Genomic DNA, 53826 nt, shown 5'->3' on the forward strand with positions numbered 1-53826 from the left:
CGGGCCGTCGTGCGCCAGCACCGCTTCGTTCACCTGCCTGAATTCTCTTGCCTGCGTGCTCATGCCGCCTTCACCTCGCCCGCGCGCCCCGCCGCCTTGCGACCAAGCCACAATTTTACCGTGAGTTCGCCGCCCTCGAGTGTCTCGATCCGCGCCGGCATCAGCCCGGCGGCAGCGAACCAGCCCTCGATCTGCGCGTCGGAGAAGCCCAGGCGCGTATGCGCGTCCTGCGTCCGCAACTCCTCGCGGTCGTGCGGCGCGAAATCGGCGATCAGCAATCGCCCCCCGCCCGACAGCACCCGCGCCGCCTCCGCGATCGCCGCACCCGGCTGCTGCGCGAAATGGAGCACATGGTGGAGGATCGCGACATCCGCGCCGCCGTCACCCAGCGGCAGCGCGTAGAGATCGGCCTGACGCAACTCGGCATTGCCCAGCCCCTGCTCGCCAAGCTTGGCGCGCGCGAGCCGCAGCATCTCCGAGCTGCGATCAATCCCAAGCGCGGTCGTCGCCGCGCGCGCGAACAATTCGATCATCCGGCCCGTGCCCGTGCCGATGTCGATCAAGCGCCCGATCGGCTCGCCCGCCAGCACGCGAACCATCGCCGCCTCGACCTGCTCCTCAGCGATGTGGAGCGAGCGGATCGCGTCCCACTCGCGCGCGTGGCTCTCGAACCAGCCCGCCGCCGCCGCGGCGCGATCTGCCCGCACCGCCGCCAGCCGCGCCGCGTCCGCGCTCGCCTGCCGATCAGGCGACCCGGCTTCCCAGGTATCAAGCGCGGCAAGCACAGGCGCGACGCGCGCCTGCTCGCCCAGCGCGACGAACACCCAGCTGCCTTCCTTGCGCCGCTCGGCAAGGCCGGCATCGGTCAGTATCTTGACATGACGGCTGACGCGCGGCTGGCTTTGGCCCAACACCTGTGCAAGCTCACCGACCGACAATTCCATCGCACGCAGCAGGCAGACGATCCGCAAGCGCGAACTGTCGGCAAGGGCACGGAAGATGTCGAGCGCAGCGTCCATCACGTGAAGATATAAAGATATCTTTATATGCGGTCAACGAAGTCCTGCGTCGGAGCCAAGTGCGAGGCCGCAGCGTTGCGCGTTTCGATCGTTAAAGGGGTATGTCCATGAAGCTCGTCATCGCACTCGCCGTCGCTACGCTATCGCTCGCCGCATGCAGCCAGAAAGCGCAGAACGAGAGCGCGGAGGCCGCCAACGCTGTCGCTGCCGATACCAGCGCAACGACGGCCAATGCGGTAAACGACGTTCAGGCCGCGAGCGACGCCGCGCTCGACCGCGCTGCCAACTCGATCGATCGCGCCGGCAACGCCACCGCAAATACGGCGGACGCGGCAACTGACGCGACGGGCAAGGCGCTGACCGACACCGGTAACGCGATGCGGCGCTGATGCGACGCCTGATCGTGGCGATTGGGGTGATGGCGCTTGCCGCCTGCTCCGCACCGGATCAGCCGGGTCAATTGACCGCTGACCAAGATGTTCGCCTCAACCATGCTGCCGAGATGCTGGACGCCAATAGCGTCGCGCTTGAGGACGAAGGCGGCGTCACAGAGGGCAATGCAGTGGGAAACGAACAGTGACCGAACTCAGGCGCCTTGGCGCATCGGACCTGAAGATCGCGCCGCTGGTGCTTGGGGGGAACGTGTTCGGCTGGACCGCCGACCGCGACGCCAGCTTTGCGGTGCTCGACGCCTTTGTCGACGGCGGCGGCACGATGATCGACACTGCCGACGTCTATTCCGCCTGGGTTCCCGGCCATGAAGGCGGTGAGTCGGAGACGATGATCGGCGAGTGGCTGCGCGTGAGCGGCAAGCGCGACCGCGTGCAGATCGCGACAAAGGTCGGCATGCTGCCCGGCGAAGGCGGCGAAAAACTGGCGCCTTCGCGCATTGCCGCCGCATGCGAGGCGTCGCTCAAGCGGCTCAGCACCGACTATATCGACCTTTATTTCGCGCACCAGGATGACGACGCGCAATCACAGGACGCGGTGGCTGCGGCATTTGCGAAGCTGGTCGAGGCGGGCAAGGTCCGTGTGCTGGGCGCCTCCAACTTCCGTGCCGCGCGATTGAAGTCGGCGATCGAGCGCGCACGCGCCGCCGGTTTGCCGCATTATCAGGTGCTTCAGCCCGAATATAACCTGGTCAGCCGCGAGAAGTTCGAGGGCGAGTTGCAGGATTATTGCGTCGAGAACAACATCGGCGTCGTGCCCTATTATGGTCTCGCCTCGGGCTTCCTGACCGGCAAGTATCGCTCTGCCGAGGATCAGAAGAAGAGCGTGCGTGGGCAACGCATGACCGACCTGCTGGCGGGCAAGGGCCAGACGATGCTCGCCGCAATGGACGATGTGGCCAAGGAAACTGGCGCGACGTTGGCGCAGGTTGCGCTCGCCTGGCTGATCGCGCAACCCGGCGTCACCGCGCCGATCGCCAGCGCGACCCGCGTCGAGCAGGTGCACGACCTGCTTCCCGCGATGGACCTGCGCCTCAGTGACGACCAACTCGCCCGGCTGACCGACGCGGGCGTGTGAGGCGACACGGCGGCGCTACTGCGCCGCCGTCACCTGCGCCGCCGTGGCATCATCGACGATCGGCAGCAATACCGCACTCGCCTGCGTGCCGCCCCACGTCACGCGCTGCGTCGCCGCCTTGTAGTCGCCGGGCTTCGCGTTGAAGATGTTGGGTACGAACGTCTGCGGGTTGCGATCGTAGAGCGGGAACAGGCTCGACTGCACCTGCACCATGATCCGGTGGCTGGGCAGGAACACGTGATCGACGTGGGGCAGCGCGAAGCGATAGTTCTCGATTTTACCCGGCACCAGCTTCGCCGGCGTCGCGCGTCCGTGAACGTAGCGACCACGGTAGATCTCGATCCCGAGCGGCAGCTGGTATCCGGTCATCGCCGGCTTCGATCCCTGGCTCGCGGGTTCAGGCAGCGTGTCGGGATAGACGTCGATCACCTTGACCACCCAGTCGCTGTCGCTGCCGCTGGTGGCGGCGAACAGGTTGACCTGCGGCGCGCCCATGATGTGGACCGGCTTGTCGAGTGCGCCCGTCTGCCAGCTGACCACGTCGGGACGCTCGCTGACGAATCGCTGGTCGCGCACTAGCCACGTCTTCCACTGGTCGCCGTCGCCAATGTCGATCGGTCGTGGCAGGAACGGCACCGGGCTGGCGGGATCGGACACGTAGCTGGTGCTGCCGGCCGCGGCGGGCTTGGTGAACGACGCGCTGCCGTCCGCACCGAGGTACAGCGGCGTCTGCGTGCCCATCGGCCATTTCGGCGATACCTCCCAGCGGTTTGTCCCCGTCGCGTAGGTTAGCACCGGCGGGATCGTCGCTGGCGTGCCGCGCAGGTAATGGTCGAAGAACGGCTTCATATAGCGCTGGCGAAATTGCAGCGCGGTGTCGCCGTTGAAGGTCAGCGCCCCCAGATCGTACCCATAATGGTTGACGCCCGAATGCCGCCAAGGCCCGATCACCAGCGACACCATGTTGCTGGCCGTGTCTTTCGGCTCCAGCGCGTCGTAGACCGCCGGCGCGCCGTAGCTGTCTTCCTGATCCCATTGCCCGACCACCAGCATCGTCGGCACGGTCAGCGGCCGTGCCGCCATCCATTTGTCGACCGCCTGCAACGACCAGAAATCAGTATAGGCCGGGTTCTCTATCACCTTGCGGACGGTGGGGTAGTTCTCGATCCCCCATTTGCGCGCATAATCGCCGATCGAGCCCGCGTTCAAATAGGTGGTGTAATCATCCCCCGCCCCGCGCGCGATCTTCGCGCCCGCGTCGCCGTGGCCGGTGCTCATCTCGACCGCATAGTCGAGCGTGCCGACGCGGAACGCGCCGTTGTGGAAGTCGTCATCGCCGATCCAGGTGTCGACCATCGGGCTCTGCGGCATCGCAGCCTTCAGCGCCGGATGCGGATTGATCTCCGCCATCAGCGTGGTGAAACCCAGGTAGCTGCTGCCGATCACCCCGACCTTGCCGTTACCCTCCGGCACGTTCTTCACCAGCCAGTCGATCGTGTCGTAGGCGTCGGTCGACTCGTCGATACCAGTCGAGTTGAGCGGCCCCGACAGCGGGCGCGTCATCACGAACTGCCCTTCCGAATGATGCATCCCGCGAATGTCCTGATAGACGCGGACATAGCCGTCGTCGACGAACTCCGCGTCCATTACCGGCAGGATGTCGACCAGCCGCTGGCTTGCGGTCCGTGCGGTCGAACCGGCTGCATCGTACGGCGTCCGCGACAAGAGGATCGGGCCGTTCCGCGTTCCCTTTTTCATAAGGATGACGGTGTAGAGCTTCGTTCCGTCACGCATCGGCACCATGACGACGCGCTTGATGTAATCCGCCTGCGGCCGCACCTGGTCGTAGGACGCGACAACATCCGGCGTCATCGGCGTCACGCGGTCCTGCGCGTGAGCGAGACCGGCGGTGGACAGCGCAAGCGCGGCAAGCGTGAGGCGAACGGTCATAAGTTCAGGCCTATCGCGTCGTCGATCGGCCCGCAACGCGGCGGTGAACGACTTGCCAACATAAATGTTTACACGCCTGAACAGAACCGGGAACCACCACACTGTCCGATCTTACCGCGCGCATCCGCGAAAACATCGTCCTGTTCGGCGCGCTCGCCGCCAACCTCGGGATTGCGGTAGCGAAGTTCGTTGCCGCCGGCATCACCGGCTCGTCCTCGATGCTGACCGAGGGCGTCCACTCGGTCGTGGACAGCGGCAATCAGATCCTGCTGCTTTACGGACAGAAGCGCGCCAAGCGACCCGCGGATGCGGCGCACCCGTTCGGCTACGGCCGCGAATTGTACTTCTGGGCGTTCGTCGTCGCGATCCTGATCTTCGCGATCGGCGCCGGCGTCTCGGTCTACGAAGGCTATCTTCACATCATCGAGCCGGAGGAACTGACCGATCCGACGATCAACTATGTCGTCATCGCCATCTCGTTTGCGCTAGAAGGATCGTCGTGGTGGATCGCGCGGCGCGAGTTCAAGGAGGCGAAAGGCGATCTCGGCTGGTGGGCGGCGATCCATCAGTCGAAGGACCCCGCCGGCTTCATCGTCCTGTTCGAGGACTCGGCCGCGCTCGCCGGGCTCCTCATCGCGGCAGTCGGCGTTTTCGCGAGCCATGCACTTGGTGATCCGCGCATCGACGGTTATGCCTCGGTCGCGATCGGCGGGGTGCTCGGCATCGTCGCGGTATTGCTCGCACGCGAGGCGAAGGGGCTGCTGATCGGTGAGCGCGCCGACCCGCGCGTGATCCAGCGCGTACGCGACGAGGTCGCGCGTCACCCCATGATCACGGCGGTCAACCACGTCCGCACGATCCACACCGCGCCCGACAGCATCTTCGTTGCGATCAGCGCCGATTTCGACGACACTCTGACGATGGGCGAGGGCGAAACGATGATCGAAGAGATCGAACAGACGCTGAAAAAGGCCGAACCGCGCCTGTCGTCGATCTACATACGCCCGGAAAAGGCAGGCGATGCCGTCTCCGATGCAGGCGCACAGTGACCACCGTGCTGCGGCGGCTGGTCGGTGCAGTCGCGGCGACGCTACTGCTCATGGGCGCGCTGCCCGCGCAGGCAGCGGTCACCATCACCTTCTGGAACCGTGATTTCGGCAATTACTTCCCGCATGCCTTCTTCACCCTGCGCGGCACCCCCGATCGCGGAGGCGCGACGGTCGACGCCAGCTACGGTTTTACCGCGCAGTCGGTCAGCCCCGCGCTATTGTTCGGCAACGTGAAAGGGCGGGTCGAGACGCCGAAACGCAACTACATCGACGGCAGCCACGCGCGCTTCTCGGTCAAGCTGACCGACACGCAGTACGACGCGGTCCTTCGCCTGATCGCCGGATGGAGCGAAAAGACCGGCGACAGCACCTACAATCTGGGCAAGCGCAACTGTGTCCACTTCGTACGCGAGGCGCTGCGCGCGAGCGGATTGCAAGCGCTCGACCATCCCAAGCTGATGAAGAAGCCGACCAGCTTCCTCTCAGCGGTGGAGAGCGGCAACGTCGGGCACGTCACCTTGGTCGAGAAGCTCGGCAAGGACTATCTCGCCACGCTGCCGCCGATCAACGGCGTACGCCCGATCGACGCACCAGTCTCCGACCCCGGCACGATCAAGGGCAAGAAGCCCGACGCGGCGATGAGCGGCGGCGATCAGGCAGGCACGAGTTCGAGCACGTCAAGCGTCGATTCGAACGCAGGGTAAGGCTGCACCAGCCGCCAGCGCGCGGGACCGATCCGCTCGATCCAGCCCGCCACGTCGCGGCTATTGTCGCGTCCATACCGCATCGCGCCCTGCTCGTCGCCGAGCGCCACGGTACCCAGGAAAACCGCCCGCGTCGGATCATCCGGGTAGATCGTGCCGACGATGCGCTGCGATCCGGTCAGCTTTGTCAGTGTCAGCGCCCCGCCGATCTTCGACACCACACAGCGGAAGAACGGATAAGCGACGTAGCCCGGCCCGCCTGCCGTTTTCGCGCCCAGCTTCACCGTGCGACAGCGATAATCGCCCGCTGGCGGCACCGGGTCGGTCAGCGCGGCATCAAAGGCATAGAATGAGGCATCGGCGTCGATCCTGTCGCCCGCTCCGCCCGCGCGTGCCTGACGCAGCGCGCTGATCCACGCGGTGCGCCACTCGCTCAGTCGACGCCGATCGGCCACCGTAACCTGGGCACGCCAGTTCGCCTCGACCGCGATGGGCTGAACCTCACTTGGCGCCGCAATCGCCGTGCGCTCCCTGCCCCCGCACCCGCATAGCGCCGCCGTCATCGCGATCGTGCCGGCGAGGCGCGCGGCGATCACGCTGCGGTCCAGCCACCATCGGCGGACAGATTGGCGCCGGTGATCGCCCTTGCCTCGTCGCGGCACAGGAACAGCGCAAAAGCGGCGACCTGTTCGGGCGTTACGAACTCCTTGGTCGGCTGCGCGGCGAGCAGCACGTCGTTCATCACCTGCTCGCGCGACATGCCCCGCGCCGTCATCGTGTCCGGGATCTGGCTTTCGACCAGCGGCGTCCAGACATAGCCAGGCGAGATGCAGTTGACGGTGATGCCGTGCGTCGCATTCTCCAGCGCGACCGCCTTGGTCAGCCCCGCGACGCCGTGCTTGGCGGCGACATACGCGACCTTGTTGGGGCTCGCGACCAGGCTGTGTGCGCTCGCCGTCGTGATGATCCGGCCCCAGCCGCGCTCGCGCATCAGCGGCACTGCCGCGCGCATCGCATGGAACGCGCTCGACAGGTTGATCGCCAGGATCGCGTCCCATTTCTCGACCGGAAACTCGTGAACCGGCGCGACATGCTGGATGCCGGCATTGTTGACCAGGATATCGGGGCCGCCAAGCTCGGCGTGACACCGTGCCACCATCGCCGCGATCTCGTCGGGCCTCGTCATGTCGGCCGCGTCGTGGAGCACGCGTACCCCGCTTGCTGCCTCCACGTCGGCCCGTGTCGCCTCGATCGCGTCAGCATCGCCGAGTCCATTCAACATCACGCTGGCACCCTCCGTCGCCAGCGCGCGCGCGATCGCGAGACCGATCCCCGACGTCGATCCCGTGACGATCGCGCTCTTACCTTGCAGGAACATCGGCTCAGTCTCCTCCCTGTCTGCATCGGGCAGACGCGTGCCGCTTGCAACCCGAAGCGCGCCACCGGGTTCATGCCGCAACAGAAACGATTTGCAGGGAGTGGGCCGATGCGGCTCGACGATTACGACAACGACATCGACGTCGGCGACGCAACCTCGCGTGGCGGCTTTGGCGGCGGCGGCGGCGGGGGATTGCTGTTCGGGCTACTGCCGTTGATCGGCAGCCGCTTCGGCTGCGGCGGAATCGTCGTGGTGCTGATCCTGTTCGCGGTGTTCGGTGGTGGCCTCGGCGGACTAGGTGGCCTGATCGGTGGCGGCGGCAGCGCACCGTCGAGCCAGGTAGGCCAGCAATCGGGCGGCGGCAGCGTGCAACAGATCTGCGACGCCAGCCCGGAACGGCGATCGACCTGCAACGCGTTCAGCAACGTCGAGAATACGTGGGAAAAAATCTTCGCCGCGTCGGGCCAGCAATTCCGCGCACCGGGATTACGCTTCTTTACCGCACAGGGGCAATCGGGCTGCGGCGCGGCGCAAAGCGCGATGGGGCCGTTCTATTGCCCGACCGACAGCGACATCTATCTGGACACCGGATTTTTCAACGAGCTGACCAATCGCTTCAAGGCGCCGGGTGACTTCGCGCAATATTACGTCGTCGCGCACGAATTCGGCCATCACATCCAGAACCTCCTCGGCACGTCGGAGAAGGTTCAGCAGGTCCAGCGTAGTAGCAACGAAACCGAAGGCAACGCGGCATCGGTCCGGCTTGAGTTGCAGGCCGACTGCTACGCCGGCGTGTGGGCGGCGAAGAACCGCGACCGGCTTGAACCCGGCGACGTCGAGGAAGGCATGCGCGCGGCGCAGGCGATCGGCGACGATACGTTGCAGCGCGAGGCACAGGGCCGCGTTGTCCCCGACAGCTTCACGCACGGCACCTCGGCGCAGCGTCAGTTCTGGCTCCGCAAGGGCATGGAAAGCGGCGACCCGGCGGCGTGCGACACCTTCTCCGGCGCGATCTGATACATGAAGGGGCGGGGCGCACCGACACCCCGCCCCGCTTCATTCTGCTCCGTGAACTAACGGATCAGAGCCGACGATCACCGACATAGGCGAATAACAGGTCGGCATCGCTCGACGCGTGTAGCTTCTCCGCGCCGGTGACCGTCACGCACTCGCCGGCCTTCCACGCCACGCCCGCGACCACGCCCTCACCCTTGATCGGCACCAGCCAGCCGGTCTTTCCCTCGGGCAGATCGATCTGACGATCGCCGCCGGTCCAGCGCTCCAGCACGAACTTCGGCCCCTCGACCAGGATCGTGCGCCCGGGCTCGACCTCGCCCGGCGCGCTCGGCGGCGTCCACGGGGTCAGCTCGGCAACCGCGACACCGTCGTCCAGATGCAGTTCGCGCGGTCGGCCATAGTCGTACAAACGATAGGTGGTATCCGAGTTCTGCTGCACCTCGATCAGCGTCAACCCGGCGCCGATCGCGTGGATCACGCCCGAGTGCGAGTAGAAGAAGTCGCCCTTCTTGACCTTCTTCCAATCGAGCTTGTGCTCGATCGACCCGTCGAGTGCGCTCTCCCGCAGCTCGTCCGCCGTCATGGGTGCGAGTGGCCCGATTGCGATCGTTGAATCGGCTTGAGCGTCGAGAATGGTCCAGCATTCGTCCTTGCCGCGCGGCAGGCCGCGCTTCTGCGCTTCCTCATCCGACGGATGATCCTGCACCGACAGCTTCTCGCTGGTGAACAGATATTTGATCAGCAGTTCCGACTCCTCCGGGTGCGGCGACTGGAACCAGACCTCGCCGATCGGCTCGGCGTCTGCCGCGGGATCGGGAAAGCCGGGATAGAGCGTGTGCCGTCCCCACGGCTTCTCGACGCGCTTGGTGGCAAGCAGGGTGGCGGGCATGGGAACTCCTGATGGTGAACGACGAACGGATCGAAACGCGCGCGATAACAGGTCCGTTGCGCGCGCCAAGCAACAAAGCTGTCGGGTCTGCATCGGGGCTGCGTGCGAAAGCCGTTGTTCGCACGCGTTCGCTTGCGCTAAGGCCGTCACCGATGCGTACCCTTCCCGTCCGCGGCCTCTCGGTCGCGCTCATCGCCGCGTTAGCGCTTCCCATCGCCGGCTGTGCGCGCAACCGCGCCGGCAGCGACCTGCCCTATGTCGCGCGCGATGTCGGCACCTTGTACACCTCGGCCAAGACCCGGCTCGATCAGGGGCGCTACAAGGAAGCCGCCGCGCTGTTCGATGAGGTCGAGCGCCAACATCCCTATTCGGTGTGGGCGCGTCGCGCGCAGTTGATGGGCGCATTCAGCTATTATCTCGCGCGCGATTACACCAACGCGATCCAGGGCGCGCAGCGTTTCCTGTCGGTTCACCCCGGCAACCGCGACGCAGCCTATGCCTATTACCTCGTCGCGATGAGCTATTACGAGCAGATCAGCGACGTGACGCGCGATCAGAAGATCACGACGCAGGCGCAGGACTCGCTCGGCGAGCTCGTCCGGCGCTATCCCAACACGCGCTACGCCGCCGATGCGCGGTTGAAGCTCGACCTCGTGCGCGATCACTTGGCCGGCAAGGAGATGGAGGTCGGCCGCTTCTACGAGCGTCGCCGTCAGTGGCTCGCGGCCACGCTGCGCTTCCGCAAGGTCATCGACGAATATCAGACGACAACGCACGCGCCCGAGGCACTGATGCGGCTGACCGAAACCTATCTCGCACTCGGCGTCCGCAACGAGGCGGAAAAGGCCGCGGCGGTGCTCGGCGCCAACTATCCGGGGTCGGACTGGTACCAGCGCGCGTTCAAGCTGATGCGTGAATATCCGTCGACGCCGATTACGCCACTCGCTCCCGGGGCGCAGGTCGTGCCGCCCGGCACGCGCACGACGGCGGTCGCGGGTGAGGCGACCACCAGCGTGCCGGCCAAGGCCGATGCGCCGAACGCGGTGACACCCGCCACCACCGGCGGCGATCCCGCCGGTACGCTGCCGCCCGACACCACCTCGCCTGCGAACACACCCAATCCGACGTCGAGCACGCCGACGCCGTAACCGCGGCGTCGCGGGCATGAGCGGAACAAAAGGGGTAACGTCGTGCCCGATCTGCGCTAAGGGCGTTGTCGCCCCATGCTGACTGCCCTTTCCATCCGCGACGTGGTGCTGATCGAAGCGCTCGACCTCGATTTCGGCGACGGTCTGGGCGTGCTTACCGGTGAAACCGGCGCGGGTAAGTCGATCCTGCTCGACTCGCTCGGGCTCGCACTCGGCCGGCGCGGCGACAGCGGTCTGGTACGTCACGGCGCACAGCAGGCGAGCGTTACCGCGACCTTCGATCCCCCCGCCGGCGTCGACACTGTGCTGGAGGAAAACGGCATCGATGCCGAGCCGGGCGAGCCGTTGATCGTGCGCCGCATCGTCAAGGCCGATGGCGGCAGCCGCGCCTTCGTCAACAACCAGCCTGCGTCCGCCGCGCTGCTTCGCGAGATCGGGCAGATGCTGGTCGAGATCCATGGCCAGCACGACGATCGCGGCATGCTGGCGCCTGCGGGTCACCGCGCGCTGCTCGATGCCTTCGCGCGCGCCGACGTGGCGACGGTTGCCGCCGCGCACGCCGCCTGGCGCGCCGCCACTGCCGCGCTGGAACAGGCGCAGGCCGAGATCGAGACGGCGCAGCGTGATCGCGAATGGCTCGAGCACGCCGTCGCCGAACTCGACAAGCTCGCGCCCGAACCCGGCGAAGAGGAAGCGCTCGCCGAGCGCCGCCGCGGCATGCAGCGCGCGGAAAAAATCGCGGACGACCTGAACGACGTGACCGACCACGTTGACGGCCGTAATGGCGCGATGACGCAGCTGCGTCAGGCCGCACGCGTGCTTGAACGGATCGCCGATGACCATCCCGCGCTTGCCGAGGCACTCGCCGCGATCGACCGCGCCGTGATTGAGGGCGCGGTGGCCGAGGAGAAGCTGCGCGACGCCGCCGCCGCGCTGATGCACGATCCGCGTCAGCTTGAGGAGGACGAGGCACGTTTGTTCGAGCTTCGCGCGATGGCGCGCAAGCACCGCGTCCAGCCCGATGACCTCGCCGCATTGGCCGACCGCCAGCGCGCGCAGCTGGAGCGATTGAACGCCGGCGAGGAAGGTCTGGCCGGGCTGGAAGCACGCCTCGACAAGGCGCGCGCCGCTTACGTTGTCGCAGCCGACGCCCTTACGAAGCAACGCACCGCCGCGGCCAAGCGGCTCGACACCGCCGTCGCAGGCGAGCTCGCTCCGTTGAAGCTCGACGCCGCGCGGTTCCGCACGGTCGTAGCCTCTCTCGGCGAAGGCGAATGGTCGCCGGCCGGGCGCGATCGCGTCGAATTTGAGATCTCGACCAACCCCGGTGCGCCGTTTGCACCGCTCGCCAAGATCGCAAGCGGTGGCGAGCTGTCGCGCTTCATTCTCGCGCTCAAGGTCGCGCTGGCGCAGCAGGGTGGCGCCGCGACGATGATCTTCGACGAGATCGACCGCGGCGTCGGCGGCGCGGTGGCGAGCGCGATCGGGGACCGGCTCGCCCGGCTGGCGACACGCGCGCAATTGCTCGTTGTCACCCACTCGCCGCAGGTCGCCGCACGCGGTGCGGCGCACCTGCTGATCGCCAAGACCAGTGACGGTACCGTCACGCGCACCGGCGTCCGCCCGCTTTCCGCGATCGAACGCCGGGAGGAGATCGCGCGGATGCTGTCGGGTGCGACCGTCACCGACGAGGCACGCGCTCAGGCGGAACGGTTGCTCGAACCCGCCTGAACCACGTAGCGGTCGCGTCAGCGCTCGCTCAGATAGTAACGATCGGTCGCGTTCAGCGTGCTATCGAGCTGGTAGACGATCGGCTGACCGGTCGGAATCTCCAGACCCGTGATCTCGTCGTCGGGAATGTTGCTCAGATGCTTGACCAGTGCGCGCAGCGAATTGCCGTGCGCGGAGATCAGCACGCGCTGCCCATCCTTCAGCGCCGGTGCGATCCGCCCCTCCCAGTACGGCAGCACGCGCGCGATCGTGTCCTTCAGGCTCTCAGTCGCGGGAACGTCGATCCCGGCGTAGCGGCGATCACCCGACAGATCGTACTCGCTGCCCAGCTCCATCGACGGCGGCGGCACGTCGAAGCTGCGACGCCAGACATGCACCTGCTCGTCGCCGTGACGCGCGGCGGTCTCCGCTTTGTCGAACCCGGTCAGCCCGCCATAGTGACGCTCGTTCAACCGCCAGTCCTTCTCGACCGGCAGCCACAGCCGTCCCATCGCCTCCAGCGCGAAGTTTAGCGTCTTGATCGCGCGGGTCTGCAACGAGGTGAAGGTCTGGTCGAAATCGAGGCCTTTCGCGGCCATCAACTCGCCCGCCGCGCGTGCCTCGCCCGCACCCTTCTCGGTCACGTCGACATCCCACCAGCCGGTGAAGCGGTTCTCCAGGTTCCACGACGACTGGCCGTGGCGGATCAGGACGAGCGTGGGCATGGACGACAACCTTTGCATGAGCCGCGAGCGCGGCGGTCGCATCACCCGCTACGGGAAAGCGGCAGCGGCGGGCAAGCCGCGATGCTCACAGCACCAGCACGAAGAAGCGATTGTGCGGACTCGGACGATAGTCGGCAAACGCGGGACACGGCACGAACCCGGCGCGTGCGTACAGCTTGATAGCAGCGTCATAGGCGGACGAAGTGCCTGTCTCGAGGTACAGTCGCGACAATCCCGCTGCGCGTGCGTCCGCGATGATCGCGGAGAGGATCGCATGGCCCGCACCGCGACCGCGCGCCGCAGGCGTGCTGCGCATCGACTTCACCTCTCCCGCGGCGTGGTCAAGCCGCTTGAGCGCGCCCATGCCAGCCAGCGTCTCGCCCTCCCACGCGGTCAGGAACGTGATCGCTGGCCCAGTCAACGCAGCGGCGTCGAGCGCGAAGGAAAAGCCCGCCGGCGTCATCGCTCGCTGCTCGGCAACGTGCGCGCTAAGCAGCGGCGCTACCGCGGGGTTCGTCGGCGTGTCGCGGCGTACCTGCACTTGCGCGCTCCATGGCAAGGGTGTTGGGTGAAGCGTACCGCAGCAATCCGGCAGAGGAAATCGAGATGACAGTCGAGCGCAGGGGTTTGATCCACGATGGTCCCGGCGGGCGTTTCGAGGGCGTGTTCGCCTGGGACAGCGCCATTGATGGGCCACGTCCGGGCGTGTTGGTCATCCCTAACATTCTGGGGCAGAAAGAAGAGGATAACGAGAAAGCCGAGGCGCTCGCCGCGCTTGGCTATGCCGCGTTCGCCTGCGACGTTTACGGTCAAGGCAAGCGGACTGAGCGCGGCCCCGATGCGTCGCGCTACATGGACGAACTGAACGCCGACCGCATCCTCCTGCGTGACCGATTGTCGGCGAGCCTGGCAGCGTTGAAGGCACAGCCAGAAGTCGACGCGGCACATACCGCCGCGATCGGTTTCTGCTTCGGCGGCAAATGTGTGCTCGACATGGCACGCAGCGGGCTCGACGTACTCGGCGGCGTCAGCTTTCACGGCGTGTACGATCGCCCGGACTACGACAACGTGTCACCCATCAAGGCCAAGCTGCTGATCTGCCACGGCTGGGACGATCCGCTCGGCAAGCCAGAAACCCTGGTCGCACTCGGACAGGAACTGACCGAAAGCAGCGCCGACTGGCAGATCCATGCTTATGGTCACGCCGGCCACGCCTTCACCGACCAGAGCATGAAGGGCTCGACCGTGCCTGGCGTCGCCTATGACGAGCGCGCCGATCGCCGCAGCTGGCAGGCGATGCAGGACTTCCTTGTCGAGGTATTTGCGTGAGGCCGGCTGGTCGGCACTTCGTCACGGAGTGCCGATCGGCAACCTGCCGCCGACCTCGCGGTCAGCCTACCGTGCGCAGGATGTCTTCGAACTCGGCGCGAATGTCGGCCGGAGCGCTGCGAAGTAACACCTGAAGCCGCTCGCGAACCGCATCGCTCTCGCGCTTGTCCGACATGCTCGCCATCGTCCAGCCGCTGAAGATGCGTCGGGAATCGAGTTCGTCGTTCAGCGTCCTTACCTCGGCATGGCGGGGATCGGCGCTGATCTGCGCAAACACGTGCGCGATCGCCTCCGGCGTTCCCTCGAGGACCTGCAGGAAGCGCTTGCCGTCCGACAAAAGCACGCCCGAGATACCGTTCAGCCCGTTGTTCGCGCGCGACTGCCGCAGGATGTCGATCTGCGTTTCATCATCGGCGCGCGCGGTTGCGATGCTGGAATAAACGATGCGGCGGAAACGCGCATCCTGCGGCTCTGTCATAGCCCGCCCCTAGCTAATCCATGTTACCAAGTCGAGACGATCACGTTTCAGCCGCGGCACGGTGGTGCCGGATGACTTCGTCGATGATGAAACGGAGGAACTTTTCTGAAAACTCGGGGTCCAGCTCCGCATCGAGCGCCAGCTGCCGCAATCGCGCGATCTGCTGCTCCTCGCGGCCCGGATCCGCCGCGGGCAGCCCGGTTCCCGCCTTGTACCGGCCGACCGCCTGCGTGACCTTGAAGCGCTCGGCGAGCAGACAGACGAGCGCCGCGTCGATGTTGTCGATGCTCTTGCGGTAACCCTTCAGCACGTCGTCGGTCATGCGGTCCTCCCCTGCAACGCTGTTGCGCAGACGCACGCCGCCCGCAAGGTTCGATCGCGACTTGCCTTGGCCTGCGCTCCGCTCGTACATGCGCGGGAAGATGAGTGCATCGATCCACCGGCTCTCGGGCCGCACCCCCTCGCTCGATCCGATGATCGATCTGGTCGCCGCCGACATGAACGCGGTCAACGCCGTGATCCTCGACCGGATGCAATCGCAAATACCGTTGATCCCGAAGCTGGCCGGACATCTGATCGCGGGCGGCGGCAAGCGGATGCGCCCGATGCTGACACTCGCGAGCGCGAAGCTGATCGGCTACACCGGCACGCGCCACCACCGGCTCGCCGCCGCGGTCGAGTTCATCCATACCGCGACCCTCCTTCACGACGACGTCGTCGATGGCTCCGACCTGCGGCGCGGCAAGCGCACCGCCAACATCATCTGGGGCAATCCTGCCAGCGTGCTGGTCGGCGATTTCCTGTTCAGCCGCTCGTTCGAGCTGATGGTCGAGGCCGACAGCCTCAAATCGCTCAAGATCCTGAGCCACGCCTCGGCCGTGATCGCCGAGGGCGAGGTGAACCAGTTGACCGCGATCCGCCGCGTTGACCTGGGCGAGGATCGCTACCTCGACATCATCGGTGCGAAAACCGCGGCGCTGTTCGCCGCCGCCTGCCGGATTTCCGCGGTCGTCGCCGAACGGCCCGACGCTGAGGAAGAAGCACTAGACGCCTATGGCCGATACCTCGGCATCGCGTTCCAGTTGGTCGACGATGCGATCGACTATACGTCCGACGCGGGGACGATGGGCAAGGATGCGGGCGACGATTTCCGCGAGGGCAAGGTGACGCTGCCGGTCATTCTCGCCTATGCGCGCGGCTCGGCTGAGGATCGCACCTTCTGGAAGGATGCAATCGAGGGGCGCCGGTCGGGCGACGCCGACTTCGCGCACGCGATCCAACTAGTGCGGGCGACTCGCTCGGTCGACGACACGCTCGCGCGGGCACGCCATTACGGCCAGCGCGCGATCGACGCGCTGGGTCCATTCGCCAATGGCGCGGCGAAGGACGCGATGGTCGAGGCCGTCGAGTTCGCGGTGGCGCGCGCTTACTAACGTCGCGGACGGAAGATCAAACCCGCCGCTCGTCCGCCAGCTCGCACGCGTGAGCACCCGTCTCGATCTGAATTGTCGCATGGCCGATGCCGAAACGTGTGCGGAGCGTGTTCTGTACGTCGTGCAGGAACGCGTCGCCCGGGTGGCCGGCGGGTACGCACAGATGCGCGGTCAGGCCGGGCTCGGTCGTCGACATCGGCCAGATATGCAGATCGTGCACCTCGGTAACGCCGGGTAGCTCGCTAAGCGCCGCGCGCACCCCGTCATAGTCGATACCGCGCGGCACGGCGGCGAGCGACATCTCGACCGTCTCGCGCAACAATCCCCATGTCTGCCAGAAGATCAAACCTGCGATGACGAGGCTGACCAGCGGGTCGATCCACTCAGCGCCGGTGGCCCAGATGACGACACCCGCGACCACCACCCCTGCCGAGACCAGCGCATCCGACAACATGTGGAGGAACGCGCCGCGAATATTGACGTCGCCCTTGCGCCCCCGCGCGAACAGCCACGCGGTGACCGCGTTGACCACGATCCCGCCCGCCGCGACCACAGCAACCGACAGGCCGGGCACACGCGGCGCGGTTGCGAAACGCTGCACCGCCTCGGTCGCGATCGCGCCCAGCGCGACCAGCAGCAGCAACGCATTGGCGAGCGCCGCCAGTATGGTTGAGCCTTTCAATCCATAGGTAAACCGCTTCGATGGTGGCGTCCGCGCCAGCGCCGCGCCGCCCCAAGCGATCGCGAGGCCGAGCACGTCGGACAGATTGTGCCCCGCATCGGCGAGAAGCGAGACCGAGTCGTAAAGCAGCCCCGCCACCGCTTCTATAATCAGATAGGCGAGATTGAGCCCGATCCCGATCGCGAACACGCGGTCCCAACGCCCGGGCGGAGTGGCATGAACGTGGCCGTGCCCATGACTATGCCCGTGGCCATGCGCATGATCGTGCGAGTGACCGTGGTGTTGTCCGTGACCCATGCCGCACGCGTTAGCGTAGCAGGAACAGGTGATACTAGGACAAGAGCGGACCTTTATGCCGCGACCGACGCTGCCGCCGGCAAGCGCAGTCGGACGAGCAGCCCGCCCAGATCGTCGCTCTCCTCCAGGCTGACGGTCCCATCGTAGATTTCGGCGACGTCGCGAACGATCGCGAGGCCCAGTCCGGTGCCGGGCTTCCCCGAGTCGAGCCGCACGCCGCGATCGAAGATGCGTGCACGATCGGCCTCGGGAATGCCGGCACCGTCATCCTCGACCTGTATCTCGACAAAGCCGGAATGCGCCCCCACGGTCACGAACACGCTGCCGCCGCCGTATTTGGCGGCGTTCTCGACCAGATTTCCCATGATCTCGTCCAGATCCTGCCGCTCGATGTGCGCGACCAGATCCTTCGGACCGTCCATGTCGACGCGAACGTGCGGGTAGAGGCGGCGGACCGCTCGCTCGACCGACTCGACGCTCGGCCACACGTCGGCGCGGCTGTGCGCAGACCCGCGCCGCCCGACTGCTCGAGCGCGCGCGAGATGATGGTCGACCTGTCGCCGCATCGTGCGTGCTTCGCGGATGACCGTATCGGCAAGGTCGTCAGCGTTGGCGGTCGCCGCGTTCATGATGACGGTCAGCGGGGTCTTCAGCGCGTGCGCCAGGTTGCCGGCGTGGCGTCGCGCCTCCTCGGCCTGCCGCTCGTTATGCTCGACCAGCGCGTTCAGCTCGTCGATCATCGGCAGCACCTCGACGGGCATGTTGCCCTCGACCCGGTTGGCGCGACCCGCGCGCATCTTCGCGATCGCCAGCCGCACCCGCCTGAGCGGCAGGAGACCGTAGAAGGTCTGCAACGCCGCTAGCACGACCAGCCCGATGCCGAGCAGCAGGAAACTGCGGATCAGGGTGCGACGCAGGATCGTGATCTGCGCATCGAGCGCCTCGCGGCTGGAGGCAACCTGGAACCGCCAGCGAACCTTTGATCCCGGCAGTTTCACGTCCTGTTCGACAACGCGCAGCTTTTCATCCTTGAACTGTCTGCTGTCGTAGCTGTGTACGCTGCGGTCGTTGTGCGGGGGTCCGTAGGCGAGCTGGCGATCCCATAGCGAGCGCGATGGCCAGGTCTCGTGCCCCGGCGCGGACACCTGCCAGTAGAGGCCGGAATAGGGTTCGAGGAAGCGCTGGTCGGCCGGCTCGCGGTTGAACGTCACCTCACCCGCGGTATCGATCTCGGCCGACACGAGCAGCGAACGCAGCACATAGCCAAGTTGGTCGTCGGCGTTCCGCGTGACGGCCGCGACCAACACGCGATCGAGCGCGAACCCTCCGCCCGCGAGCAGGATCGAAATCCACGCCGCCGCGATCAGGATCATGCGCCGCGACAGCGATCCGCGCGTCCGCAGCATCGGCGCGCCGCCGCTCATCGGAACCAAGCCATGCGCGACCGGTTCAGCGCCCACTTGGAGGAATGACCATGCGAAAGGGTAGAAACGCACCCGCGATCATTGTCGCCAGCATAGGCGGCACGCTGGTATCGATGCTGGCCGGCATGCTGCTCGCTTCCTACGCGGTCGCAGGTGTGACGACCTCCTATCCGCCGCGCCCCGCGATCCACGGGACAAGCATCGCCAAAGCGAATGAAGAGCCGGTACAGCTCACCACGATCGAGCGTATCGCTGCCGACGTGGACGCCGCACAAGCCAGCCGGCAGGAGCTGTAACGGCGCCGTCATGAGTTAGGAGTCCGCGTCCTCCAGGCTGTAGCCGAGCCCGCGGATCGTCGTGATCACATCCTGACCCAGCTTCTTGCGGATACGCGTGACAAACACTTCGATCGTGTTCGAATCGCGGTCGAAGTCCTGATCGTAGATATGCTCGATCAATTCGGTGCGGCTGACCACCTTGCCCTTGTGGTGGAGCAGGTAACTGAGCAATTTGTACTCCTGCGCGGTCAGCTTCACCGGCTCGCCCGCCCGCGTCACTTTGCCCGATCGCGTGTCGAGCCGCACGTCCCCGGCGGTCAGCTCCGACGATGCGTTTCCCGACGCGCGACGGATCAGCGCACGCAGCCGCGCGATCAGCTCCTCCGTCTGAAACGGCTTGGCGACGTAATCGTCCGCCCCTGCATCGAGACCCGCTACCTTGTCCGACCAGCTGTCACGCGCGGTCAGCACCAGCACCGGAGTGACCTTGCCTTCCTTACGCCACCGGTCGAGCACCGTCAGTCCGTCGATCTCCGGCAAGCCCAGGTCGAGCACGATCGCGTCGTAATTCTCGGTTGAGCCGAGGAAGTGCCCCTCCTCCCCATCGGTCGCCAGGTCGATCGCGTAGCCTGCACCTTCCAGCGTCGACTTCAGCTGCTGGCCAAGGTTCGGCTCGTCCTCGACGATCAGAACACGCATCTTTATCTCCCCTAGGCCCGTCGATGCCCGCTTAGCGGCGCCTCCGGCCAGATCAATGATTAGCGGCCGGTCTGGCCCAACACCTGTCCCGAACGACCGTCAACGTCGACCCAGATCACCTCGCCATCGCGCAGGAACTTCAACGTGTAGACGACCGACTGCGGATCGAGGTTGAAACCGATATATTGCGCGCCCTTCATCGTCGGGATAACGCGCCGCTCGATCTCCTTGATCGGCAGCAGCTTACCCGAACGTGTCGCCCGCCACGCGAACGAGCGCTCGCTCTCCTGCGCCGCCGGTTCGGCAAACGCAGGCGCAGCGGCGGTAAGCAGCAGGAGGATCGGCAGCATCTTCACGGGTGGTCGCATAAGCGCAATGGATTGAACACCCTGTGAATAACGTGGTCAGCGGTCGGTAACTTGCCCGCTGCCGGTCGGTTCCCTAGGTGCGCGGGCATGGCAGCACCGATACTAGCATATGAAGACCTCGGCCTCGTGCAGGGCGCGGGGTGGCTGTTCCGGCATCTCGACGTGTTCATCGGGCAGCGCGACCGGCTTGCGCTGATCGGACGCAACGGTGCGGGCAAGTCGACATTGCTCAAGCTGATCGCCGGCGCGATCGACAGCGACGAGGGGCGCCGCACGATCGTGCCGGGCACCAACGTCGTGATGCTGGAGCAGGAGCCAAACCTGAGCGGGTTCGAGACGCTTGCCGACTACGTCCTCTCGGGCAACCGCGCGCCCGAGGCGTATCAGGCGGAGGCGATCGCCGGGCAGCTCGGCATCGACCTGACCCGCGCCTGCGCCTCCGCCTCAGGTGGTGAGCGCCGCCGCGCCGCGATCGTGCGTGCGCTGTCGCTCGACCCCGACGTGCTGCTGCTCGACGAGCCGACCAACCACCTCGACCTCGGCGCGATCGAATGGCTGGAGGATTGGCTCAACCGTTTCACCGGCGCATTCGTTGTCATCAGCCACGATCGCACCTTCCTGACGCGGCTGACCAGGCAGACACTGTGGCTCGAACGCGGATCGCTGCGGCGTAACGAAGTCGGGTTCGGCGGCTTCGATGCGTGGACCGAGGCCGTCTATGCCGAGGAAGAGCGCGCGGCGCAGAAGCTCGATGCCAAGCTGAAGCTGGAGGAGCATTGGCTACAGCGCGGCGTCACCGGCCGCCGCCGCCGCAATCAGGGACGTCTCACCAAGCTGAAGGAGATGCGCGCGGAACGCGCCGCGATGGTCGGACCGCAGGGCGCCGCGGCGCTCTCGGTCGGCAGCGACGACGTCAAGACCAAGGTCGTGATCGATGCCGAGCACGTGTCGAAATCATTCGGCGAGCGCGCGATCATCCGTGACTTGTCGTTGCGCGTGACCCGCGGCGACCGGATCGGGATCGTCGGCAGCAACGGCGCGGGCAAATCGACGCTGCTCAAGCTGCTGACCGGCGAGATCGCGCCTGACGCCGGCTCGGTCAAGCTCGCCAAGACGCTCGACGGCATCGTCATCGACCAGCAGCGCAGCCTGATGGCGCCCGAGAAGAAGGTCCGCGACGTGCTGGCGGATGGCGGCGAATGGATCGACGTGCTCGGCACGCGCAAGCACATCCATGGATACCTGAAGGAGTTCCTGTTCGACCCCAACATGGTCGACGCGCGGGTCGGCACGCTGTCGGGCGGCGAGCGGTCGCGGCTGCTGCTGGCGCGCGAATTCGCGAGGCCGTCGAACCTGCTGGTGATGGACGAGCCGACCAACGACCTCGACCTCGAGACACTTGACCTGTTGCAGGAGGTAATCGCCGATTACGACGGCACCGTGCTGATCGTCAGCCACGACCGCGACTTCCTCGACCGCACGGTAACCGTCACACTGGGGCTCGATGGTAGTGGCACCGTCGACGTGGTGGCGGGCGGATATGAGGATTGGGTCGCTAAGCGTCGCCCGCGCGTCGAGGCGAAGCGAGCCGCGTCGAAGCCGGTCGCCGCTCCTGCCCCACCGCCAGCGCGAATCAAGCTGAGCTACAAGGACCAGCGCGACTACGAATTGCTGCCACGCCGGATCGAGGAAATCGACAACCAGATCGCGGGCAAGGAGGATTTGCTCGCCGACGCCGGGCTCTACACCCGTGATCCCGCCGCCTTCGACCGGCTAATGCGCGAGATCGGCAGCTTGCGCGACGAGAAGGACACGGCCGAGCTCCGCTGGCTCGACCTCGCCGAACAGGTCGAGGCGCTGGGCTAGAGCGCGCGACCCTCGCGTCCGGCGAGGTCCACCACATACTGCCACGCGACGCGGCCCGATCGACTGCCGCGGCGTGTCGCCCATTGCACCGCATCGGCACCGTCGAACGGCAGGCCGTAAACGTCGGCATAGCCCCGCACGATCTGCAGGTAATGATCCTGATCGACGACGTGGAAGCCGAGGCTGAGACCAAAGCGGTCCGACAGCGCGAGCTGATCGTCGGCGACGTCGCGCGCGTTCACCGCGCGTTCCTGCTCGCCCATGTCGCGCGGCAGCAGGTGACGGCGGTTCGAGGTGACGACCAGTCGTGCATTGGCGGGTCGCGCCTCCGCCCCGCCTTCCAGCAGCGAGCGCAGCGACCGCGCATCGGCGGCGGCATCGAAGCCGAGATCGTCGAGGAACAGGACGAACGCGCGCGGCACATCAGCGATCGTGTCGAACAAGCGCGGCAGCGTATCGAGACGATCCGCCGCGACCTCGACCAGCGCGATTGGACCGTCCGCCGCCTGCACCGCGGCGACGCTCGCCTTGACCAGTGCCGACTTGCCCGTCCCGCGCGCGCCCCAGAGCAGCACGTCCTGCGCCGCGTGTCCCGACGCCAGCCGCTCGAGGTTGCCGAGTAATGCCGCCTTCTGGGCCTCGATACCGTGCAGCATGTCGACCGACACAGGTCGGAAATCACGCGCCGCCGTCAACACGCCGTCGCGCCAGACGTAGGCTGGATGCGCGAGCGGATCGGCCGCGGGTAGCGGCGGCGGACTGAGCCGCTCCAGCGCGGCGGCGATGCGGGTCAGGGCGTCGTCCATGCGCGCGCTATACGGCGTTGCGATCGGTCCTCAAACGCCCGCGAACCGCCGGCTCAACGTGGCAGTGCCGCAAGCAGCCGTGTCGCCGCCGCGCGCTCGGTGAAGCGCTGATCCTTGAGCGCGGCCGCGATCGCCTGTCGCGCCTCCGCAGTCCGGCCGCTTTCGGCGAGTGCCTGTGCATAGTGCCAGCGGATATTGGCCTGCGCAGGCGCGATCTTGACCGCCTTGGTCAGCAATTGCAGCGCACCACGCGTATCGCCGACCGCGAACAATGCCGCACCGTAAGCGTCACTCGCCCCTGCGTTCATCGGCCACAGATGGTAAGCGGCCCTTGCGAACGGCAATGCGGTGTTCGGATCGCCCGCTTGCGTATAGGCGTAAGAGAGCTGCGTCAGCACCAGCGCGTCGCCATCGCCGATCTGTCGGCGCAGCGCCTCCAAGGTCGAAATGGCACCAGCGGCGTCGCCGGCTACCAGCTGAAAGTTGGCGAGCAGCCGCCGCGCCGTGACCGCGGACGGGTTCTGCGCCAGGTACAATGCAAGCGCGTCGGCCGCGCCTTGGCGGTTGCCGGTCTGCGCCCAGACCTCGATCAGCCGCAGCAATACCGGTTCGTCGAAGCGCAGGTCGGCCGCGCGCACGTAAGCCGCCGCCGCTGGCGCTAGGCGGCCGTTCGCGGCAAGGGTATCACCCAGCAGCATCTGCGCCATCGGCGCGCCGGGCGAAACGCGCGCGATCCGCTCGCTTTGCGCGACCGCCGCGGCGAACTGCCCGCGCTCGATCAGGCCGCGTATATTGTCCACTGCCGCCGCAGGATCGCTCGGCGCATCATCGACTGCCTCCGCGAGCACGCCGGCGTCGTCATCCTGCCCGAACGGAACGGCCTGGGTCAGCGGCGGCCTCGCCGCGCGATCAAGAAACCGTGCCGCCCAGCCGCGCTCGCCACGCGCCTCAAACGCGCGCGCGACCAGCGTCAGCGTATAACTATCGGCATCGGGGCGTAGCGCAACGGGGCGCAGCGCGTCGAGCGCACCCTTGGCATCGCCCGAGCGTAGCAGCGCCGCCCCCAACAGCCGGCGTGCGACAAGGTTCATCGGCTGCGCACCGATCAGCGCCTGCCACTTGACCGCCGCCTGCTGGTAGCGCGCATTGGCATAATCGATCGCGCCCGACAGCAGCAGCCCACCCGGCAGTCCGTCGAGCCCGCCCGCACTCTGGTCGAGCAAGTCGCCGGCAAGTGACAGGTCACCCGCACGTGTCGCTACCACAGCCATCAGGTAGAGTGCTTGTGGATCGCCCGGACGAGCCGCAAGGGCTCGCCGCGCCGCCGCGATACTGTCGGCGTTGCGGCCGAGATCGCCGAGCGTGCCCGCCTCCTCGATCAGCGCGGGATGGTAGTAAGCATCGCGCGTCAGCGCAGCCTCGAACCATGGCAGCGCGGCGTCGAGCCCGTACTGGCTCCGCACCAGCTGGCCGCGCAGTACGAGCGCGGCAAGGTTGTTCGGCTGGAGCGAGAGCGCGCGCTGCGCGGCGATGTTCGCCCCACCGACGTCACCGATGTCGAACCGGACCCGAGCGAGATCGAGCCATACGCCCGCGTCTTGCGGAACGCGGGCGGTCAGCTGCTCCAGCAGCGCCGCCCCGCCAGCGCGGTCACCCTGGTCGGCGAGCGCACGTGCCTTGTCACGCTGCGCGAGCGGCACGCCGTCGCCGCTCGCCTGGTCAGCCTCGGCGATCGCGCCGTCGTCATCGCCCTGCAACAGCAAGGCCGCCGCGCGAAGATGATGGAGCCGTGCGGCGGGCACCCCGGCGGTCTGCGCGCGATCGATCGCGCCACCCGCCGCGACGCCGTCTTCCAGCAGCAGATACGTGCGCGCCAGGGCGATCTGCGCGGCGGCGTTGCCCGGCTCGGCGCGCGTCGCCTGAATGAAGTGGTTGCGCGCGGCGGAATAGTTCGAGCGGGCGAGCGCTGCCTCCCCGCGCATCATCGACCCGCGCAAGTCGGGAACATCGGCATGGCGGGCCAGCAATGCGATGCCCGCGGCCAGACCGGCGAGGACGAGCGCGCCGAGCATGATCCGTCCCATACGGCTGCGCAGCAGCGTTGCGGCACGGTGGCTGAGCCTTCTCCGCTGCCGGCGCCGACGCAGCAGCGGATAGATCCCTGCCCCCTCAGCCATGCAGGTCGTAGCTCTTCAACAGATCGTAGAGCGTCGGGCGACTGATGCCGAGCAGGCGAGCGGTGCCGGAAATGTTGCCGTCTGCCTGCGCCAAAGCGCGCGTGATGACGCTGCGATCGGCCTGCTCGCGCGCGGCGCGCAGATTGATCGGCAGCGCGTCGGACGTACCCGGCAGGTCGAGATCGCCCGCAGTCACATATTTGCCGTCCGCCATGATGACCGCGCGTTTGATACGGTTCTCCAGCTCGCGGACATTCCCCGGCCAATTCCACGCATCGATCGCGGCGATCGCATCGGGGCTCAGCCCCTGCACCGCCGGGTTCAGCGTCGTGCGATGGCGCTGGACGAAGTGCCGCGCGAGCAATGCCGCGTCGCCGCTCCGCTCCGCTAGCGACGGAATGCGCACGACGATCTCCGCCAGGCGGTAGTAGAGATCCTCGCGAAATCGACCCTCCGCGACCATCGCGTCGACATCCTGATGCGTCGCCGAGACGATCCGCACGTCGACCGGAATCGCGCGTCGCCCCCCGATCCGCTCGATCACGCGCTCTTGCAGGAAACGCAGCAGCTTGACCTGCAAGGCCAGCGGCACATCGCCGATTTCATCAAGAAACAGCGTGCCGCCATCGGCGGCCTCGATTTTCCCTGCCGTCGTCTTGCTGGCGCCGGTGAATGCGCCTTTCTCATACCCGAACAACTCGCTTTCCAGCAGTGTCTCGGGGATCGCCGCGCAGTTGATCGCGACAAACGGTCGCGCGCGGCGCGGCCCCGCATCGTGGAGCCCGCGCGCGAGCACTTCCTTGCCGGTCCCGCTCGCACCCAGCAGCATCACCGAGACGTCGGCTGCGGCGACCCGCTCGATCGTGCGCGTGACCCGCTGCATCTCCGGCGCCGCCGTGATCAGGCCGCCGAGCCCGTCACCGATCACGCCGCGCGTCGCCAGTCGGCGGTTCTCTTCCTCCAGCGCGTGGACGTGAAATGCACGCGCGACGATCAGCCCCAGCGCGTCGATATCGATCGGCTTGCTGTAGAAATCCCACGCGCCGCCCGCGATCGCCGCCAGCGCGGCCTCGCGCGCTCCGTTGCCCGACGCGACGACGACCTTGGTATCGGGCTTGAGCGCCAGTATTTCGGCGAGCGTGCGCAGCCCCTCGGATGCACCGTCCGGGTCGGGTGGCAGGCCGAGGTCGAGCGTCACCACCTGCGGCTCCGACGCGCGCACCGCGTCGATCGCGCTGGCGCGGTCGCTCGCGACGACGACGTCATAGCCGTCATAGGCCCAACGCAACTGGCGTTGCAGACCGACGTCGTCCTCAACGATCAGCAGCGTCTTTGTGTCGCTCATGCGGCCTGCTCCAGCGGCGGCGCACCGGCTGCTTCTGCGGCAGCGGCGAGCGGCAGTTCGACGCGGAAACTGCTCCCCTCCCGCTGCTGCGACTGAACGGTAATGCTGCCGCCCATCTGCTCTGCCATCTGACGAGCCTCATACGCGCCTAGCCCGAAGCCGCCGGGCTTGTTTGAGGCGAATGGTTTGAACAGCGCGTCGCGCACGAAGTCGGGGGACATGCCGCTGCCTTGATCGATGATCGTGATCGTCGCGGTGCGAGCGCCGTCCTCGACGTGCAATCGGATCACCTGCCCGCCCGCACTCGCCTCGATTGCGTTCTGCACCAGATGGTCCAGCAGGGTGCGCAGGCCGTGCCCGTCAGCCAGCACCCACGCCGGCGCACCAGTCACCGTGACCGCGTGCTGCGCCGCACGCGACGCGGCGATGTCATGCGCGATTCCAAGCAGGTCGACTGGCGCCAACGCGTCGGCGGACATCATCCTATGCTGCGACAACCGCGCGAGCAATGCCGTCATGCGCTGCGACGTGTCCTGAAGCGTCACGATCATATCGGCGCGAAAGGCGGGATTGTCGGCATGACGCTCCGCATTGCGGGCAACCAGTGCCGTCTGGCTGACGAGGTTCTTCAAGTCATGCATGATGAAGGCGAAGCGGCGGTTGAACTCGTCGAACCGCTTCGTGTCGGCGAGCGCGGCCTGGGCGCGCTCCTCCGCCAGATAGCTCGCCGCCTGTCGCCCCGCTGCGCCGAGCAGGTCGAAATCCTCCCAATCGAGCGCGCGCGCCACCGGCGGACGCGCGAGCACGACCGCTCCGATCAGCGTCTCGGCGCGCAGCAGCGGTACTACCGCCCATGCGTCCTCGCGCGCGAGCAGCCCCGTTGGTACGGCGGCGCGCTCGTCCTCGCCCGCGTCACCACCGCGGCAGGCATCGAGATCGATGATCCGTCCGCTGCGTTCGAGATAGACGATCAACGCCGCGGTGTCGTTCGACTTGGCCGCCTCGTCCCAGCGCCACGCCGGACCCGCTACCATCTCGCCACCCTCGACGTATAGCAGCAGGCCGGCCGGCGAACCGGTCAGGTTCGCGATCGCCTGTATCGCCCGGTCGGGCAGCGGCGCGACGTCCTCACCAGAGACGCCCAGGGTGTCGGTGAACCGCATCCATTCGGTCCGATAGTCATAGCGGTGGCTGAACAGGTGCTTGGCGATCATCACCTTTGACCAGGCGCGCAGCCAGGGCGTGGCAACAAAGGTGAAAAGCGCCGTACCGCTACCGACGACGAAGGCTGCTTGGAACACGCGGGCACTGCTGCCCGCGATCTGTCCAAGCAACGCGGTGATTGCGACCACAATCGTGATATAGGCCATTCCGCCTACGACGATGAACGCCTGCGCGGTGGCAGTACGTGAAATGCTGATCGCGCGTTCGGCGCGGCGATGCACCGCGATGACCGTAGCGAGTGCAGCCAACACGGTGGCAAACCCGCGCAGGACGGTCAGCCAGTCGGCCCATCCGCCTGCGGCATAAGCGATCGCGAGCACGATCAGGTCGCAGGCCCAGATCAACGCCATCGCGGCACTCAACATCGCCGCGGCTTCACTCCACCGCTGGTCACGCCCGACCACGTGCTGGTGCAGCAGCATCAATGCGCCGATAGTCGAAAGCAGGCGCAGGATGAGCCAGACGCGCTCACCCGCCTCGTGTACCTGACCGGTCGGCGGCCCGCTGAGCGAGACGGCGACCATCACGGCGAACCCGAGGCAGCCGGCGGCGGCGACGTAGACGCCCAGTCGCCAATGCCGGCCCCTGACCTGAGAAGACGACAGGACGTATAGCGTGGCGATCCAGGCAAGGTTGCGCGCGACGACCGCCATGCGCACCCCTATCTCGCCGTCACCGATCCCCGCTATGCTGATCGCCCAAAGCGCGCTCGATCCCAGCGCGAACAACAGCAGCCAGCGCGGCACTGCGCGGATCGGCGACCGTGCTTCGGCAACGAACGCGCCGCAGAACAGCAGCGCGGCAAGCCCGTGCAACCAGATGATGAACGCGGCGACCGTCACCTCAGCGCGCACCCTCAGGCCAGAGCACGACCCGCAACGTCTGCAACAGGATCAGCAGGTCGAGAAACGGCGTGTAGTTCTTGGCATAATAAAGGTCGTATTCGAGCTTGTGCCGCGCATCCTCGGTCGACGCGCCGTAAGGATAATTGATCTGAGCCCAGCCGGTGATTCCCGGCTTCACCATGTGCCGCTCGGCATAGAAGGGCAGGTCGCGCTCGAGGTCGGCGACGAACTGCGGCCGTTCGGGGCGCGGGCCGACGAAGCTCATCTCGCCTTTCAGCACGCTCCAGCACTGCGGCAGCTCATCGATACGGACCTTGCGGATCCACTTGCCGATCCGGGTGATCCGCGGATCATCTTCTGCCGCCCAGACCGCCGTGCCCGCCACCTCGGCGTCCTGCCGCATCGAGCGTAGCTTGAGGATGTCGAACGGCTGATTGTAGAGGCCGACACGTCGCTGACGGTAGAAAGCCGGACCCGCACTTTCGAGCTTGATCGCCAGCGCGGTGACGAGGATCACCGGCACGGCAAACGCCAGCAACAGCAGGCTGACCGCGACGTCGAAGGCACGCTTGAACATGCTCGACAGCATCCGCCCCGATGAGAAACCATCGGAAAAGATCAGCCATGACGGATTGACGCTGTCGAGGTCGATCCGCCCGGTTTCGCGCTCGAGGAAGGTGGAATAATCCATCACGCCGACGCCGGTCGTCTTGACGCGCAACAGATCGCGCAACGGAAGCGAGTTGCGCCGCTCCTCGATCGCCAGCACGACCTCGGTCGCATCGAGCGCTAGGACGTGGTCGGACAGATTGTCGATCGCATCGCGCCCGATCGCGCCTGTAATTGCCGTCGTCGGTTCGCCCATCGCGACATTGCCGACGATCTTGAAGCTAGCGCGAGGACGGGCAGCCAGCTCGGCGAGTTTCAGCGCACGGCGGCCTGCGCCGAGCACCAGGATGCGGCGGCGTAGCGCATCGCCTCTGATGACGCTGCCGATCGCGAAACGGACCACGACCAGCCCCACGATGGCGAAGACCATGCCGAAAAACAGGTTCGATCGCCAAAAGGTGATCCCGGGCAGCAGGAAGAAGACGAGCGACAGGAAGATGATGCCGAGCGAGACCGCGACAAGCAGCCGCGCAGTGGCGAAGCGCCACGATTCGAACGCATGGACGCCGTAAGCGCCGACCGCGACCATCGCGATCTCGAGCGGAAGGGCGAACGACAGCAGCTGCGGGATCCGCGTCGCGATGCTGTCAACCGCCATGTCGATCTGCCAGGCCCGAACCCGCCAGCCAGCCTCCGCCGCGAGCAGCAGCAGCACGAAGTCGAGTAGCCCCAGCAGCAGCACGGCATTGGGTACGTAATGTTTGAACACCCGCGTCATGAAGGCGCTGCCCTTGCCCTGTAAGCCTTTCCGACATGCTCTCGCGTAAATTGGCAAAGATTTCCTGAATGCCGGAGCTTTGTAGCAGCTAGGTCGTTACGGCTGCGTTGCCGTATTGTTCGGTGGCGGGGGTTGGGAGAATAGATTTTGTCATCAATCGTGCCGGTGATCCTGTCCGGCGGATCGGGAACGCGTCTGTGGCCGATGTCGCGGCCGGAGCGACCCAAGCAGTTCCTAGCGCTGACCGCGGCCGAGACGATGCTGCAACTCACCGCGGCGCGCGCGCACAGCGATGCGTTCGCCGCGCCGATCGTGGTCGCGAACGCCGCACATGCCGATCAGGTCGAGACGCAACTGGCGGTCGCAACCGCATCACCGCAGGCGATCATCCTTGAGCCGGCTGGGCGCAACACCGCACCGGCGATCGCGCTCGCCGCGCTCGAGGCCGACGGCAAGTCGCCGCTGCTCGTCATGCCGTCCGACCACGTGATCGCCGACCCCAACGCGTTCCACGCCGCGATCCACGCCGCATTGCCGCTCGTCGAGGACGGCTGGCTCGTCACCTTCGGGATCACGCCCGACGCGCCCGAAACGGGCTACGGCTACATCAAGGTTGGTGACGAGGTCGCCGCAGGTGTCCACCGCGTCGCCCGCTTCGTCGAGAAGCCGCAGCGTGAGGTCGCCGAAGCGATGATCGCGAGCGGCGATCATGCCTGGAACGGTGGCATCTTCCTGTTCTGCGCCGACGCGTATCTCAAGGCGCTGGAGCAGTTCCGGCCCGACATCCTGAGTGCGGCCAAGGCATCAATGGATAGTGCCCGCCGCGAGGGTGTTCGCGTCTATCCCGACAAAGCCGCGTTTGAGGCCTCGCCATCGGACTCGATCGACTATGCGGTGATGGAGAAGGCCGATCGCGTTGCGGTGGTGCCGGTCGCGATGGGATGGAGCGACGTCGGCAGCTGGGATGCGCTGCACGCAATCGCCGACAACGACGAGCACGGCAATGTCGTGAACGGCGACGCGATCGTGCTCGACAGCCGCAACTGCCTGGTGCGCAGCGACTGCGTGCGGATCGCGATGGTAGGGGTCGAGGACCTGATCGTGGTTGCAAGCGGGAACGACATCCTGATCCTGCCGCGCGGCCGCAGCCAGGATGTCAAGTTGCTGCAGGAAGAGATGAAGCGGAAGTGAGTGTGCGCGGCGTGGCTGCCGCTCAGTGCATCAGCCACGCCCAGCACGCCGCAAGTCCCGCCGCCCCGAGCAGGAACTGCGGTCCGCGCAGCTTCGCGAAATACGCCGGCGCGTTGCCGCGGCGCCCGGCGCGTCGATCGAGCAGCGCGACGAACGCGTAGCCCGCGGCCAGCAAGGCCATCGCGATCGAGGCATAGGGCACGATCAGCGACAGGCCGGCGATCGAGAAATAGGATAGCGCCGCAGCGATCTCGGTCGGCTTGGAGGCGCCCTGGTTGCCGAAGCCATAGCCACGCCGCACGCCGGCGACGAAGGCGAGGATCAGCGCCCCCCAGATGATCGCGCAATTGATCGCAACGACCTTCCAGCCGCCGGGTAGCGTCCAAACGCCGATTCCTGCCGCGACGAGCGGCAGCATTGGGCCGAAGCCGAGGATCTTGCCGTCGAGAGGGATGCGATTGCTCATGTGCGCCCGAACGCACAACCTGCAATTCAGTCGCGCGCGAATACCTCATCGTGTGGGATTGAGAGATTGAGTGCGGGCAGGTCGATGTCGCGTTGTGCAAACAACGTCTCAATCCACTTACCGTCACCACGCTGACTGATCGACACGGTTTCTGCGAGCGGATCGATGAAGACGATCGTCGCAACGCCCTGAAGTTCGCGATATTCTGCACGCTTGACGCGAAGGTCGAGTTCACGCGTCGATGGCGACAATATCTCGATGATGACGCGGGGATCGCGCAGCACCTTGTCGGTATCTTGGTCACTGGGGCTGCCGCAATCGATCGTCAGATCCGGGTAACGAACGCCACGCTCGTGCGTCTGTACCGCCAAGTCGGAGCCATATGGACGGCAATCCGACCCTCTCAACCGGACGCGAAGATAGGTGAGCACCTTAGCCTGGATGCGCGCATGTTCGCGCGTGCCGCCCGCCACCATGCGAATTCTGCCGTTATCCAGTTCAGCCTTCAGATTGGCGCCAAAGTCGATCTGCAAAAACTCCTGCGCAGTCAGCGAACGGTCGGCGGGTTCGGTAGCCATCTGGCGACAATACGCCCGATGATTGGGCAAAAAAAGGGCCGGGCGGATCGCTCCGCCCGGCCCTTCTTTGCAGGCTGGAAGCGGCGAAGCCGCTGCCTGGCGTCGGACGGGTTCGGCTTGGCCGACCCGCCGGCCGATCCGCAGCGAGTCCGTAGCCGGCAACGCTGGCTACGGCCGCCTAGCGGATCAGAAGTCCATGCCGCCCATGCCGCCCATGCCGCCGCCCGGCATCGCCGGTGCCGCCTTGTCCTCGGGCACCTCGGAGACGGTCGCCTCGGTGGTGATGAGGAGGCCAGCGACCGATGCTGCGTTCTGCAGCGCGGTGCGCACGACCTTGGTCGGATCGATCACGCCGGCCGCGACCAGGTTCTCGTAGGTGTCGGTCGCGGCGTTGAAGCCGAGTGAGGTGTCGTTGCCCTCAAGCAACTTGCCCGAAACCACCGCACCGTCGTGACCGGCGTTCTGCGCGATCTGGCGCACCAGCGCGGTCAGCGAGCGGCGGACGATGTCGATGCCGCGCGTCTGGTCCTCGTTGGTGCCGGTCAGACCCTCAAGCGCCTTCGACGCATAGAGCAGCGCCGTGCCACCGCCGGGAACGATGCCCTCTTCAACCGCGGCGCGGGTCGCGTGCAGCGCGTCGTCGACGCGGTCCTTGCGCTCCTTCACCTCGACCTCGGTCGCACCACCGACCTTGATCACCGCGACGCCGCCGGCGAGCTTCGCCAGACGCTCCTGGAGCTTCTCGCGGTCGTAGTCGCTGGTGGTGTTCTCGATCTGCTGGCGGATCGCCTCGGTGCGGCCCTTGATCGCATCGGCTTCACCAGCACCGTCGACGATGGTGGTGTTGTCCTTGTCGATCGAGACGCGCTTGGCGGTGCCGAGCATGCCGAGCGTGACGCTCTCGAGCTTGATGCCGAGATCCTCGGAGATCACCTCGCCCTTGGTCAGGATCGCGATGTCCTCGAGCATCGCCTTGCGACGATCACCGAAGCCCGGCGCCTTGACCGCTGCGACCTTCAGGCCACCGCGCAGCTTGTTGACCACCAGCGTGGCGAGTGCCTCGCCCTCGATGTCCTCGGCGATGATGAGGAGCGGACGGCCCGACTGCACGACTGCTTCCAGGATCGGGAGCATCGCCTGCAGGTTCGACAGCTTCTTCTCGTGGATCAGGATGTACGGATCGGTCAGCTCGACCGTCATCTTGTCCGGGTTGGTGATGAAGTACGGCGACAGGTAGCCGCGATCGAACTGCATGCCCTCGACGACGTCGAGCTCGAAGTCGAGACCCTTGGCCTCTTCAACGGTGATGACGCCTTCCTTGCCGACCTTCTCCATCGCCTCGGCGATCTTCTCGCCGACCTCGCGGTCGCCGTTCGCCGAGATGATGCCAACCTGCGCGACTTCCTGCGAACCCGACACGGGCTTCGAGCGCGACTTCACGTCCTCGATCACCTTGGTGACGGCGATGTCGATGCCGCGCTTCAGGTCCATCGGGTTCATGCCGGCCGCAACCGACTTCATGCCCTCGCGCACGATCGCCTGGGCGAGCACGGTCGCGGTGGTGGTGCCGTCACCGGCGGTGTCGTTGGTCTTCGAGGCCACTTCGCGCACCATCTGCGCGCCCATGTTCTCGAACTTGTCCTTGAGCTCGATCTCCTTGGCGACCGTCACACCGTCCTTGGTGATGCGGGGCGCACCGAAGCTCTTGTCGATCACGACGTTGCGGCCCTTCGGCCCCAAGGTCACCTTGACCGCATCGGCGAGGATGTCGACGCCGCGCAGGATGCGCTCACGCGCGTCGCGGCCGAATTTCACGTCCTTGGCTGCCATGTTGGCTACCCTTTCAGATTACGAAGTTGAGAAAGTTGAGGTTCGAAACACGCTCAACCGACGATCCCGAGGATGTCCGATTCCTTCATGATCAGCAGGTCTTCGCCGTCGACCTTGACCTCGGTGCCCGACCACTTGCCGAACAGGATGCGATCACCGGCCTTGACGTCGAGCGGGGTGATCTTGCCGTCCTCGGCCTTGGTGCCGGTGCCGGCTGCGACGACCTCGCCCTCCTGCGGCTTTTCCTTGGCAGTGTCGGGAATGATGATCCCGCCGGCCGTCTTCTCCTCTGCCTCAACACGGCGGACGAGAACGCGGTCGTGCAACGGACGAAAGTTCATTGCTGTAACCCTTTATCGATTGATGACACTTTTTTGGCACTCCCCTCAGGCGAGTGCCAGCGGGACGGCATATGTGTGCCGCCCCCTGACGCGTCAATGGGGCAGCAAAAGCTTTTCGGAACCTTTTTTCAGGCCGGGCGTGGCATGAGCAGGCCGAGCCGCTCGCGCGTCGACCAGCGCCACAGCAACAGCACCGACACCACGAGCAGACCCGCAGCCAGGCCGATCCAAATGCCCGTTCCAGCCAGCGACGTCGCGAAGCCGAGCGCGGCCGCGGTGCCGAAACCCACCACCCAGTAACCGAACAGCGCGACCAGCATCGGCACGCGCGTGTCCTGCAACCCGCGCAACACGCCCGCCGCCACCGCCTGCGCGCCATCGACGAGCTGGAAGATTGCAGCAACAGCAAGATACTGGAGCGCGAGCGGCACCACCGCGGCGTTTTGCGGCGCATCGACGTCGATATAGGCGGAAATGAACAGCCGCGGCGCAAGCCACATCGCGACCGCGCTCACCCCCATGAAGCCGATGCCGAGTGCGAGCGCGGTGCGCCCTGCCCTCGTCACCCATTCCGTGTCGCGTGCGCCGAACGCCAGCCCGACACGGATCGTCGCTGCCTGCGCGACGCCGAACGGCACCTGGAACGCGACGGCTGCGATGTTGAGCGCAACCGCGTGCGCCGCGACCTCGGTCACGCCGATCAGCCCCATCAGGATCGCCGCACCGCCGAACAGCGCGCCCTCGAACAGCCACGTCAGCATGATCGGCACGCCCAGCCGCACGATTTCGCGCGCGCGCGACCATTCCGGCCGCCACCAGCGGCCGAACAGGCGATAGCGCCGCAGCCGACGGTCGGCGAAGAAGATCAGCAGATAAGCGAGCATCATGCCGGCCGTGCTCACCACGCTGGCGATCGCGGACCCTTCGAGGCCAAGGCGCGGGAAGCCGGCGTTGCCGAATACCAGCAACCAGTTGACGAGGATGCTGAGCGCGAGCGCCAGCCCGGTCACGACGAACGCCCAGCCCGGCCGCCCGAGCGCCGCCGCGACCGTCCGCAGCACGCCCGCGACTACGCCGGGGATCGTCGCCAACAGCAGGATGTCGAGAAAGCGGCCGGCGCTTTCTGCGACCCGCGGGTCCTGATCGGCGAGCAGCAGCAAGCGCTCTCCGTTCGCCAACACCGCCATCACCAGCAGCGAGGCGGCGACCCCTACCCACAACGCCATGCGGACGCTGCGGCGCACCTGGCGCACCGCGTGCGCGCGCTGGCCAAGCTCGGCGGCGATCAACGGCGCGGCGGCGCTGGTCAGCCCGATCATCGCGTATAGCAGCAGGTTGAACAGGAACACGCCCATAGTCGAGGCGGCAAGCTCGAGCGTGCCGATCCGGCCCAGGAAGATCACGTCGACCGCCGCCACTGCCATCTGCAACAAATTGGCCGCGACTAGCGGTCCGGCCAATCGCGACAATGCGGTCAACTCGTCGCGCCAACCGGTCGGGCGCGGTACATCCAAAGAGGCGGGAGTGGTCGGACCGGCGTGCATCGCCGCAGCCGTTAGGCGGAACGTCCCGGATTGACCATAGAAGCGTATTGCTCACGCCATACACGGCGCGCTAGAACCGCATGCAATGGGCGGATCGCCCGTAAGGATGGTACGGATGAAGCTGGTTCGGGGCGCGTGGAAACTGCTGGTCGGCATCAAGGACGCGCTGGTGCTCGCGTTGATGCTGCTATTCTTCGGCGCATTGTTCGTCGCGCTGAACGCCCGGAGCAAGGCGCCGGCGATCAAGGACGGCGCGCTGCTGCTCGAGTTGAACGGTCCGATCGTCGAGCAGCCCGAGGACGTGTCGTTCACGCAGCTGGCGAGCGGGCAGCAGATCGGGCGGCAGTACCGCCTGCGCGACATCGTCCGCGCGCTCGACGCCGCCAAGAGCGACGACCGCGTCAAAGCGGTGGTGGTCGACCTGGAAAAGTTCGGCGGCGCCTATCCGGCGGCATTGAGTGAGGTGGCCGACAAGCTCGCCGAGGTGCGCCGCGCTGGCAAGCCCGTGCTCGCCTGGGGTATCGCCTATACCGACGGTGGCTACCGTATCGCGTCGGCAGCGAGCGAGATCTGGATGGACCCGCAGGGCGGCACGCTGTTCTCGGGGCCCGGCGGTACGCAGATGTATTACAAGGGGCTGATCGACAAGCTGGGCGTCAACGCGCACGTCTACCGCGTCGGTAAGTTCAAGTCGGCGGTCGAGCCGTACATCCGCGCCGACCAGAGCCCGGAAGCACGCGCCGCCTCCGAGGCGCTGTACGGCGGCTTGTTCGAGCAGTGGCGCAGCGCGGTGCAGCAGGCGCGGCCTAAAGCGCAGATCGCCGCGCTGCTGACCAATCCGGCGCAGGTCGTGCAGGCCGCGGGCGGCGATGTCGCGCAGGCCAATCTGCGCGCCGGGATCGTCGATCATCTGGGTGACCGCGTCGCCTTTGGCCGCCGCGTCGCGCAGATCGCAGGCGGTGACGACAAGAAGGCGGCGGGCTTCTTCAACACGATCGACTATGACGCCTATGTCGATGCCAGGCCGCTGCCAAAGACGGGCAAGATCGGCATCGTCACGATCGCCGGCACCATCACTGATGGCAAGGCGGGCCCGGGCGGCGCCGGCGGAGACACGATCTCCGACGCGATCTACCAGGGATTGGCGAAGAACGACCTGAAGGCGCTGGTGGTCCGCGTCGACTCGCCCGGCGGCTCGGTGCTGGCGTCGGAGAAGATCCGACTGGCGATCCTTGAGGCGAAGCGGCGCGGGTTGCCCGTCGTCGTGTCGATGGGCGGCCTCGCGGCGTCGGGCGGTTATTGGGTGTCGACGCCGGGTGACGTGATCTTCGCCGAGCCGAACACGATCACGGGCTCGATCGGCATCTTCGGCGTGATCCCGACGTTCGAGAACACGCTGGCGAAGGTTGGCATCACCAGCGACGGCGTGCGCACGACGCCCCTGTCCGGGCAACCGGACGTGCTGGCCGGCACCAACCCGGTGATCGACACGGTGATCCAGTCGACGATCGAGCATGGCTACATGCAGTTCCTGACCCGCGTGTCGCAGTCGCGTCATCTGCCGGTCGCGCGCGTCAACGAGATCGGCCAGGGTCGTGTCTGGCTCGGCGGACCCGCACGGCAATTGGGCCTGGTCGATCGCTTCGGCTCGCTGAACGACGCGGTCGCCGAGGCGGCGAAGCGCGTCAAGGTGGATACGACCGACATCGTGTACCTGGAAAAGCAGCCCGGCTTTGCGGCGCAGATCGCCAAGCAGTGGAAGCGTGACAATGACGACGACGATGCGAGCGCCGGTCTCGACGTGATGTCGCGCATGGCGTGGCAGCAGCGCCAGGTCGCGGCGTTGGCGATCGGTGACGCGCGGCGGCTGCTGACGGGTTCGGCGGTGCGGGCGGAATGCCTCGAATGCGCCGGGTCCGGGCCGATGACGGCGCACGCCGGTGACATGCGCTTGCTCGACCTGCTGCTCGCCAAATTGGGATTGTGACTGGCATGGCTCCGCACGCCCGGCACCGGGCGGGGCCGGATCAGATAGACAGCGTTCGACAAGCCTCTGCTACGAGGCACATCATGTTCAGATGGTCGCCTGCGTTGCTCGGGGTTGCCGTGCTGACGACGGCCACGCTCGCATCAACCTTCTCTGCTGCCGCTACGCCGCGCGTCTCGCCGGATGCCGAGTTGCAGGACATGCTAAAAGGATATGTCGCGGGCAAGCCGGTCGAGTGCATCTCCCTACCGAATGTAACCGGCAACACGATCGTAACCGGACGCGCGATCGTATACCAGCTCGGCACCCGATTGTTCGTCAACGTGCCACCTGACGGTGCGAGCCGGCTTCACCGCGACGACATCATCGTCACACGGACATTCGGCAGCAATCTGTGCCGACAAGACCTGGTTCGGCTACTCGACCGCACATCGACCATCCCGCACGGCTTTGTCGCGCTGGGTCGGTTCGTACCCTACACCAAGTCAAAGGTGAATTAAGGGCTTAGCGGCGTCCGCGATAGGCAGGCAGCGCAAGGTGCCAGCGGATTGCGGCGGCACGAAGCGCAAAGCCGGTCGCCGCCGCGGCGATCGCGGCGACACGCGGATCGATGCCGCACACGCGCAAAATGACGAACAGGCCGGACGCGAGCGCCGCCGCAGTCACGTACAACTCGGGTCGCATCAGGATCGACGGTTCGCCTGCCAGCACGTCGCGGATGATCCCGCCAACGCAGCCGGTCACGACGCCCATCAGCGCAGCGGGCAGCGGCGGCACGCCGTAGCCGATCGCCTTTGCCGCGCCGTACACCGCATAGGCGGCAAGCCCGACCGCGTCGAACCAGTCGAGCGCAGCGCCACGCCACCAGCGCTCCGGCGTCACCCACACCAGCACCGCGACGCCCAGACACACCGCCGCGACCCGCGCATCATGCACCCAGAACACCGGCGCACCGATCAGCAGATCGCGTACCGTTCCACCCCCGACCCCAGTGATCAGCGCAAAGAAGGCGAGCGTGACGAACGTCTGCCCACGCTGTGTCGCAGCTAGCGCGCCGGAAGCGGCGAACACCGCCAGCCCGGCAATGTCGAAATAGGGTGCAAAGACGGGCAACAGCACTTCGGTCGGCATGGTCACGCGCTAGCGCATGTTACTCTTCGCGCAAGCTTGGCATCACAGGCAGGCGAGCGACGAGTGGCAGCGGCCCATAGCATATATTGAATTTTCGCTGCTGCGTGGTCGCCCCTGTCACATCGCTGTGCCATAGCCGCGGCATGACAACGCCGTCCTACCCTATGTCGCACGCGCTCACGCAATGACCTCCATCGGCATCTATGGCAGCAACGGTCGCATGGGGCGCGCGATTGCGACCATCGTGGCCGAAGAAGGCGGCACGATCGCAGGCGGTGTCGACGCGGGCGCCGATCCCGCGCCGCTGGCCAAGGGCGCCGGCGTGCTGGTCGACTTTTCCACCCCTGCCGCGCTCCAGCCGCACCTCGCCGCCGCAGTCGCGGCCGGCACACCGATCGTGATCGGCACGACCGGCCTTTCGCCGGCGCACCATGCGATGATCGACGACGCAGCCCGGCAGGTCGCGGTGCTCCAGACCGGCAATACCTCGCTCGGCGTGACGCTGCTCGGCATTCTGGTGCGTGAGGCAGCGGCGCGGCTTGGCAGCGACTGGGATATCGAGATCGTCGAGATGCATCATCGTCACAAGGTCGACGCACCGTCGGGCACCGCGATCCTGCTCGGCGAGGCGGCAGCACAGGCACGCGGCACCGCTTTGTCCGAGGTACGCGTCGATGGGCGCGCCGGACTGGTCGGCGCGCGGACGGAGGAGACGATCGGCTTCTCCTCGCTGCGCGGCGGCAGCGTGGTCGGAGATCATCAGGTGATCTTCGCGGGTGAAGGCGAGCGGATCGAGCTCGGTCACCGCGGCGAGGATCGCAGCATCTTCGCACGCGGCGCGGTAAAGGCGGCCCTGTGGCTCGCAGGTCGCGCGCCGGGTCGTTACCAGATGGCCGAGGTGCTCGGGCTATAGGATGAAGAAGGCCGACGTCGTCGAATTCTACGCCCGGCTGGCGGAGGCCAACCCGCATCCGGAAACCGAACTGGAGTTCACCAACGCCTACACCCTGCTGGTCGCGGTTGCACTGTCGGCGCAATCGACCGATGCGGGTGTCAACAAGGCGACGCGAGCGCTGTTCCGGGTCGCCGATACGCCGGAGAAGATGCTCGACCTCGGCCTTGACGGATTGAAGGAGCATATCAAGACGATCGGCCTCTACAACAACAAGGCCAAGAACGTGATCGCGCTCAGCCGAATGCTGATCGATCACCACGGCGGCGAGGTGCCTGCGGACCGTGCCGCGCTGGAAACGTTGCCGGGCGTCGGGCGCAAGACCGCCAACGTAGTGATGAACTCCGCGTTCGGTGCCGAAACGTTCGCGGTCGACACCCACATCTTCCGCGTCGGCAATCGCACCGGCCTTGCCCGCGGCAAGACTCCGCTGGCGGTCGAGCTGAAGCTCGACAAGGCAACGCCGCAACCGTTCCGGCTGCACGCGCACCACTGGCTGATCCTGCACGGACGCTACACCTGCAAGGCGCGAAAGCCCGAGTGCTGGCGCTGCATCGTATCCGATTTGTGTGCGTTCAAGCCGAAGACGCCGCCCCCCAAGGTCAAGGCGACGCCGAACGGAGAGTGACCATGCGCTACGCTGCCCTCGCTGCCTGCTGCCTCGTCCTGCTTGCCGTGCCAGGCGCTGCACGCGACCGGAACCAGGTGCCTGCCGCGACACCGATCGGTCCCGCGCGCAATTGCGTGCCGCTCGCGCAGCTGCGTGACAGCCTGGTGCGAAGCGACCGCGTGATCGATTTCCGCGCATCCGGTCGCGATCGATATTACCGGGTGACGCTGCCGCAATCCTGTCCCGGGCTGGAGTCTGAGCGGCGCTTCAGCTACGCCACCTTGCTCAGCCAGTTATGCGCGCAGGACATCATCACCGTGCTCTACCAGGGCGGAGGGCCGATGCGGGGTGCCGGCTGCGGGCTGGCCCCGTTCCAGCCGGTGACGATCGCACATGCCCGCTGACCGAAATTATGGTGGCGCGCGGCGCATCACTGCGCTAACCGCATGGCCAGGCACCCGTAGCTCAGCTGGATAGAGCGCTGCCCTCCGAAGGCAGAGGCCACAGGTTCGAATCCTGTCGGGTGCGCCAGCAGAAATCCTCACCTTTTGCCTCCGGGCGCGAATCCTTGCTCCGGTGACACTCCGGTGCAAATCAGGAGCGTTCCTCCTTCGTTTCCGTTTTGTCCTCGTCTCGGCTCCATGCAGGCTCGAACGCGCCGGGGCACAGAGCCTCGATGTCGGCGATGATCCCGTCGGTCACTGCGAGTGCCCGAGCGAGGTAGCCGGGCGTAAATGGCGCGTAGATATCCGACGTGCTGGTCTTGCGGTGACCGAGCATGATCTGCCCCTCGATCCAGTCCCGCTCACCCAGCCGTTCGCGTGCGAGATGCGCCATTGATCGGCGGATCAGCTTGAGCCCGCCCTCACCCTCACCTGGCAGCTTCAGCACCTCGGCCATCCGTTCGAAGGCACGGTCAACCGAAACGACGGTCACGTAGAACCCTGTCGTTCCATCCAGCAGCCGCGCGACGCGGTCGCTGATCGGAACGATGGGACGATACTTCTTCGTCTGAGCCCGTCCGCGCTGGTTGAGGTTGAGCGCGCGAGCATTGGAGTGCCACTGATCGCGCTCCCTCGCAGTCGACACCTCGTGCGCCGCATCGGGCCTCGCCCACGTCGCAACGCTGATTTGCAGGAAGCGGTGCAGCTGCGCGCGCCACAGCCGCTTCCGTGCGTAGAACTTGTCGCTGTCGTCAGGTCCGCGCTCGGGCTCAACGCAGTAGCGGAACATCGCTGCCAGCATCTTCACGTCAGCGCGGTAGCTTGGCGTGCGGCTGACCTGCTCGGGCGAGCGTGGTGCAAAGCCGGCAGGGAACAGCGTGTCCTTGCGCCCGTAGGCATAGTTCACCGCGGCGGCGAGCTGCCGCACACTGGCCTCGACAGTGCCCGGCGCACGCTCCCGTACCTTGCCGGTCGGCGACACGATCGGCACCTCCATCGCCCATTCGCGGAAGCTGTCGATCCAGTCCTCGTCGACGTCCTCGCACGCCGTCGCCAGCCGGTCGGTTTCGTCGAGGAAGGCGGTGACGTGCGCGAGCCGCGGGCGGATCGAGCCGATCGACGAGCGCCCTTCCCGTGCGACAAGGTAGTCGGCGATCGCATCGGTGAGCAGGTGGCGGGCACCGGAGCGTAACGGCTGTGGAGCGTGAGCCGCTGAGCGACCCGCTGGCTGGCGGCGGCGGCGCGATCGTCACAGACGTAGTTCGCGCGTCCTGTGCGGCACGGCTGCGCGCTCTCATAGTCGGGCGCCTGGATGCCGGCGATGCGCACCTTCGTGCCGTTGCGACACCAGAGCGGCCCGTCACCATCGTGCACCTTCACGACCTCGCAGGTGAACGGCGGCATCATCATGCCTGCTGCTCTTTGAGGATGAGCTCACGCACCACGACGCCTACAGGGGTCAGTTCGTAACCCTCGCCCGGCGATTTGCCGATCGGCCGCAGCAGACCCGCTGCGATTAGGGCACGCCGTACAACTCCGTTGATCGTGGTAGGGCTTGCACTGTCTGGCCAGCCCAAATTCATCACGGTGTTGCGCTGTGGCAAGGTCAGCTCCGCAGCTAGCTTTGTTACGTCGCAAGTGCTCGGATCGTCGGCTCGCTGCCGGGCTGGTGGAAGGTCGGTCATGCGTGGCACCTTGCGTGCAGCGACTCGGATTGTCGCTGTATGATGGAGAGAGACATGAAGCTTCTGCTTGCCGCGCTCACCGCATCCGCGCGCCGCAGGAACGATGGAGTGCGGCTGGCTGTTCTCGACGACGAGCGCGCGAGGCGCCGGGAGATATGTGTATGCGTAACAGAATGATGGGCATCTTCGCTGCCCTAGCGATGGTGCTGACAGGCTTCGGCGCCAGCGTCGCGCCGACTGAGGCTTCGGCCCAGTCCTACCGCTATGATCAGGGCTACTCCCGCAATCGTGGCTTCAACCGCGGGCGATACTACGCGCCGCGTCGTGGTTTCCGCGGCTATCGCGGGTACAGAGGCTATCGTGGGTACCGGGGCGGTTATCGAAACCGCGGGTATCGTGGCTATCGCGGGTACCGCAACTACCGTGGCTATCGCGGTTACCGTGGGTACCGGAACTATCGCGGCTACCGCGGGCCGCGCGGCTACTACGGCCGGCGCTACCGCTACTGACCGCTCACGGGCGACCGGCTTCCTATCGAAGCGGTCGCCCTCTTCGTGCTTACAGGTATAATTGCGAGAGTGGGCAGACAACGTCGTCACGCCGTTACGCCGCTTTTCGAGCGGTAAAGGGCAGAACGCGTTCTCCATCATCTCCACCGCCTTCCTTGCCCTTCCAATCGCCACAAAAGCGGCTCTCGTGAGTCTGAGGGAATTCGGACGTGGTCAGACCCGCAGTAATCACGACCGTAGGGCCGTGAACCTGGCAGGTGCCGACATCGTAGCTCGCGCGAGGATCGCGCGTGGCGTTCGCCAGCCGGGGATCGTAACCGAGGGGCCAGAAGACGCGCTGTCGCTGGCACAGGAACTGCCCGGCCGCGAGGTCTGGGCGTGTCTCGGAACTGCCTTCATGATCGAGGCGCAGTACCCGTCCCGCATCCGGTCGATCGTCATTGCAGGACAGAACGACAAGCCGGGGCGTGAGGCAAGCGCCGCAGCGGTCCGACCGGCAAGGGTGTCGGCTTCTTTTTCGGCGCCAACGCGGCCGTGCGCGGCAGCGAGTTCTATCGTCAATCTCAACCGGAGGTCCGCTGATGGCCCGCATTCGTTCCGTGCACCCTGGCCTTTGGACCGATGAGCGGTTCGTGGGCCTGTCCGCCTTTGCCCGCCTGTTCTTCATGGGTTTGTGGGGCGAATGCGACGATTTCGGCTCGTTCGAGTGGTCGCCGCTCAAGCTCAAGATGCGGCTGCTACCAGCCGACAACGTCGATCCCGCGACGCTGCTCGCCGAGCTGTTCACCGCCGGTGCCATCACCAGCTACGAGGTCGACGACCGCACGTACGGTGCCGTCCGCAACTTCTGCCAGTACCAGCGACCGAAGAAGCCGACAGCGACCTACCCGCAGTCGGAAGCGGTTCGCCAATGGGTCGGAACCGAGGCACGTGCAAAGCGCGATGGTGGGGAACAGGTGACCCCTGCCTCACCCAGCGCTTCCGAACCGGCTCCACCTTCAACGCCGCCAAGTTCGGAACCAGTGGGGAACCAGTTACCCACCAGTGGGGCAAAAGCTCGCCAGATGGAGGATGGAGGAGGGAGAAGTAGTTCCGTAGCTGACGCTACGGCTGCTGATCCGCCGAATTTAAGCAAGCTCGTGTTCGACGAGGGGGTGAAGCTGCTCACCGCTGCGGGCAAGTCGACCGCCTCGGCCCGGTCCATGATCGCCAGATGGGCGAAGAACCACGGCGACGGCCCGGTGCGGGAAGCACTGATCTCGGCTGTCGGTAGGGCTGAGCCGATCTCGTGGATCGAGAAACGGCTGCGTGGCCGAGCCGCGGTCGAGGACGAGGCGCGGGAGCTGAGCCGTGCCCGAGCCGAGCGCTACCGCCAGCTAGACGGACCGCCGCCCGAGGTGGTGGCTCGCATGCAGAACGGCGCTTTCTGCCTGCCGGAACCGGAGGTCGCGTCAGCGTGAGCTCACAAGCCCAAAGGCTGATCCAGCAGCTCCGGCTGTCGGGTGCCGAGCTCGTACTTGCACCGATTGCCCAGCCCCGGGCTGGTGGTCATCCTGAGCAGCCCTTCGATCGGCTCGATCGAGCAAGGCAGCGCAGGCTGGTAGATCGTTCGCAGGCACCAGGTGCACTCGTTCTCGCCTTGCCCGCTTGGCGGCGTCGACCAAGGCGTCGCCTGTTCTCTCCTGACCATATTCTCGCTCCCTGCCCGTCTACCGCGGGATCGCCCGCATACGAGCAAGCATGCGCTAACGATATGGCTTCGACGAGAAACGGCTTAGCGGCCGGCACACCGTCGCGGCCAAACCGATGGACAACGTCAGCTGTCTTCCAGCAACCAGCGCTCGGCGGCATCGATGTTTTCATCGAAGTACCCCGCGCTGCGGTCAGCCACGGCCCGCTTGAGCTGCATGCGAGCAAGAGAGCGGGTCACGACAAAGGCGATCTTGCGAGACCTGCTAGCTGGATCGCCGAGCAGCCTCTGAAAGGCTGTAACACTGTCCTGAGACTGGATTTGCATTTCGCGAATATCGACCAGCGTCACGTGCTGGTTGGGCCGAGATCGCAGCGAGCGGTGAGCCTCGTCACGTGCATTAGCGAAGCGATGGATATGAGCTGGGTCGAAGAACCCAGACATTGTGATGCGCACCAAACTTTTCTCCGCATCAACACTGAAGGAAAAAGAAGGCGTCATCACACTTTTCTCATGCGCGACCAAGCTAGGTCGTGAGGGATCTCCACGGCTAAGCGGGTTTAGAACAATGACCTTAAAAAACCGTGCAAATACAGCGGCTGGACGCGCCAACTGGGCTGGTCATGCAATCAGCGCAGGTCTCCGCGGAGAGAAGCACGTGGCGCCAACTCCTCGGCGCTCGCCGAAGCCAAAGCCAGCTAGGCAAGTCGTGCAGGAGCATGTCGATGCCACGCCCGAGCGGATCGCCCAAGCTGACGGCAACCACGAGATCGTGGACGCCATTATCGACAAGGCCGGCGAGAGAGCCAAGCTGACCCGTCGCTTCGCTGACAGCGCGATCGACCGGATGCATAAGCGAGGGCAGCTCACCTACGCTCAGTGGTATGCATGCGACTGGTACATGCGGCTGCATGCCGAGGCGATGAGCGCGCCCCGCGTGGTGGCGGCATACGGCGACGGCGTGGGGGAATGCGGGAGAGAAAGCTACGGGCAGCCTCGCAGCCGGCACCAGTGGGATGCACGCCGAAAGCTGCGTGAGGCTCGTGCGGCAATCCCAGCGCAAATGCTTGGGCTGTTCGACCGAATTATAGTCAGCGACGATATGCCTACTTTCCACGATAGTCGTCAGCGCGCCCGGTTCGCGCAGCGAATCGCGGCCATTGCAGACACGCTGGCGACCTGGCTAAAGCTCCCAGCCTAGCGTGATATATGCGCAACGATATCTTACATTCCATCAGGCCGATCCGGATCTACGGAACGTTTACATGAGTGTCGCATTGCGCTAGTCGATCCAGACAGTTCAAAGGGAAGTACTATGATTTCTAAGATCCTGACGGCTGCGGCCGCTAGCGCCCTGGTTGCAGCTCCTGTTGCTGCTGCCCCGATGACCTCGTCGGCGACGACCGCTTCGGTGTCGCGCGCCTCGTCGACCTCGGCTAAGTCGAGCGACCTGGCCGGCGGCGGCTTCATCATCGCAATCATCGCGGCTGCTGCCGTGATCGCGGGCATCGTGGTTGTCGCGACCGACGGCGACGACCGGCCCGACAGCAACTAATCCTCATGTCTGCCGCGTAACTTCCTTTGCTTCGGACGCCGCGGCAGACAGATGGTCGCAAGGGGGACTTCGGTCCCCTTTGTTGTTTGTGGCTTGAAGCTTTCGCTGGCTATTGACCGCACGCCCCGTTTCAGGCATCCACATAGATAGATCGAAGAGCCGCGCCCAGCAGGGTTGCGGCTCTTCTTCGTTTCGGTGCGAGCCACAACACTGGTCCGTGGCTCGCCGGATTAGATGATCAGTAAGGCTGCAGCTCGCCGTTCACGCAGTATGCGATCGGGTTGGATTGAACGTAGGGCCCATATCGACCCTCGGTCCGGCCGCCACCGACTCCGTACCGCGTGCAGGTGTCTTGCTCATAGCCGACCTGAATCGTCATTTCGGGGTCATCGTAATAGTAGCGCTCGTACATGACGCCACTGCCGCCCCATTGGGCTTGAGCTGGCATCACCGGCATGAGGGCACCAACCACTGCGGCGGACATCGTTGCGAGCTTGAATGCGACTTTCATCGTTCGTCTCCCGTAGCCGGGCTACCCGGCTGAGGAGATGCTTTCACGTCAGGAACGCTGACACAAGCCGCATACCGGTCTGATAACGTTGGCATGTAAGCCTGCGTATCAGAGGCGCGGGGATGGCGATCAGGCCCGCCCCTCACCCTCTTTCACCAGGCCCTCAAGCGCCAGATACACCGCTGCACGGTGCGGCAAATTTTGATCGGTCATGCTGTTGCACATCATGTGGGCGACAACGCCGGCTTCGGTCCCGAAGCGCTCGACCCATCCGCCCTTCAACCCGCGCGCTTCACGCATGGCGTCGCTCTCGCCTGTGGCGCTCGTCTTGCTCATCTCGATCGCCCGGCTGTCGTTGGTGGTGCGTCGTAATGGATGACGGGCAACATAGGTCCGAGGTGAGAATATATTCTGAACGGGGTGCGTGATGGCTTGGTCGAAGACGAGCCGGCACGATCGAGGCTACGGCAAGGCGCACGAGGCGATGCGCGCTCACCTGATCGCCACCGTCATCCTGTGCGAGGAATGCACGCGCAACGGGCGGGTGACGCCGGGCACAATTGCCGACCACATCAAGCCGCTTGCTGATGGCGGCGACAACAGCCGCGACAACTACCAGCTGCTGTGCGCCCCCTGCCACGACGCAAAGACGATCGTCGACAAGGGGCAGACGAAGCGGGTACGAGGCGGGTGCACGGCGAGCGGCATGCCGACCGACCCGCGTCACCCCTGGAACCAGGGCTGACGCCACCCCGGGGGGAGGGTCAAAAGTCTGGAGCTTCTCGCCTCCGGACCGACGCCCCTCCGAATTAAATCGGTAAGTGGAGATTTTTGCATGGCCCGTCGTCAGCGCATCGACAGCGCGGCCGGTGCGGTCTCCGTCCTCGCAGGTGCGGCGCGGGAGATAACGCTGCCGGCCGGTGTGAAGCTCACCGCGGCACAGAAGCCGTTCTGGCAGGTCATCGTTGCGGCGCGGCCTCGGTCCGACTGGAACGACGCCGACCTGGTCACCGCTGCGCAGCTCGCCCGCACGCTGGCACTGATTGAGCGCTGCGACATCGACGACGTGAAGACGATGGACAAGCTCACCCGACTGTCGCTCGCCATGCGCCGCAGCCTCGGGCTCGACGTCCGCGGAAAGGACGGTCGCGCGAGCAACATCGCCACACGTCGCGAACACGCGGCGGAGATCGAAGGCGGTCGCAACCCGATGACGGATGATGGGGACGGGCTGCTCGCGAGGCCCGCCGGCAGCGCATGACCCGCGGCGAACGCGTTATCGCGTTCATTCACCGCTACTGCGTCGTGCCCGAGGGCAAGCTCGTCGGCAAGCCGTTGCGGCTGGAGGCGTTCCAGCAGCGTTTCATCATGGAGGTCTACGACAACCCGGTCGGCACGACCGAGGGCATTCTGTCGATCGCGCGCAAGAACGGGAAGTCGGGGCTCATTGCCGCGATCCTGCTAGCCCACATCGCGGGGCCGGAAGCGCGGCTGAACAGCCAGATCGTGAGCGGCGCGCGGTCGCGCGAGCAGGCGGCGCTGGTGTTCAATCTCGCCGCGAAGATGGTGGCGCTGTCGCCTGACCTGTCGAAGCTGGTGCGGATCGTGCCGTCGGGGAAGCGGCTGATCGGGCTGGCGCTCAATGTCGAATATCGTGCGCTGGCAGCGGAGGGTTCCACCGCGCACGGTCTCTCGCCGGTGCTCGCCATTCTCGACGAACTCGGCCAGGTGAAGGGTGACCACGACGACTTTGTCGAGGCGATCGAGACGGCGAGCGGCGCGTACGACGACGCGCTTCGGCTGATCATCTCGACCCAGGCACCGACAGATGCCGACATGCTGTCGGTCAAAATTGACGACGCGCGGCGGTCGGGCGACCCGAAGATTGTCTGTCACGTGTACGAAGCTGAGCCGGGCGCCGACGTGCTGGATCCTGTGGCGCATCGTGCCGCGAACCCGGCGCTGGGCACGTTCCGCTCGGAAGCCGAGCTGCTGGCCGCTGCCGAGAAGGCGTCGCGCATGCCGTCGGCGGAGAACGGCTTTCGCAATCTGTACCTCAACCAGCGGGTTAATCGCTTTTCGCCCTTCATCTCCCCGGGTGTTTGGCTGGCCTGCAACGGCGAGACCAGCGACGAGGCGTTCGCGAAGGGGCTGGTGTTTGGCGGGCTCGATCTCGCCGAGACGACCGACCTCTGCGCCTTCGTTCTGATCGCGTTTTGGCAGGGCAAGTGGCATGTCCGCGCGTGGTTTTGGAAACCGGCCGCGACCGTCGCCGACCACGCCAAGCGCGATCGCCAGCCGTACCAGCGTTGGGTCGACGACGGCTACATCGAGACCACCCCGGGCGTCGCGGTCGATTACGAGTTCGTCGCTGCCCGCATCGGGCAGATCACTGACGGCATGAACATCGGAGTGATCGGCTTCGATCGATATCGGTTCAAGACGCTGGAAGCGCAGATGGGGAAGCTCGGCATTGCCCTGCCCTTTGAGCCATTCGGCCAGGGTCATGTCAGCATGGCGCCGGCAATGGACACGACCGAGATCGCGTTCCTCAACGAGCAGGTGCTGCACGGCGGCAACCCGGTGATGACAATTTGCGCGGCGAACGCCGTTGTCGAGAAGAACGCCGCGGGGGCCCGCAAGCTGAACAAGGCGAAGAGCACCGGCCGGATCGACGGCATGGTCGCGCTCGTGATGGCGATGGGGGTGGCGAGCATGGCAGATGAAGCTGCTCCCGACCTTGACGGTTTTCTCAACTCCGGCGCGATGTTCGCATGAGCATCTATCAGGTCATCACCGGGTGGATGCAGTCGGTTACCGGCGGTGGCGGACAGGGCACCTTCCTCGTCGGCGCGTTCAAGGTCGCAGCCACGCTGTACGACCGCCTCAAGCCCGAGGTGCTGATCTCGTCCGAGAACGCGGACGATTTCGAAAAGAACCTGCTGACCATGCGCTGCGAGGAGCGGCTCGGTCTCGCGGTGAAGCGGCCTGCCGCGCTCATCAAGGGGCCGTTCGCCAACGCGTGAACCCTCCGCCGGGCCGGCCGCGCGCCGGCCCGGTTCAGCGACAAGGCCAAGGCGGTCGGAGACGCCTTCTTCACGCTGTATGATCGCGTCGTCGGACACTCGTACGTTCCCGACATGGTCGACGAGATCGGGCAGCACATGGCTCGGCTCCAGACCAACATGGTCGCGCCTGCTACCAAGGCGACGCAGACGGCAGCCGAGGCGTTCCGCGCTCTCGAACAGCAGGTGTCGCCGATTCTCGAACGACTGTTCCCGCGGCAAGCGGCGGTAAATCGGTTCGAGGCGGAGATGGCAGCGCTCGACGCCTATGCGAAGAAGGCGGGCTGGACGGCTGATCAGATCGAGGAAGCGCATCGGCGCATGCGCCTTGTAGGCGGTGGCCTCGATCCCGACGCGGTGCCGACCGGCGGGGTCACCGAGCCGACCGACACGAACGCGACTACGATCTCGGTCGAGAACACCGTCAAGACGGTTGAGGACGCCTGGGCGCGCGTGCAGGCGGCGAACGACAATACCGTGACAAGCTTCGCCGACATGGCGCGCGACGTGGTCGGCTCGCTCGGCAACTTCGCGAAAAGCATCAAGTCGGGCGATTGGGTCGGCGCGTTGCAGGGCGCGCTCGACGCGATCAGCCAGATTGCGGGCATGGTTAACGGCACCGGCACGCCGGCGCAGCGCACCTACTCGACGAACAGCTTTGGCGGTGCACGCGCAATGGGCGGTCCGGTTCTGCCGCGGCGCGACTATCTCGTCGGCGAGCGCGGTCCCGAGATCCTGCGCATGGGCGGTAGCGGTGGAAGCATCGTGCCGAATCACGAGATTGGAGGAGCCGCCACGGTGCAGATCGCGATCGAGGAAGGCGCATTGTTCCGACCGGTCGTGCGCTCCGAGGCTGGCAGTGTCAGCGTACAGACCGTCGCCAACAATAACCGCATGGGCGCGCTGCGCGGTCGCCAGGCGCTCGGCTCGTGATTGAGCTTCCTGCCGGCGTGGTGCCGGTCGCTGCCTCGGCTGCGCTGGTCGACGCGGGCGGCGTGATGCGTTCGCCGCTGAATACCGCGGCGCTCCGGGTCAACCGGCTCGGCTCGCATTATCGGGTCGCTCTCACGTTCCCGCGCGTTGCCGATCCGGCACTCGCGCGCGTCGTGGTGTCTCGCCTGATCCGTGCGCAGCAGGAAGGTCTGCGCACCTGGTTCCCGACGCATGACGACCAGCCGGTGTCCGGTACTGTCGTGGTGGATGGCGCGGGGCAGTCGGGCAAGGCGCTGGCGATCCGAGGATTGCAGCGGCAGACGACGATTAGGGAGGGTTGGTGGCTGTCGGCGGTCGACGCGCGTGGTCGCGCCTACCTGCACAATGTTGCGGCCGGCGTGATGGCTGGGAGCGACGGGCGGGTAATCCTGCCCCTATCGGAAGGTTTGCGCGCGCCGTTCGCTGATGGCGCGGCGGTGCGCTTGGTCAGCCCGCCGATCGAAGGTATCGTCGACGGTGACGCGCGCGAGTGGTCGATCGACGTGGAGCGCGGGCTCGACTTCACCGTGACAATCGAGGAAGCCCGATGATCGACCGGGTTCTGCTCGTCGGTTTGATGAAGATCGAGCTGCCGATCCGAGACGTGCTGCTGTGCGACGGCGGGTTCGTTCGCTGGGGTGGCGACGTGTTCGAGGTCGAGGATGCAGACTTCGGCGTGCTCGTCGGCTTCGAGGCGTTGACCGAAGGCGTTGGCGATGAGGCGCCTGCGGGCATGCTGTCGATGGCGACGCCGAGCACGGCAGCGGCTGCCATATTGTCGACGCCCGGTTATCAGGGCTCACGCGTTCGGTTGTGGGTCGGCGAGGTGGATGAGGTGACCGGCGCGATCGTCGGCGAGCCCGATCTCATGATCGACTGGCAGATCGACAGCACGCGGTTGCGCGTCGCACGCGGTACGCGGACGCTGGAGATCGCCTGCGTCACGCGCGGGCAGCGGCTGATGCTGGTGAACGACGGCAACACGCTCAGTCCGGCTTTTCACCGTTCGATTCATCCCGGCGAGGCTGGGCTGGACAATGCGACCGGGCTGACCGTCGACGTGGCGTGGGGCGCTGCCAGCGCGCCGCGCGGCGTCGCTGCGGTCGGAGGCGGGGGTGTGGGTGGTGGCGGCTTCGGTGGGAGCAGCGTCAATGCGCTTTGACCTCGAACAGCGCCGCGCAGCGACCGAGAAGGTCGTCGCCCGCTTCCGCGCGCGGCCGTTCTCGTGGAGCGATCGGCGCACCTGCATCCATCTCGCGCGGGCGCAGATGGTCGCGCTCGGGCACAGACCGCCCAGGCTGCCGGACATGCGCTCCGGTGTGACCGCCACGCGCGCGCTGAAGGCGACCGGGTACGAGACCCTTGAGGCGCTGCTCGACAGCCTGCTGCCGCGCGTGGCGCCCGCCGCGATGTGGCTGGGCGATCTCGCGCTGATGGCAGGCGGCGCCGGCTTCGACGCGATCGTGATCAACGCGGGCGGCAAGGTGCTCGGCTACCATGACGACCGGCTCGGTGACGGGCTGGTCAACATCGTGCCGGTCGGGCCTGCGCACTTCATCGCGGCGTGGCGCCTGTGAGCGGCGTCCTGTCGACGGTCGGCAAGATCGCCGGCGTCGTGTCCACCGTGGCCATGTTCATCCCCGGCGGTCAGCCGATCGCGCTGGCGGCAGCGGCGGTGGCGACTGTCGCCAACGTCGGCGCGCAGCTGACCGCAAAGGCACCGCCCCGACAAGGCTCGGTGACGCAGACGACGATCGGCACCGATCAGCCGTCGTGCGAGATGCTGGGCCGTACCTACTCGCCGGGCGCGCGTGTGCACCTGACCGGCTACGGGGCGACCCGGAAGAAGGTGAAGAACCCCTACCTGCTCGCGGTCGACGTAGTGTCGGTCGGCGGGCCGCTCGACGCCTGCGAAAGCTTCCTCGCCGACCTTGCGCCGATCGGCTTCGCGGGCGACGCGGCAACGGGCTATTTTACCGGGTTCCTGTGGAACGCGGTGCAGCTGGGCCAGCAGCGCGAGGCGAGCGCGCTAGCGCTACACTTCGCGAACGCGCCCGGCTGGTCGGCCGCGTCGCGCCTGTCGGGTAAGGCCGCGATCGCGTGGAACGCGTTGTTCGACAAGGACGGCGAGGTGTTCGCGTCCGGGTTCAGTCAGATGGGTTCGGTCTGGCGCGGCGTGAAGGCGTACGACCCGCGTAAAGACTCGACCTATCCGGGGGGCAGCGGTCCGCACCGCTGGGCCGATCCGCGCGACACCGCTGCGTTCGACGCGGCGCGGCTGACGTGGGAATACACGACCTCGCCCGGACTGCTGGCGCTGCGCAACGTGCTCGGCACGTGGGAGCGCGACGAGCCGACCGCCGGCTCGACCTATCGCAAGGTGTTCGGTATCGGGATGGCGATCGATGCGGTGATCGTCGCCGACTTCGTCCACCTCGCCAACATCTGCGATGCAAACGGCTGGCGCGTCGGCGGACGCATCTTCGAGCCGGCCGACCGCTGGGACAACCTCAAGAGGATCCTTGCCGCGGGCGGTGCCGAGCCGGCGTGGCGCGGCGGGCTGCTTGGGCTGAAGGTGCAAGCGCCGCGCATCGCGCTCGACACGATCACTGAAGACGATCTCGCGGACGGTAAGGTGGTCGTCGGCGCAATGCAGGGCTGGGAGCAGCGGCTGAACACGCTGACGCCGAAGTACCGGTCAGAGCAGCATAAGTGGGAATACGTCGCGACCGACAATCGCGTGCAGATCGCCGCGCAGTTGGCCGAGGACGGCGAGGAAAAGGTCGAGGAACGGCAGATCGATCTGGTGCAGGACGCCACTCAGGCGTCGCAGCTGTGCGCGTACGAACTGCTTGATCGTCGAGAGCTCGGCGAAATTGAGTTGCCGTGTCAGCCGCGCCTGCGACGGTACGGTCCCGGCGACCTGCTGATCGTCGACCTGCCCGAGGCTGGTCTGCTGATGCAGCCTGCTGTCGTGCTCAAGCGCTCGCTCGACCCAGTGACGATGGGCGT

Annotated in this window: 63 protein-coding genes and 1 tRNA gene (2 of these 64 only partly in view); 33 read left to right on the forward strand and 31 right to left on the reverse strand. The window is 66.2% G+C overall.

Going from position 1 to position 53826, the window contains the following annotated elements:
• Together metF and SMN802W_RS0111640 are read right to left on the reverse strand one after the other, a co-directional pair.
• Positions 1 to 63: the 5' end (the start) of a methylenetetrahydrofolate reductase [NAD(P)H] gene (gene metF, locus SMN802W_RS0111635; protein ID WP_037523981.1), read on the reverse strand. The gene continues 891 nt to the left of window position 1, outside the view; 63 of the gene's 954 nt are visible here — the first part of the coding sequence; its start codon is at positions 61 to 63; its stop codon lies off the left edge, out of view.
• Positions 60 to 1019, reverse strand: a complete 960-nt coding sequence (locus tag SMN802W_RS0111640) for an ArsR/SmtB family transcription factor (protein ID WP_019517086.1) — start codon at positions 1017 to 1019, stop codon at positions 60 to 62. The genes metF and SMN802W_RS0111640 overlap by 4 nt, the downstream gene beginning before the upstream one ends.
• Before the next feature lie 107 nt (positions 1020 to 1126).
• On the opposite strand from SMN802W_RS0111640, the gene SMN802W_RS0111645 reads away from it, so the two are divergent.
• Genes SMN802W_RS0111645 through SMN802W_RS0111655 form a run of 3 tightly spaced genes read left to right on the forward strand, consistent with a single transcriptional unit; the run spans position 1127 to position 2546 of the window.
• Positions 1127 to 1408, forward strand: coding sequence for a hypothetical protein (locus SMN802W_RS0111645; protein WP_019517087.1), 282 nt, complete (start codon positions 1127 to 1129; stop codon positions 1406 to 1408).
• A complete protein-coding gene (locus SMN802W_RS0111650; protein WP_019517088.1) occupies positions 1408 to 1599 on the forward strand; it encodes a hypothetical protein in 192 nt (63 codons plus the stop codon). The genes SMN802W_RS0111645 and SMN802W_RS0111650 overlap by 1 nt, the downstream gene beginning before the upstream one ends.
• Positions 1596 to 2546, forward strand: a complete 951-nt coding sequence (locus SMN802W_RS0111655) for an aldo/keto reductase (protein ID WP_019517089.1) — start codon at positions 1596 to 1598, stop codon at positions 2544 to 2546. Before SMN802W_RS0111650 ends, SMN802W_RS0111655 begins: the two co-directional genes overlap by 4 nt.
• A 15-nt stretch (positions 2547 to 2561) precedes the next feature.
• Here the strand turns inward: SMN802W_RS0111655 and SMN802W_RS0111660 are convergent, their stop codons facing one another.
• Entirely contained in the window at positions 2562 to 4496 is a 1935-nt protein-coding gene (locus tag SMN802W_RS0111660) for a CocE/NonD family hydrolase (protein ID WP_019517090.1), read from the reverse strand.
• A gap of 101 nt (positions 4497 to 4597) precedes the next feature.
• Between SMN802W_RS0111660 and SMN802W_RS0111665 the strand changes: the two genes are divergently transcribed.
• Together SMN802W_RS0111665 and SMN802W_RS18590 are read left to right on the forward strand one after the other, a co-directional pair.
• Positions 4598 to 5545 (forward strand): cation diffusion facilitator family transporter, encoded by a 948-nt coding sequence (locus tag SMN802W_RS0111665; protein WP_026326049.1) that lies wholly within the window; start codon positions 4598 to 4600, stop codon positions 5543 to 5545.
• Complete coding sequence (locus SMN802W_RS18590; RefSeq protein ID WP_019517092.1) at positions 5542 to 6249, forward strand: hypothetical protein; 708 nt, start codon at positions 5542 to 5544, stop codon at positions 6247 to 6249. The genes SMN802W_RS0111665 and SMN802W_RS18590 overlap by 4 nt, the downstream gene beginning before the upstream one ends.
• On the opposite strand, the gene SMN802W_RS0111675 is transcribed toward SMN802W_RS18590, so the two are convergent.
• Positions 6198 to 6845 (reverse strand): DUF4893 domain-containing protein, encoded by a 648-nt coding sequence (locus SMN802W_RS0111675; protein WP_019517093.1) that lies wholly within the window; start codon positions 6843 to 6845, stop codon positions 6198 to 6200. The two genes, SMN802W_RS18590 and SMN802W_RS0111675, sit on opposite strands and share 52 nt — an antisense overlap.
• The gene (locus SMN802W_RS0111680) at positions 6842 to 7627 is read right to left on the reverse strand and encodes a 3-hydroxybutyrate dehydrogenase (protein WP_019517094.1); all 786 of its coding nucleotides are present in this window, start codon (positions 7625 to 7627) and stop codon (positions 6842 to 6844) included. The genes SMN802W_RS0111675 and SMN802W_RS0111680 overlap by 4 nt, the downstream gene beginning before the upstream one ends.
• 108 nt (positions 7628 to 7735) lie before the next feature.
• Here SMN802W_RS0111680 and ypfJ point away from each other — a divergent pair, with 108 nt between their 5' ends.
• Positions 7736 to 8644 (forward strand): KPN_02809 family neutral zinc metallopeptidase, encoded by a 909-nt coding sequence (gene ypfJ / locus SMN802W_RS0111685; RefSeq protein WP_019517095.1) that lies wholly within the window; start codon positions 7736 to 7738, stop codon positions 8642 to 8644.
• A gap of 64 nt (positions 8645 to 8708) precedes the next feature.
• Here the strand turns inward: ypfJ and SMN802W_RS0111690 are convergent, their stop codons facing one another.
• Positions 8709 to 9533: a class I mannose-6-phosphate isomerase gene (locus tag SMN802W_RS0111690; protein ID WP_019517096.1), complete on the reverse strand. Its 825-nt coding sequence runs from the start codon at positions 9531 to 9533 to the stop codon at positions 8709 to 8711.
• Positions 9534 to 9685: 152 nt separating this feature from the next.
• Between SMN802W_RS0111690 and bamD the strand changes: the two genes are divergently transcribed.
• A complete protein-coding gene (gene bamD, locus SMN802W_RS16960) occupies positions 9686 to 10681 on the forward strand; it encodes an outer membrane protein assembly factor BamD (RefSeq protein WP_051083617.1) in 996 nt (331 codons plus the stop codon).
• Between the two features lie 75 nt (positions 10682 to 10756).
• The gene (gene recN / locus SMN802W_RS0111700) at positions 10757 to 12412 is read left to right on the forward strand and encodes a DNA repair protein RecN (RefSeq protein ID WP_019517098.1); all 1656 of its coding nucleotides are present in this window, start codon (positions 10757 to 10759) and stop codon (positions 12410 to 12412) included.
• Positions 12413 to 12429: 17 nt separating this feature from the next.
• Here the strand turns inward: recN and gpmA are convergent, their stop codons facing one another.
• Together gpmA and SMN802W_RS0111710 are read right to left on the reverse strand one after the other, a co-directional pair.
• Positions 12430 to 13116 carry a 2,3-diphosphoglycerate-dependent phosphoglycerate mutase gene (gene gpmA / locus SMN802W_RS0111705; RefSeq protein ID WP_019517099.1) on the reverse strand — a complete coding sequence of 229 codons (687 nt, stop codon included), beginning with the start codon at positions 13114 to 13116 and terminating at the stop codon, positions 12430 to 12432.
• 85 nt (positions 13117 to 13201) lie between these two features.
• Complete coding sequence (locus tag SMN802W_RS0111710) at positions 13202 to 13657, reverse strand: GNAT family N-acetyltransferase (RefSeq protein WP_019517100.1); 456 nt, start codon at positions 13655 to 13657, stop codon at positions 13202 to 13204.
• 65 nt (positions 13658 to 13722) lie between these two features.
• On the opposite strand from SMN802W_RS0111710, the gene SMN802W_RS0111715 reads away from it, so the two are divergent.
• The gene (locus SMN802W_RS0111715; RefSeq protein ID WP_026326050.1) at positions 13723 to 14445 is read left to right on the forward strand and encodes a dienelactone hydrolase family protein; all 723 of its coding nucleotides are present in this window, start codon (positions 13723 to 13725) and stop codon (positions 14443 to 14445) included.
• 61 nt (positions 14446 to 14506) lie between these two features.
• Here SMN802W_RS0111715 and SMN802W_RS0111720 read toward each other — a convergent pair whose 3' ends face one another.
• Together SMN802W_RS0111720 and SMN802W_RS0111725 are read right to left on the reverse strand one after the other, a co-directional pair.
• A complete protein-coding gene (locus SMN802W_RS0111720; protein ID WP_019517102.1) occupies positions 14507 to 14923 on the reverse strand; it encodes a BLUF domain-containing protein in 417 nt (138 codons plus the stop codon).
• Positions 14924 to 14963: 40 nt separating this feature from the next.
• Positions 14964 to 15245, reverse strand: coding sequence for a chorismate mutase (locus tag SMN802W_RS0111725; protein WP_026326051.1), 282 nt, complete (start codon positions 15243 to 15245; stop codon positions 14964 to 14966).
• Positions 15246 to 15345: 100 nt separating this feature from the next.
• Here SMN802W_RS0111725 and SMN802W_RS0111730 point away from each other — a divergent pair, with 100 nt between their 5' ends.
• Positions 15346 to 16356, forward strand: coding sequence for a polyprenyl synthetase family protein (locus tag SMN802W_RS0111730; protein WP_026326052.1), 1011 nt, complete (start codon positions 15346 to 15348; stop codon positions 16354 to 16356).
• A gap of 16 nt (positions 16357 to 16372) precedes the next feature.
• Here the strand turns inward: SMN802W_RS0111730 and SMN802W_RS0111735 are convergent, their stop codons facing one another.
• Both SMN802W_RS0111735 and SMN802W_RS0111740 read right to left on the reverse strand, forming a co-directional pair.
• The gene (locus SMN802W_RS0111735) at positions 16373 to 17335 is read right to left on the reverse strand and encodes a cation diffusion facilitator family transporter (RefSeq protein WP_026326053.1); all 963 of its coding nucleotides are present in this window, start codon (positions 17333 to 17335) and stop codon (positions 16373 to 16375) included.
• 53 nt (positions 17336 to 17388) lie between these two features.
• Entirely contained in the window at positions 17389 to 18708 is a 1320-nt protein-coding gene (locus SMN802W_RS0111740) for a sensor histidine kinase (RefSeq protein ID WP_026326054.1), read from the reverse strand.
• 101 nt (positions 18709 to 18809) lie between these two features.
• Here SMN802W_RS0111740 and SMN802W_RS0111745 point away from each other — a divergent pair, with 101 nt between their 5' ends.
• Positions 18810 to 19055: a hypothetical protein gene (locus SMN802W_RS0111745; protein ID WP_156818854.1), complete on the forward strand. Its 246-nt coding sequence runs from the start codon at positions 18810 to 18812 to the stop codon at positions 19053 to 19055.
• A gap of 15 nt (positions 19056 to 19070) precedes the next feature.
• Here the strand turns inward: SMN802W_RS0111745 and SMN802W_RS0111750 are convergent, their stop codons facing one another.
• Together SMN802W_RS0111750 and SMN802W_RS0111755 are read right to left on the reverse strand one after the other, a co-directional pair.
• Positions 19071 to 19736 carry a response regulator transcription factor gene (locus SMN802W_RS0111750; RefSeq protein ID WP_019517108.1) on the reverse strand — a complete coding sequence of 222 codons (666 nt, stop codon included), beginning with the start codon at positions 19734 to 19736 and terminating at the stop codon, positions 19071 to 19073.
• Positions 19737 to 19795: 59 nt separating this feature from the next.
• On the reverse strand, positions 19796 to 20086 hold the full coding sequence (locus tag SMN802W_RS0111755) for a hypothetical protein (RefSeq protein ID WP_238560200.1): 291 nt from the start codon (positions 20084 to 20086) through the stop codon (positions 19796 to 19798).
• 105 nt (positions 20087 to 20191) lie between these two features.
• Between SMN802W_RS0111755 and SMN802W_RS0111760 the strand changes: the two genes are divergently transcribed.
• Positions 20192 to 21970, forward strand: a complete 1779-nt coding sequence (locus SMN802W_RS0111760; RefSeq protein WP_019517110.1) for an ABC-F family ATP-binding cassette domain-containing protein — start codon at positions 20192 to 20194, stop codon at positions 21968 to 21970.
• On the opposite strand, the gene SMN802W_RS0111765 is transcribed toward SMN802W_RS0111760, so the two are convergent.
• From SMN802W_RS0111765 to SMN802W_RS0111785, 5 genes are read right to left on the reverse strand one after another with little or no spacing between them, the layout of a single operon-like run.
• Positions 21967 to 22776 (reverse strand): ATP-binding protein, encoded by an 810-nt coding sequence (locus SMN802W_RS0111765; protein ID WP_019517111.1) that lies wholly within the window; start codon positions 22774 to 22776, stop codon positions 21967 to 21969. The two genes, SMN802W_RS0111760 and SMN802W_RS0111765, sit on opposite strands and share 4 nt — an antisense overlap.
• Before the next feature lie 53 nt (positions 22777 to 22829).
• Positions 22830 to 24953, reverse strand: a complete 2124-nt coding sequence (locus SMN802W_RS16965; protein WP_019517112.1) for a tetratricopeptide repeat protein — start codon at positions 24951 to 24953, stop codon at positions 22830 to 22832.
• On the reverse strand, positions 24946 to 26298 hold the full coding sequence (gene prsR / locus SMN802W_RS0111775; RefSeq protein ID WP_019517113.1) for a PEP-CTERM-box response regulator transcription factor: 1353 nt from the start codon (positions 26296 to 26298) through the stop codon (positions 24946 to 24948). The genes SMN802W_RS16965 and prsR overlap by 8 nt, the downstream gene beginning before the upstream one ends.
• Positions 26295 to 28364 (reverse strand): XrtA/PEP-CTERM system histidine kinase PrsK, encoded by a 2070-nt coding sequence (gene prsK / locus SMN802W_RS0111780; protein WP_162140014.1) that lies wholly within the window; start codon positions 28362 to 28364, stop codon positions 26295 to 26297. The genes prsR and prsK overlap by 4 nt, the downstream gene beginning before the upstream one ends.
• A 1-nt stretch (position 28365) precedes the next feature.
• A complete protein-coding gene (locus SMN802W_RS0111785) occupies positions 28366 to 29754 on the reverse strand; it encodes a TIGR03013 family XrtA/PEP-CTERM system glycosyltransferase (RefSeq protein WP_019517115.1) in 1389 nt (462 codons plus the stop codon).
• 144 nt (positions 29755 to 29898) lie between these two features.
• Between SMN802W_RS0111785 and SMN802W_RS0111790 the strand changes: the two genes are divergently transcribed.
• Positions 29899 to 30945, forward strand: a complete 1047-nt coding sequence (locus tag SMN802W_RS0111790) for a mannose-1-phosphate guanylyltransferase/mannose-6-phosphate isomerase (protein WP_156818855.1) — start codon at positions 29899 to 29901, stop codon at positions 30943 to 30945.
• 22 nt (positions 30946 to 30967) lie between these two features.
• Here the strand turns inward: SMN802W_RS0111790 and SMN802W_RS0111795 are convergent, their stop codons facing one another.
• From SMN802W_RS0111795 to SMN802W_RS0111815, 5 genes are all read right to left on the reverse strand, one after another.
• Positions 30968 to 31411, reverse strand: a complete 444-nt coding sequence (locus SMN802W_RS0111795) for a DUF3429 domain-containing protein (protein WP_019517117.1) — start codon at positions 31409 to 31411, stop codon at positions 30968 to 30970.
• Positions 31412 to 31437: 26 nt separating this feature from the next.
• Positions 31438 to 32151: a Uma2 family endonuclease gene (locus SMN802W_RS0111800; protein WP_238560193.1), complete on the reverse strand. Its 714-nt coding sequence runs from the start codon at positions 32149 to 32151 to the stop codon at positions 31438 to 31440.
• A 24-nt stretch (positions 32152 to 32175) separates the two neighbouring features.
• Positions 32176 to 33819, reverse strand: coding sequence for a chaperonin GroEL (gene groL, locus SMN802W_RS0111805; RefSeq protein ID WP_019517119.1), 1644 nt, complete (start codon positions 33817 to 33819; stop codon positions 32176 to 32178).
• A 53-nt stretch (positions 33820 to 33872) separates the two neighbouring features.
• Complete coding sequence (groES, locus tag SMN802W_RS0111810; RefSeq protein WP_019517120.1) at positions 33873 to 34160, reverse strand: co-chaperone GroES; 288 nt, start codon at positions 34158 to 34160, stop codon at positions 33873 to 33875.
• 128 nt (positions 34161 to 34288) lie between these two features.
• Complete coding sequence (locus SMN802W_RS0111815; protein WP_083925740.1) at positions 34289 to 35704, reverse strand: MATE family efflux transporter; 1416 nt, start codon at positions 35702 to 35704, stop codon at positions 34289 to 34291.
• Between the two features lie 115 nt (positions 35705 to 35819).
• On the opposite strand from SMN802W_RS0111815, the gene sppA reads away from it, so the two are divergent.
• Both sppA and SMN802W_RS0111825 read left to right on the forward strand, forming a co-directional pair.
• Positions 35820 to 37691, forward strand: coding sequence for a signal peptide peptidase SppA (gene sppA / locus SMN802W_RS0111820; protein WP_019517122.1), 1872 nt, complete (start codon positions 35820 to 35822; stop codon positions 37689 to 37691).
• Positions 37692 to 37774: 83 nt separating this feature from the next.
• Positions 37775 to 38191: a hypothetical protein gene (locus SMN802W_RS0111825; RefSeq protein ID WP_019517123.1), complete on the forward strand. Its 417-nt coding sequence runs from the start codon at positions 37775 to 37777 to the stop codon at positions 38189 to 38191.
• 4 nt (positions 38192 to 38195) lie between these two features.
• On the opposite strand, the gene SMN802W_RS0111830 is transcribed toward SMN802W_RS0111825, so the two are convergent.
• Positions 38196 to 38822: a trimeric intracellular cation channel family protein gene (locus tag SMN802W_RS0111830; RefSeq protein WP_026326057.1), complete on the reverse strand. Its 627-nt coding sequence runs from the start codon at positions 38820 to 38822 to the stop codon at positions 38196 to 38198.
• A 184-nt stretch (positions 38823 to 39006) separates the two neighbouring features.
• Between SMN802W_RS0111830 and dapB the strand changes: the two genes are divergently transcribed.
• The 4 genes from dapB (at position 39007) to SMN802W_RS0111850 (ending at position 40915) form a co-directional block, all read left to right on the forward strand.
• On the forward strand, positions 39007 to 39735 hold the full coding sequence (dapB, locus tag SMN802W_RS0111835) for a 4-hydroxy-tetrahydrodipicolinate reductase (RefSeq protein ID WP_019517125.1): 729 nt from the start codon (positions 39007 to 39009) through the stop codon (positions 39733 to 39735).
• A 1-nt stretch (position 39736) separates the two neighbouring features.
• Complete coding sequence (gene nth, locus SMN802W_RS0111840) at positions 39737 to 40402, forward strand: endonuclease III (protein WP_019517126.1); 666 nt, start codon at positions 39737 to 39739, stop codon at positions 40400 to 40402.
• 2 nt (positions 40403 to 40404) lie between these two features.
• Positions 40405 to 40788 (forward strand): hypothetical protein, encoded by a 384-nt coding sequence (locus SMN802W_RS0111845; RefSeq protein ID WP_037523901.1) that lies wholly within the window; start codon positions 40405 to 40407, stop codon positions 40786 to 40788.
• 50 nt (positions 40789 to 40838) lie between these two features.
• A tRNA-Arg gene (locus SMN802W_RS0111850) sits at positions 40839 to 40915 on the forward strand.
• A gap of 63 nt (positions 40916 to 40978) precedes the next feature.
• On the opposite strand, the gene SMN802W_RS16970 is transcribed toward SMN802W_RS0111850, so the two are convergent.
• Together SMN802W_RS16970 and SMN802W_RS18335 are read right to left on the reverse strand one after the other, a co-directional pair.
• Complete coding sequence (locus SMN802W_RS16970; protein WP_019517128.1) at positions 40979 to 41824, reverse strand: hypothetical protein; 846 nt, start codon at positions 41822 to 41824, stop codon at positions 40979 to 40981.
• A gap of 409 nt (positions 41825 to 42233) precedes the next feature.
• Entirely contained in the window at positions 42234 to 42512 is a 279-nt protein-coding gene (locus tag SMN802W_RS18335) for a hypothetical protein (protein ID WP_156818856.1), read from the reverse strand.
• Positions 42513 to 42685: 173 nt separating this feature from the next.
• On the opposite strand from SMN802W_RS18335, the gene SMN802W_RS16975 reads away from it, so the two are divergent.
• The 3 genes from SMN802W_RS16975 to SMN802W_RS17625 all read left to right on the forward strand — a co-directional run bounded on the left by SMN802W_RS16975 (position 42686) and on the right by SMN802W_RS17625 (position 44481).
• Complete coding sequence (locus SMN802W_RS16975; protein WP_238560194.1) at positions 42686 to 43021, forward strand: hypothetical protein; 336 nt, start codon at positions 42686 to 42688, stop codon at positions 43019 to 43021.
• 244 nt (positions 43022 to 43265) lie between these two features.
• Positions 43266 to 43646: a toprim domain-containing protein gene (locus tag SMN802W_RS18985; protein ID WP_443208877.1), complete on the forward strand. Its 381-nt coding sequence runs from the start codon at positions 43266 to 43268 to the stop codon at positions 43644 to 43646.
• A complete protein-coding gene (locus tag SMN802W_RS17625; protein WP_019517130.1) occupies positions 43603 to 44481 on the forward strand; it encodes a hypothetical protein in 879 nt (292 codons plus the stop codon). The genes SMN802W_RS18985 and SMN802W_RS17625 overlap by 44 nt, the downstream gene beginning before the upstream one ends.
• Positions 44482 to 44483: 2 nt before the next feature.
• Here the strand turns inward: SMN802W_RS17625 and SMN802W_RS0111870 are convergent, their stop codons facing one another.
• Entirely contained in the window at positions 44484 to 44711 is a 228-nt protein-coding gene (locus SMN802W_RS0111870; protein ID WP_019517131.1) for a hypothetical protein, read from the reverse strand.
• 126 nt (positions 44712 to 44837) lie between these two features.
• On the reverse strand, positions 44838 to 45212 hold the full coding sequence (locus tag SMN802W_RS18340; RefSeq protein ID WP_156818857.1) for a hypothetical protein: 375 nt from the start codon (positions 45210 to 45212) through the stop codon (positions 44838 to 44840).
• Between the two features lie 208 nt (positions 45213 to 45420).
• Here SMN802W_RS18340 and SMN802W_RS0111880 point away from each other — a divergent pair, with 208 nt between their 5' ends.
• The gene (locus SMN802W_RS0111880; protein WP_019517133.1) at positions 45421 to 45912 is read left to right on the forward strand and encodes a hypothetical protein; all 492 of its coding nucleotides are present in this window, start codon (positions 45421 to 45423) and stop codon (positions 45910 to 45912) included.
• Between the two features lie 183 nt (positions 45913 to 46095).
• Positions 46096 to 46266 carry a hypothetical protein gene (locus SMN802W_RS0111885; protein ID WP_019517134.1) on the forward strand — a complete coding sequence of 57 codons (171 nt, stop codon included), beginning with the start codon at positions 46096 to 46098 and terminating at the stop codon, positions 46264 to 46266.
• A gap of 238 nt (positions 46267 to 46504) precedes the next feature.
• On the opposite strand, the gene SMN802W_RS18345 is transcribed toward SMN802W_RS0111885, so the two are convergent.
• Both SMN802W_RS18345 and SMN802W_RS0111895 read right to left on the reverse strand, forming a co-directional pair.
• A complete protein-coding gene (locus SMN802W_RS18345) occupies positions 46505 to 46777 on the reverse strand; it encodes a hypothetical protein (RefSeq protein ID WP_156818858.1) in 273 nt (90 codons plus the stop codon).
• 129 nt (positions 46778 to 46906) lie between these two features.
• Positions 46907 to 47113 (reverse strand): hypothetical protein, encoded by a 207-nt coding sequence (locus SMN802W_RS0111895; protein WP_019517136.1) that lies wholly within the window; start codon positions 47111 to 47113, stop codon positions 46907 to 46909.
• Between the two features lie 91 nt (positions 47114 to 47204).
• Between SMN802W_RS0111895 and SMN802W_RS17630 the strand changes: the two genes are divergently transcribed.
• The 9 genes from SMN802W_RS17630 to SMN802W_RS0111940 all read left to right on the forward strand — a co-directional run.
• The gene (locus tag SMN802W_RS17630; protein WP_019517137.1) at positions 47205 to 47522 is read left to right on the forward strand and encodes an HNH endonuclease; all 318 of its coding nucleotides are present in this window, start codon (positions 47205 to 47207) and stop codon (positions 47520 to 47522) included.
• A 90-nt stretch (positions 47523 to 47612) separates the two neighbouring features.
• Positions 47613 to 48038, forward strand: coding sequence for a hypothetical protein (locus SMN802W_RS16990; protein WP_019517138.1), 426 nt, complete (start codon positions 47613 to 47615; stop codon positions 48036 to 48038).
• On the forward strand, positions 48035 to 49555 hold the full coding sequence (locus tag SMN802W_RS0111910) for a terminase large subunit (protein WP_019517139.1): 1521 nt from the start codon (positions 48035 to 48037) through the stop codon (positions 49553 to 49555). The genes SMN802W_RS16990 and SMN802W_RS0111910 overlap by 4 nt, the downstream gene beginning before the upstream one ends.
• Positions 49552 to 49803, forward strand: coding sequence for a phage major capsid protein (locus tag SMN802W_RS0111915; protein WP_019517140.1), 252 nt, complete (start codon positions 49552 to 49554; stop codon positions 49801 to 49803). Before SMN802W_RS0111910 ends, SMN802W_RS0111915 begins: the two co-directional genes overlap by 4 nt.
• Before the next feature lie 114 nt (positions 49804 to 49917).
• Positions 49918 to 50775: a hypothetical protein gene (locus SMN802W_RS17635; protein WP_019517141.1), complete on the forward strand. Its 858-nt coding sequence runs from the start codon at positions 49918 to 49920 to the stop codon at positions 50773 to 50775.
• Positions 50772 to 51365 (forward strand): hypothetical protein, encoded by a 594-nt coding sequence (locus SMN802W_RS0111925; protein ID WP_019517142.1) that lies wholly within the window; start codon positions 50772 to 50774, stop codon positions 51363 to 51365. The genes SMN802W_RS17635 and SMN802W_RS0111925 overlap by 4 nt, the downstream gene beginning before the upstream one ends.
• Entirely contained in the window at positions 51362 to 51976 is a 615-nt protein-coding gene (locus SMN802W_RS0111930) for a hypothetical protein (protein ID WP_019517143.1), read from the forward strand. Before SMN802W_RS0111925 ends, SMN802W_RS0111930 begins: the two co-directional genes overlap by 4 nt.
• Positions 51966 to 52391: a DUF6950 family protein gene (locus SMN802W_RS0111935; protein WP_019517144.1), complete on the forward strand. Its 426-nt coding sequence runs from the start codon at positions 51966 to 51968 to the stop codon at positions 52389 to 52391. The genes SMN802W_RS0111930 and SMN802W_RS0111935 overlap by 11 nt, the downstream gene beginning before the upstream one ends.
• On the forward strand, positions 52388 to 53826 hold the 5' portion of the coding sequence (locus tag SMN802W_RS0111940) for a phage tail protein (RefSeq protein ID WP_156818859.1). The gene runs 595 nt beyond the window's last position; only the first 1439 of its 2034 coding nucleotides appear in the window; it begins with the start codon at positions 52388 to 52390; the stop codon falls past the right edge of the window. The genes SMN802W_RS0111935 and SMN802W_RS0111940 overlap by 4 nt, the downstream gene beginning before the upstream one ends.

The sequence above is a fragment of the Sphingomonas sp. Mn802worker genome (assembly GCF_000382485.1).
Taxonomy (GTDB): Bacteria; Pseudomonadota; Alphaproteobacteria; order Sphingomonadales; family Sphingomonadaceae; genus Sphingomonas.

Bases quoted from the DNA above. Each gene is read 5' to 3' on its own strand.
- SMN802W_RS0111785 (WP_019517115.1), bottom strand. From the start codon at position 29,754: ATGACGCGGGTGTTCAAACATTACGTACCCAATGCCGTGCTGCTGCTG.
- SMN802W_RS18335 (WP_156818856.1), bottom strand. From the start codon at position 42,512: ATGACCGACCTTCCACCAGCCCGGCAGCGAGCCGACGATCCGAGCACT.
- SMN802W_RS0111650 (WP_019517088.1), top strand. From the start codon at position 1,408: ATGCGACGCCTGATCGTGGCGATTGGGGTGATGGCGCTTGCCGCCTGC.
- SMN802W_RS0111735 (WP_026326053.1), bottom strand. From the start codon at position 17,335: ATGGGTCACGGACAACACCACGGTCACTCGCACGATCATGCGCATGGC.
- gpmA (WP_019517099.1), bottom strand. From the start codon at position 13,116: ATGCCCACGCTCGTCCTGATCCGCCACGGCCAGTCGTCGTGGAACCTG.
- SMN802W_RS0111725 (WP_026326051.1), bottom strand. From the start codon at position 15,245: ATGACCGACGACGTGCTGAAGGGTTACCGCAAGAGCATCGACAACATC.
- SMN802W_RS0111885 (WP_019517134.1), top strand. From the start codon at position 46,096: ATGACCTCGTCGGCGACGACCGCTTCGGTGTCGCGCGCCTCGTCGACC.
- SMN802W_RS0111815 (WP_083925740.1), bottom strand. From the start codon at position 35,704: ATGCACGCCGGTCCGACCACTCCCGCCTCTTTGGATGTACCGCGCCCG.
- SMN802W_RS0111845 (WP_037523901.1), top strand. From the start codon at position 40,405: ATGCGCTACGCTGCCCTCGCTGCCTGCTGCCTCGTCCTGCTTGCCGTG.
- SMN802W_RS16965 (WP_019517112.1), bottom strand. From the start codon at position 24,953: ATGGCTGAGGGGGCAGGGATCTATCCGCTGCTGCGTCGGCGCCGGCAG.
- SMN802W_RS17635 (WP_019517141.1), top strand. From the start codon at position 49,918: ATGGTCGACGAGATCGGGCAGCACATGGCTCGGCTCCAGACCAACATG.
- SMN802W_RS0111765 (WP_019517111.1), bottom strand. From the start codon at position 22,776: ATGGACGACGCCCTGACCCGCATCGCCGCCGCGCTGGAGCGGCTCAGT.
- dapB (WP_019517125.1), top strand. From the start codon at position 39,007: ATGACCTCCATCGGCATCTATGGCAGCAACGGTCGCATGGGGCGCGCG.
- SMN802W_RS0111740 (WP_026326054.1), bottom strand. From the start codon at position 18,708: ATGATCCTGATCGCGGCGGCGTGGATTTCGATCCTGCTCGCGGGCGGA.
- recN (WP_019517098.1), top strand. From the start codon at position 10,757: ATGCTGACTGCCCTTTCCATCCGCGACGTGGTGCTGATCGAAGCGCTC.
- prsR (WP_019517113.1), bottom strand. From the start codon at position 26,298: ATGAGCGACACAAAGACGCTGCTGATCGTTGAGGACGACGTCGGTCTG.
- SMN802W_RS16990 (WP_019517138.1), top strand. From the start codon at position 47,613: ATGGCCCGTCGTCAGCGCATCGACAGCGCGGCCGGTGCGGTCTCCGTC.
- SMN802W_RS16975 (WP_238560194.1), top strand. From the start codon at position 42,686: ATGATGGGCATCTTCGCTGCCCTAGCGATGGTGCTGACAGGCTTCGGC.
- SMN802W_RS0111870 (WP_019517131.1), bottom strand. From the start codon at position 44,711: ATGGTCAGGAGAGAACAGGCGACGCCTTGGTCGACGCCGCCAAGCGGG.
- SMN802W_RS0111715 (WP_026326050.1), top strand. From the start codon at position 13,723: ATGACAGTCGAGCGCAGGGGTTTGATCCACGATGGTCCCGGCGGGCGT.
- SMN802W_RS0111680 (WP_019517094.1), bottom strand. From the start codon at position 7,627: ATGTTCCTGCAAGGTAAGAGCGCGATCGTCACGGGATCGACGTCGGGG.
- SMN802W_RS0111910 (WP_019517139.1), top strand. From the start codon at position 48,035: ATGACCCGCGGCGAACGCGTTATCGCGTTCATTCACCGCTACTGCGTC.
- groES (WP_019517120.1), bottom strand. From the start codon at position 34,160: ATGAACTTTCGTCCGTTGCACGACCGCGTTCTCGTCCGCCGTGTTGAG.
- SMN802W_RS0111730 (WP_026326052.1), top strand. From the start codon at position 15,346: ATGAGTGCATCGATCCACCGGCTCTCGGGCCGCACCCCCTCGCTCGAT.
- SMN802W_RS0111915 (WP_019517140.1), top strand. From the start codon at position 49,552: ATGAGCATCTATCAGGTCATCACCGGGTGGATGCAGTCGGTTACCGGC.
- SMN802W_RS0111750 (WP_019517108.1), bottom strand. From the start codon at position 19,736: ATGCGTGTTCTGATCGTCGAGGACGAGCCGAACCTTGGCCAGCAGCTG.
- SMN802W_RS0111640 (WP_019517086.1), bottom strand. From the start codon at position 1,019: ATGGACGCTGCGCTCGACATCTTCCGTGCCCTTGCCGACAGTTCGCGC.
- bamD (WP_051083617.1), top strand. From the start codon at position 9,686: ATGCGTACCCTTCCCGTCCGCGGCCTCTCGGTCGCGCTCATCGCCGCG.
- SMN802W_RS0111930 (WP_019517143.1), top strand. From the start codon at position 51,362: ATGATCGACCGGGTTCTGCTCGTCGGTTTGATGAAGATCGAGCTGCCG.
- groL (WP_019517119.1), bottom strand. From the start codon at position 33,819: ATGGCAGCCAAGGACGTGAAATTCGGCCGCGACGCGCGTGAGCGCATC.
- SMN802W_RS18345 (WP_156818858.1), bottom strand. From the start codon at position 46,777: ATGAAAGTCGCATTCAAGCTCGCAACGATGTCCGCCGCAGTGGTTGGT.
- SMN802W_RS0111895 (WP_019517136.1), bottom strand. From the start codon at position 47,113: ATGAGCAAGACGAGCGCCACAGGCGAGAGCGACGCCATGCGTGAAGCG.
- SMN802W_RS18340 (WP_156818857.1), bottom strand. From the start codon at position 45,212: ATGACGCCTTCTTTTTCCTTCAGTGTTGATGCGGAGAAAAGTTTGGTG.
- SMN802W_RS0111660 (WP_019517090.1), bottom strand. From the start codon at position 4,496: ATGACCGTTCGCCTCACGCTTGCCGCGCTTGCGCTGTCCACCGCCGGT.
- SMN802W_RS16970 (WP_019517128.1), bottom strand. From the start codon at position 41,824: ATGGAGGTGCCGATCGTGTCGCCGACCGGCAAGGTACGGGAGCGTGCG.
- SMN802W_RS0111795 (WP_019517117.1), bottom strand. From the start codon at position 31,411: ATGAGCAATCGCATCCCTCTCGACGGCAAGATCCTCGGCTTCGGCCCA.
- SMN802W_RS17630 (WP_019517137.1), top strand. From the start codon at position 47,205: ATGGCTTGGTCGAAGACGAGCCGGCACGATCGAGGCTACGGCAAGGCG.
- nth (WP_019517126.1), top strand. From the start codon at position 39,737: ATGAAGAAGGCCGACGTCGTCGAATTCTACGCCCGGCTGGCGGAGGCC.
- SMN802W_RS0111645 (WP_019517087.1), top strand. From the start codon at position 1,127: ATGAAGCTCGTCATCGCACTCGCCGTCGCTACGCTATCGCTCGCCGCA.
- SMN802W_RS0111690 (WP_019517096.1), bottom strand. From the start codon at position 9,533: ATGCCCGCCACCCTGCTTGCCACCAAGCGCGTCGAGAAGCCGTGGGGA.
- SMN802W_RS0111720 (WP_019517102.1), bottom strand. From the start codon at position 14,923: ATGACAGAGCCGCAGGATGCGCGTTTCCGCCGCATCGTTTATTCCAGC.
- SMN802W_RS0111755 (WP_238560200.1), bottom strand. From the start codon at position 20,086: ATGCTGCCGATCCTCCTGCTGCTTACCGCCGCTGCGCCTGCGTTTGCC.
- SMN802W_RS0111830 (WP_026326057.1), bottom strand. From the start codon at position 38,822: ATGCCGACCGAAGTGCTGTTGCCCGTCTTTGCACCCTATTTCGACATT.
- ypfJ (WP_019517095.1), top strand. From the start codon at position 7,736: ATGCGGCTCGACGATTACGACAACGACATCGACGTCGGCGACGCAACC.
- sppA (WP_019517122.1), top strand. From the start codon at position 35,820: ATGAAGCTGGTTCGGGGCGCGTGGAAACTGCTGGTCGGCATCAAGGAC.
- SMN802W_RS0111825 (WP_019517123.1), top strand. From the start codon at position 37,775: ATGTTCAGATGGTCGCCTGCGTTGCTCGGGGTTGCCGTGCTGACGACG.
- SMN802W_RS17625 (WP_019517130.1), top strand. From the start codon at position 43,603: ATGGCCCGCATTCGTTCCGTGCACCCTGGCCTTTGGACCGATGAGCGG.
- SMN802W_RS0111760 (WP_019517110.1), top strand. From the start codon at position 20,192: ATGGCAGCACCGATACTAGCATATGAAGACCTCGGCCTCGTGCAGGGC.
- SMN802W_RS0111935 (WP_019517144.1), top strand. From the start codon at position 51,966: ATGCGCTTTGACCTCGAACAGCGCCGCGCAGCGACCGAGAAGGTCGTC.
- SMN802W_RS0111745 (WP_156818854.1), top strand. From the start codon at position 18,810: ATGCGAAAGGGTAGAAACGCACCCGCGATCATTGTCGCCAGCATAGGC.